The 55,788-nt window shown below is 56.7% G+C and carries 48 protein-coding genes (1 of these 48 running past the window's edge); 25 read left to right on the forward strand and 23 right to left on the reverse strand.

Going from position 1 to position 55,788, the window contains the following annotated elements; translation table 11 throughout:
* Positions 1 to 604 carry the 5' portion of an alpha/beta fold hydrolase gene (locus D9N13_RS23785; RefSeq protein WP_290594657.1) on the reverse strand. Its footprint begins 440 nt before the window's first position, so 604 of the gene's 1,044 nt are visible here — the first part of the coding sequence; it begins with the start codon at positions 602 to 604; its stop codon lies off the left edge, out of view.
* 120 nt (positions 605 to 724) lie between these two features.
* Positions 725 to 1,762 (reverse strand): helix-turn-helix transcriptional regulator, encoded by a 1,038-nt coding sequence (locus tag D9N13_RS23790; RefSeq protein ID WP_290594658.1) that lies wholly within the window; start codon positions 1,760 to 1,762, stop codon positions 725 to 727.
* A 131-nt stretch (positions 1,763 to 1,893) separates the two neighbouring features.
* Between D9N13_RS23790 and D9N13_RS23795 the strand changes: the two genes are divergently transcribed.
* From D9N13_RS23795 to D9N13_RS23830, 8 genes are read left to right on the forward strand one after another with little or no spacing between them, the layout of a single operon-like run.
* The gene (locus tag D9N13_RS23795) at positions 1,894 to 3,624 is read left to right on the forward strand and encodes a multicopper oxidase family protein (protein WP_290594659.1); all 1,731 of its coding nucleotides are present in this window, start codon (positions 1,894 to 1,896) and stop codon (positions 3,622 to 3,624) included.
* 39 nt (positions 3,625 to 3,663) lie between these two features.
* On the forward strand, positions 3,664 to 4,860 hold the full coding sequence (locus D9N13_RS23800; RefSeq protein WP_290594660.1) for an aminotransferase class I/II-fold pyridoxal phosphate-dependent enzyme: 1,197 nt from the start codon (positions 3,664 to 3,666) through the stop codon (positions 4,858 to 4,860).
* Entirely contained in the window at positions 4,847 to 5,362 is a 516-nt protein-coding gene (locus tag D9N13_RS23805; RefSeq protein ID WP_290594661.1) for a DUF6190 family protein, read from the forward strand. The genes D9N13_RS23800 and D9N13_RS23805 overlap by 14 nt, the downstream gene beginning before the upstream one ends.
* On the forward strand, positions 5,355 to 6,188 hold the full coding sequence (locus tag D9N13_RS23810) for a dihydrodipicolinate synthase family protein (RefSeq protein ID WP_290594662.1): 834 nt from the start codon (positions 5,355 to 5,357) through the stop codon (positions 6,186 to 6,188). Before D9N13_RS23805 ends, D9N13_RS23810 begins: the two co-directional genes overlap by 8 nt.
* Positions 6,157 to 7,017 (forward strand): iron-containing redox enzyme family protein, encoded by an 861-nt coding sequence (locus tag D9N13_RS23815; protein ID WP_290594663.1) that lies wholly within the window; start codon positions 6,157 to 6,159, stop codon positions 7,015 to 7,017. Before D9N13_RS23810 ends, D9N13_RS23815 begins: the two co-directional genes overlap by 32 nt.
* The gene (locus D9N13_RS23820) at positions 6,998 to 7,270 is read left to right on the forward strand and encodes a Rieske (2Fe-2S) protein (protein WP_290594664.1); all 273 of its coding nucleotides are present in this window, start codon (positions 6,998 to 7,000) and stop codon (positions 7,268 to 7,270) included. Before D9N13_RS23815 ends, D9N13_RS23820 begins: the two co-directional genes overlap by 20 nt.
* A gap of 56 nt (positions 7,271 to 7,326) precedes the next feature.
* Positions 7,327 to 7,785, forward strand: a complete 459-nt coding sequence (locus D9N13_RS23825; RefSeq protein ID WP_290594665.1) for a DoxX family protein — start codon at positions 7,327 to 7,329, stop codon at positions 7,783 to 7,785.
* A gap of 28 nt (positions 7,786 to 7,813) precedes the next feature.
* A complete protein-coding gene (locus tag D9N13_RS23830) occupies positions 7,814 to 8,875 on the forward strand; it encodes a 50S ribosomal protein L11 methyltransferase (RefSeq protein WP_290594666.1) in 1,062 nt (353 codons plus the stop codon).
* Here D9N13_RS23830 and D9N13_RS23835 read toward each other — a convergent pair.
* Positions 8,872 to 9,555 (reverse strand): glutathione S-transferase family protein, encoded by a 684-nt coding sequence (locus D9N13_RS23835; RefSeq protein WP_290594667.1) that lies wholly within the window; start codon positions 9,553 to 9,555, stop codon positions 8,872 to 8,874. The genes D9N13_RS23830 and D9N13_RS23835 overlap by 4 nt on opposite strands.
* A gap of 128 nt (positions 9,556 to 9,683) precedes the next feature.
* On the opposite strand from D9N13_RS23835, the gene D9N13_RS23840 reads away from it, so the two are divergent.
* Positions 9,684 to 10,583 (forward strand): LysR family transcriptional regulator, encoded by a 900-nt coding sequence (locus D9N13_RS23840; protein ID WP_290594668.1) that lies wholly within the window; start codon positions 9,684 to 9,686, stop codon positions 10,581 to 10,583.
* A gap of 12 nt (positions 10,584 to 10,595) precedes the next feature.
* Here D9N13_RS23840 and D9N13_RS23845 read toward each other — a convergent pair whose 3' ends face one another.
* On the reverse strand, positions 10,596 to 11,561 hold the full coding sequence (locus D9N13_RS23845) for a zinc ABC transporter substrate-binding protein (RefSeq protein ID WP_290594669.1): 966 nt from the start codon (positions 11,559 to 11,561) through the stop codon (positions 10,596 to 10,598).
* Between the two features lie 86 nt (positions 11,562 to 11,647).
* Entirely contained in the window at positions 11,648 to 14,221 is a 2,574-nt protein-coding gene (locus tag D9N13_RS23850; RefSeq protein ID WP_290594670.1) for an ExeM/NucH family extracellular endonuclease, read from the reverse strand.
* A 178-nt stretch (positions 14,222 to 14,399) separates the two neighbouring features.
* Here D9N13_RS23850 and znuC point away from each other — a divergent pair, with 178 nt between their 5' ends.
* From znuC to D9N13_RS23870, 4 genes are read left to right on the forward strand one after another with little or no spacing between them, the layout of a single operon-like run.
* Complete coding sequence (znuC, locus tag D9N13_RS23855) at positions 14,400 to 15,191, forward strand: zinc ABC transporter ATP-binding protein ZnuC (protein ID WP_290594671.1); 792 nt, start codon at positions 14,400 to 14,402, stop codon at positions 15,189 to 15,191.
* A complete protein-coding gene (locus D9N13_RS23860) occupies positions 15,184 to 15,975 on the forward strand; it encodes a metal ABC transporter permease (protein ID WP_290594672.1) in 792 nt (263 codons plus the stop codon). The genes znuC and D9N13_RS23860 overlap by 8 nt, the downstream gene beginning before the upstream one ends.
* 2 nt (positions 15,976 to 15,977) lie before the next feature.
* Positions 15,978 to 17,486: an FMN-binding glutamate synthase family protein gene (locus D9N13_RS23865; RefSeq protein WP_317622549.1), complete on the forward strand. Its 1,509-nt coding sequence runs from the start codon at positions 15,978 to 15,980 to the stop codon at positions 17,484 to 17,486.
* Between the two features lie 10 nt (positions 17,487 to 17,496).
* Positions 17,497 to 18,192 (forward strand): hypothetical protein, encoded by a 696-nt coding sequence (locus D9N13_RS23870; RefSeq protein WP_290594673.1) that lies wholly within the window; start codon positions 17,497 to 17,499, stop codon positions 18,190 to 18,192.
* A 48-nt stretch (positions 18,193 to 18,240) separates the two neighbouring features.
* Here the strand turns inward: D9N13_RS23870 and D9N13_RS23875 are convergent, their stop codons facing one another.
* From D9N13_RS23875 to prlC, 3 genes are all read right to left on the reverse strand, one after another.
* Complete coding sequence (locus D9N13_RS23875; RefSeq protein WP_290594674.1) at positions 18,241 to 18,789, reverse strand: outer membrane beta-barrel protein; 549 nt, start codon at positions 18,787 to 18,789, stop codon at positions 18,241 to 18,243.
* Between the two features lie 118 nt (positions 18,790 to 18,907).
* Positions 18,908 to 19,102: a YheV family putative zinc ribbon protein gene (locus D9N13_RS23880; protein WP_290594675.1), complete on the reverse strand. Its 195-nt coding sequence runs from the start codon at positions 19,100 to 19,102 to the stop codon at positions 18,908 to 18,910.
* Positions 19,099 to 21,135 (reverse strand): oligopeptidase A, encoded by a 2,037-nt coding sequence (gene prlC / locus D9N13_RS23885; protein ID WP_290594676.1) that lies wholly within the window; start codon positions 21,133 to 21,135, stop codon positions 19,099 to 19,101. The genes D9N13_RS23880 and prlC overlap by 4 nt, the downstream gene beginning before the upstream one ends.
* Before the next feature lie 120 nt (positions 21,136 to 21,255).
* Between prlC and D9N13_RS23890 the strand changes: the two genes are divergently transcribed.
* Together D9N13_RS23890 and D9N13_RS23895 are read left to right on the forward strand one after the other, a co-directional pair.
* On the forward strand, positions 21,256 to 22,374 hold the full coding sequence (locus D9N13_RS23890; protein ID WP_290594677.1) for an MBL fold metallo-hydrolase: 1,119 nt from the start codon (positions 21,256 to 21,258) through the stop codon (positions 22,372 to 22,374).
* A 127-nt stretch (positions 22,375 to 22,501) separates the two neighbouring features.
* The gene (locus D9N13_RS23895; RefSeq protein ID WP_290594678.1) at positions 22,502 to 24,577 is read left to right on the forward strand and encodes a hypothetical protein; all 2,076 of its coding nucleotides are present in this window, start codon (positions 22,502 to 22,504) and stop codon (positions 24,575 to 24,577) included.
* 62 nt (positions 24,578 to 24,639) lie between these two features.
* Here D9N13_RS23895 and D9N13_RS23900 read toward each other — a convergent pair whose 3' ends face one another.
* A complete protein-coding gene (locus D9N13_RS23900) occupies positions 24,640 to 25,977 on the reverse strand; it encodes a magnesium transporter (protein ID WP_290594679.1) in 1,338 nt (445 codons plus the stop codon).
* Between the two features lie 214 nt (positions 25,978 to 26,191).
* On the opposite strand from D9N13_RS23900, the gene D9N13_RS23905 reads away from it, so the two are divergent.
* On the forward strand, positions 26,192 to 28,441 hold the full coding sequence (locus D9N13_RS23905; RefSeq protein WP_290594680.1) for a hypothetical protein: 2,250 nt from the start codon (positions 26,192 to 26,194) through the stop codon (positions 28,439 to 28,441).
* Between the two features lie 4 nt (positions 28,442 to 28,445).
* Here the strand turns inward: D9N13_RS23905 and D9N13_RS23910 are convergent, their stop codons facing one another.
* From D9N13_RS23910 to D9N13_RS23955, 10 genes are all read right to left on the reverse strand, one after another.
* Positions 28,446 to 28,979, reverse strand: coding sequence for a type II toxin-antitoxin system death-on-curing family toxin (locus D9N13_RS23910; protein WP_290594681.1), 534 nt, complete (start codon positions 28,977 to 28,979; stop codon positions 28,446 to 28,448).
* Between the two features lie 52 nt (positions 28,980 to 29,031).
* A complete protein-coding gene (aroE, locus tag D9N13_RS23915; RefSeq protein ID WP_290594682.1) occupies positions 29,032 to 29,859 on the reverse strand; it encodes a shikimate dehydrogenase in 828 nt (275 codons plus the stop codon).
* Between the two features lie 15 nt (positions 29,860 to 29,874).
* Entirely contained in the window at positions 29,875 to 30,786 is a 912-nt protein-coding gene (gene hemF, locus D9N13_RS23920) for an oxygen-dependent coproporphyrinogen oxidase (protein WP_290594683.1), read from the reverse strand.
* Positions 30,787 to 30,796: 10 nt separating this feature from the next.
* Positions 30,797 to 31,369: an L-threonylcarbamoyladenylate synthase gene (locus D9N13_RS23925; protein WP_290594684.1), complete on the reverse strand. Its 573-nt coding sequence runs from the start codon at positions 31,367 to 31,369 to the stop codon at positions 30,797 to 30,799.
* A gap of 1 nt (position 31,370) precedes the next feature.
* Positions 31,371 to 31,880, reverse strand: coding sequence for a 5-(carboxyamino)imidazole ribonucleotide mutase (gene purE / locus D9N13_RS23930; RefSeq protein ID WP_290594685.1), 510 nt, complete (start codon positions 31,878 to 31,880; stop codon positions 31,371 to 31,373).
* Positions 31,881 to 31,962: 82 nt separating this feature from the next.
* Positions 31,963 to 33,087, reverse strand: a complete 1,125-nt coding sequence (gene dprA, locus D9N13_RS23935; RefSeq protein WP_290594686.1) for a DNA-processing protein DprA — start codon at positions 33,085 to 33,087, stop codon at positions 31,963 to 31,965.
* Between the two features lie 67 nt (positions 33,088 to 33,154).
* A complete protein-coding gene (locus tag D9N13_RS23940; protein ID WP_290594687.1) occupies positions 33,155 to 35,422 on the reverse strand; it encodes a putative bifunctional diguanylate cyclase/phosphodiesterase in 2,268 nt (755 codons plus the stop codon).
* Positions 35,423 to 35,525: 103 nt separating this feature from the next.
* Positions 35,526 to 36,701 (reverse strand): TIGR02281 family clan AA aspartic protease, encoded by a 1,176-nt coding sequence (locus D9N13_RS23945; RefSeq protein ID WP_290594688.1) that lies wholly within the window; start codon positions 36,699 to 36,701, stop codon positions 35,526 to 35,528.
* Between the two features lie 118 nt (positions 36,702 to 36,819).
* A complete protein-coding gene (locus tag D9N13_RS23950; protein WP_290594689.1) occupies positions 36,820 to 38,451 on the reverse strand; it encodes an OmpP1/FadL family transporter in 1,632 nt (543 codons plus the stop codon).
* 175 nt (positions 38,452 to 38,626) lie between these two features.
* Complete coding sequence (locus D9N13_RS23955) at positions 38,627 to 39,676, reverse strand: LysM peptidoglycan-binding domain-containing protein (RefSeq protein WP_290594690.1); 1,050 nt, start codon at positions 39,674 to 39,676, stop codon at positions 38,627 to 38,629.
* Positions 39,677 to 39,924: 248 nt separating this feature from the next.
* Between D9N13_RS23955 and def the strand changes: the two genes are divergently transcribed.
* The 6 genes from def (at position 39,925) to D9N13_RS23985 (ending at position 46,858) form a co-directional block, all read left to right on the forward strand.
* A complete protein-coding gene (def, locus tag D9N13_RS23960) occupies positions 39,925 to 40,437 on the forward strand; it encodes a peptide deformylase (protein ID WP_290594691.1) in 513 nt (170 codons plus the stop codon).
* A gap of 52 nt (positions 40,438 to 40,489) precedes the next feature.
* Positions 40,490 to 41,437: a methionyl-tRNA formyltransferase gene (gene fmt / locus D9N13_RS23965; protein ID WP_290594692.1), complete on the forward strand. Its 948-nt coding sequence runs from the start codon at positions 40,490 to 40,492 to the stop codon at positions 41,435 to 41,437.
* Positions 41,434 to 42,813: a 16S rRNA (cytosine(967)-C(5))-methyltransferase RsmB gene (gene rsmB, locus D9N13_RS23970; RefSeq protein ID WP_290594693.1), complete on the forward strand. Its 1,380-nt coding sequence runs from the start codon at positions 41,434 to 41,436 to the stop codon at positions 42,811 to 42,813. The genes fmt and rsmB overlap by 4 nt, the downstream gene beginning before the upstream one ends.
* A gap of 71 nt (positions 42,814 to 42,884) precedes the next feature.
* A complete protein-coding gene (gene trkA, locus D9N13_RS23975) occupies positions 42,885 to 44,261 on the forward strand; it encodes a Trk system potassium transporter TrkA (protein WP_290594694.1) in 1,377 nt (458 codons plus the stop codon).
* 18 nt (positions 44,262 to 44,279) lie between these two features.
* The gene (locus D9N13_RS23980; protein ID WP_290594695.1) at positions 44,280 to 45,731 is read left to right on the forward strand and encodes a TrkH family potassium uptake protein; all 1,452 of its coding nucleotides are present in this window, start codon (positions 44,280 to 44,282) and stop codon (positions 45,729 to 45,731) included.
* A gap of 137 nt (positions 45,732 to 45,868) precedes the next feature.
* On the forward strand, positions 45,869 to 46,858 hold the full coding sequence (locus tag D9N13_RS23985) for a sensor domain-containing diguanylate cyclase (RefSeq protein ID WP_290594696.1): 990 nt from the start codon (positions 45,869 to 45,871) through the stop codon (positions 46,856 to 46,858).
* An 18-nt stretch (positions 46,859 to 46,876) separates the two neighbouring features.
* Here the strand turns inward: D9N13_RS23985 and D9N13_RS23990 are convergent, their stop codons facing one another.
* Positions 46,877 to 47,500 (reverse strand): TetR/AcrR family transcriptional regulator, encoded by a 624-nt coding sequence (locus tag D9N13_RS23990; protein WP_290594697.1) that lies wholly within the window; start codon positions 47,498 to 47,500, stop codon positions 46,877 to 46,879.
* Positions 47,501 to 47,581: 81 nt separating this feature from the next.
* Between D9N13_RS23990 and D9N13_RS23995 the strand changes: the two genes are divergently transcribed.
* Positions 47,582 to 48,544: an SDR family NAD(P)-dependent oxidoreductase gene (locus tag D9N13_RS23995; RefSeq protein WP_290594698.1), complete on the forward strand. Its 963-nt coding sequence runs from the start codon at positions 47,582 to 47,584 to the stop codon at positions 48,542 to 48,544.
* On the opposite strand, the gene D9N13_RS24000 is transcribed toward D9N13_RS23995, so the two are convergent.
* From D9N13_RS24000 to D9N13_RS24010, 3 genes are read right to left on the reverse strand one after another with little or no spacing between them, the layout of a single operon-like run.
* Complete coding sequence (locus D9N13_RS24000) at positions 48,527 to 49,315, reverse strand: SDR family oxidoreductase (protein WP_290594699.1); 789 nt, start codon at positions 49,313 to 49,315, stop codon at positions 48,527 to 48,529. The two genes, D9N13_RS23995 and D9N13_RS24000, sit on opposite strands and share 18 nt — an antisense overlap.
* Positions 49,316 to 49,340: 25 nt before the next feature.
* Positions 49,341 to 50,012, reverse strand: coding sequence for a GntR family transcriptional regulator (locus D9N13_RS24005; RefSeq protein ID WP_290594700.1), 672 nt, complete (start codon positions 50,010 to 50,012; stop codon positions 49,341 to 49,343).
* An 18-nt stretch (positions 50,013 to 50,030) separates the two neighbouring features.
* The gene (locus D9N13_RS24010) at positions 50,031 to 51,185 is read right to left on the reverse strand and encodes an acyl-CoA dehydrogenase family protein (RefSeq protein WP_290594701.1); all 1,155 of its coding nucleotides are present in this window, start codon (positions 51,183 to 51,185) and stop codon (positions 50,031 to 50,033) included.
* Between the two features lie 138 nt (positions 51,186 to 51,323).
* Between D9N13_RS24010 and D9N13_RS24015 the strand changes: the two genes are divergently transcribed.
* On the forward strand, positions 51,324 to 52,904 hold the full coding sequence (locus D9N13_RS24015; RefSeq protein WP_290594702.1) for a flavin monoamine oxidase family protein: 1,581 nt from the start codon (positions 51,324 to 51,326) through the stop codon (positions 52,902 to 52,904).
* A gap of 201 nt (positions 52,905 to 53,105) precedes the next feature.
* On the forward strand, positions 53,106 to 55,788 hold a 2,683-nt coding region (locus tag D9N13_RS24020; RefSeq protein ID WP_290594703.1), incomplete at its 3' end, for a leucine-rich repeat domain-containing protein.

Consider the following 55,788-nt stretch of genomic DNA (forward strand, 5'->3'; position numbering starts at 1 on the left):
TGACACTGGCAACAAACTCCGGATAAATACGCTCGATCAGTGGCCGTGGTTGCTCGAAAAAATTTCGGGTGACTCCCATGACGTTTTCAAGAAAACGGTTTTCCGGAAAACTCAACATGGTATTGAGGATGATAAGATGACTGAAGCGATCGGCGTTGCGTAGCGTAGCCGCCGTGCCAATGGGTCCGCCCCAGTCGTGTACCACTACCGCTGCATCGTTCAGATCCATCAGACTGATAAATTCCTCCACCCGCGCCACCTCGTACAGCGGGCTCACCTGTGAACCATCACCAGGGCAACTGGATTGCCCAAACCCAATTAATGAGATCGCAAGACAGTAATAATCAGAGTCTGAATCAGCACAGACCTGGTGCAGGATATTACGGTATAGATGGGCCGATGAGGGAAACCCATGCAGAAATAAAACCGGCTTGCCATTGGGGTTGCCCGCCGCCAGATAGTGCATACGTTCCCCGGAGGGTAGCTCCGCAAACAGATCTTCCATAACAGGAACGTCATCTTGCACCAGATCGGCGCCGTTACAGGCCGCCAGTGTCAGTAACGGAAACACTATCATCAGCATATAGGTTATTTGCTTGGCCATGCTCGCATCCTCTTATTATTGTAAGGTCACGAGTCTAACCATTATCAGGCAGCGGGATTATCGCCATTTGAGCCAATCCAGCCTGGGTGAGTGGTGTTCAGGCTGCTTGTTCAGGCTGCGTTAGGTATCCTGCTTACGAAATGCTCCTGGTGTCATCCCAAACCAGCTTTTGAATGCCTTGAAATACTGGCCCACATCCTGGTAGCCCAACAGGAACGCAATATCCTCACTGCTGAGGGATCGCTCCCTGATGTACTTTACCGCCAACGCCATGCGCAACGAACGCAGCAAACCTCGAAAGCTGTGGCCTTCATCTTCCAGCCGCCGTTGCAACGTGCGCGGCGACACCGCCAACAGATCCGCCAAAGCCTGTTTATCAGGCTCGCCATAACACAGCAGGATTTCCAGCAGGAATCGACAACGCTCCGCCCAGCTGTCGATGCCAATCTCGGATTTGTGCAATGCTTCCATGACCCGAATGTTATCCATGCTGATGGAAGAAGGGGTGTGCTCAGGGTAATGGCTATCGCCGTCGGTTTTTGTAAAGTAAAGCCGGGATTGTGCCTGCTGAAAGCGGGGCATCACCCCCAGCAGGTCAGCATAGACGCGCGTATCCTCCTGCGGACAGGGGTTGCCGTGACTGAAGTCGATGGCCTCCGGTGCAATGGCGAATGCCTGCCAGAGCATGTCACAAACCGTGGCAACAAACCCTTCGGTTTGATGCAGGCTAACCCGTCCGGGGGCATTGGGCGTGATGCTCATCAGTAAGTGTGACGCATCCTGCTGGATAGTGATGTTCATAACTTCGGTACTGATGCAGGCGTAGCGGGCAATCATCCGCAGGTAGTCCACCAGGGATAACGCCGATTGCTTGAAAAAGAACGCCAGCCGGGGTTGCAAGCGGGACGAAAGAGGCGCGATTTTTAATCCCAGATTGGGCTCCCCCACCCACCCCGCCACCTGATCTATATTTCCGGCAATCACCTCAATAGGCACTCGTTCCTCTGGTTCAAACGCCTCCAATTGTTCTACCTGAGCCCCCACTGTGGCCAGCAGTTGGTGATAATCGCCCCGCTCCAGCAGAAACTGCTCCAGCGCCCGACCATGAGAGCGCAGGGTATCAACGGAAACGGTGTAGGTTTTTGCTGGTCGGTTCATAGCGCAACAATAATACCCCCTTTGCATATGTGCAAACGTGGTTTTCGTAATTTTAGTCTTGCCTGCAACAGTTTGTTCAAGCTGGCTGGATAACCTGATTCGGCCTAACCACATGAGAACAGGAAAGTCCTATGGCTGTTTATTTGAAAACGGCGTGTTGTGCGCTGTCCTTAAGCGCGTTGCTCGGCTCTTACGCCCACGCCAACCCGATCAATGGTTATCCAGTCAGTGATGAGCAACTGGACACCCTCGTTGAAAATCCGGATTCCACCCGATTCACAGCGCTGCAAACGGCACAGTATTTTAACCTGAACCGGTTCCGCAGCCCCGATAACTATCAACACCCGCCATTGCAGCAGGCCCCTCTGAAGCGGGTGAACCCACGCACCGGTGAGCTCACCACCACGTTAACCGCAGGCTACCTGGAATACGATTTTACCTCGTTCAAGGATAACCAGGCGTTCACCCAGCGCCTGCGATTGCGCAAGTACAACCAGCAACCCGTGGGTGACACGCTGGTGGCACGGCCGGGAGATACTTTGCGCATTCGCCTGAACAATCAACTGCCGCCGGAAACCAATCCGCCCTGTAGCGAAGACGGTGAGTGCAATCACAACCGGCCACATAATTTCAACACCACCAACCTCCATACCCACGGCTTGCACGTGGACCCCACCGGCAACAGCGACAACGTATTTATCAAACTGCAATCCGGGGATAGTTTTGATTACGAAATTAAAATTCCGGAAAATCATGTGGCGGGTACGTTCTGGTATCACGCCCATGTGCACGGCGGCAGCTCAGTGCAGGTGGGCAGCGGCATGAGCGGTGCCCTGATCATCGAAGGAGATTATGATCGCCTGCCGGCCATGCGCGATGCCGACGACAGGATCATGATGCTGCAGGAAATTGCCTTTAACGACACGGGTGAAATCGAAAACAACGACACGTTTGCGCCGCTGGCCTGGGCGGAGCAGGCAGCCGACCGGGGCTGGCATATTTCCATCAATGGCCAGGTGATGCCGGAAGTCATCCTGCAGCCCGGTGAGGTGGAGCGGTGGCGTTTCATTCACGCCGGAGTGCGTAAAAACGTGAAACTGGCGTTGCTGGACCCTTGCTCCGGTGATCGGCTGCCACTGGTACAGGTGGCGGCAGATGGTATTCCCTCCACCACCAAACGGCTCAGTGATGACAACAGTGTATTGATGGCGCCGGGCTACCGCAGTGATGTAATGCTTAAAGTTCGCCGCCGCGGAACCTACTACCTGGTGGATGAAGAAGTGGGCCCGGTGGTACTGGGTGCGCAATACTGTTTCCTGAATCCCGAAAACCAACAATTCAGCCTGGACGGCAGTGCCCAGAATATTTTGGCGCGGGTGGTGGTGCGGGGCGCACGCCAGTATGACCGCTTCCCGGCCAATGCCGCGCTGGCCGGCCTCAATCGCCCGCGCAGCATCGCAGACAGTGAGCTCTCCAGTATTGTGGAGTATCTGGAGTTCGACATTGATATTTCGGTGGACCCGTGGTTGGGATTGATCAACGGCAAGCCCTACGATCCCGATCAACCGCGCATTCTGAAACTGAACACCGCCCAGACCTGGAAAATCAGCTCGGTGTTTTCCCACCACCCCTATCACATTCATGTAAATCCGTTTGAAGTGATTTTTCGCAACGAATCCGGCGTGATCGTGGACCGTATCTGGAAAGACACCATTCTGGTGGATGAGCTGAACGATGCCCAAACCAATAACATTGAAATCCGTTCCCGCTACGAAGATTTTACCGGCGCTTTTGTGACCCACTGCCACATACTGGATCACGAAGACCACGGCATGATGGAAAAAGTTGTCATCGAACCTTAACCCGCACCGCAACTGACTAAACCGAATAAGGATATCATTATGAACACTATTACTTTGCCCGAACCACTTGCACCCGGGTACCTGGATCAACACGAAGACATTACCCAGCATGAAATCGATGCCCTGAAAACCCGTTTTAACCTGGCCGATGCCCATACCCATCAGCGTCAGAGCCCAACCCAGAAACAGATCGTCAGTAATCTGGATCAGCTATGGTACCGGGCAGAGCAACGCACCCAGTACGCGGCGGAACGGGATTTCATCAACGCGTTCTATACACTGCATGGACAACACACCGCCCTGCAACGGGCCGATGACATCTACCTGGTGTACGCTGCCTCCATCGGCATGCAGATCACCGCCACCTATCTGATGAAAAACAAGTTGCGGGTGGGTCTGATCGAACCCTGCTTTGACAATCTTCACGATCTGATGAAGCACATGCAGGTGCCGATGCAAGCGCTGGATGAATCCCTGTTCACCGCAGCGGGCAGCCTCTACGACAACCTGATGAAACACGCCCTGACGCTGGATGCCATCGTGCTGGTAGACCCCAACAACCCCACCGGCTTCAGCCTGTTTGCCGATGGCACCAAATCCTTTATGGAACTGGTGCGGTTCTGCTGTGATTTCAACAAAATTCTGATTCTGGATTTTTCGTTTGCCTCGTTCATTCTGGCCTCCGGCGGTAAGCGGCCCGATGTGTATGAGATCCTGGAGAATTCCGGCGTGCGCTACATTGCCATGGAGGACACCGGCAAAACCTGGCCCCTGCAGGATGCCAAGTGTTCCACCATCCTCACCAGCCGTGACCTGAACGATGATATTTATCCCATCGTAACCAGCGTTCTGCTTAACGTCTCACCTTTTATCCTGAGCCTGGTGACGGCCTATGTGGAAGACAGCATGCAGGATGACTTTGCTTCGGTGGGCACCCTGCTGGATACCAACCGGGAGGTGGCCATCCGTCATTTGGACAAAGGCATTCTGAAATACCAAACACCCCTGATTCGCACCAGTGTGGCCTGGTTTGAAATACAGAACACCGCCATGCGTGCTGACGACGTACAAAACTTTCTACTGGGACATCAGATCTATGTGCTGCCGGGTCAATATTTTTACTGGAAACACCCCGATCGTGGACAACGTTTCATTCGCGTGGCCCTTGCCCGCGAGCAGGCCCTGTTTGCCGAAGCCATGGAGCGTATGGAGGCCGCCCTCAATGAACTTGGATAAGCGCCCGCTGTTTATTGATGCCACGTTTTTTCTGGGCATGCACGATGCAGATGAAACACGGCGCCGGCAATCGGTACAGTTCTTTATTCAGCACATGGACAGAGTACTGTACATGAATCTGGAACAGGTGGGCCTGTGCGATGATGTGATCTGGGCCCGGCAGCGGGCGGAGCAGGATGCTTACTATCCGTTTATGGATAACCTGCACACGCTGATGGATATTCGCCGCATTGGCTACCAGGCGGAGGATCTGCTGTGTGCCACCGGCGAGCAACGCTTTGCCGGACTCAGTCTGCAACAGGCCTGCACACTGGCACAGGTCATCAACTGCAACGGATACCTGGCCACCCATGATCCAGAGTTACGCAACCTGGCCCAGTTCGGTGATTGGCTGGCCCCGGTTGCGGAGTATCACAACGGCGAGTTTCCCCCGCCGTTGCAACCCCTGTATCAGCAGTCCGTCACTTTAATGCTCGACTTGAAAGGAAGCCGATATGTTTAACAAGGATGTTTTTATTCCACTGATCACCCCGTTTACCCCACAAGGGGATGTGTGCCGGCACAGCGTGCGGCAACTGATGCAACAACTGCAGCCACACGCCACCGGGTTTGTGCCCTGCCTGACCTCCGGTGAAGGGTGGCTGCTGTCCCCCAGTCAATGGCAGGATATGGTGAGTTACTGCGTTGAGTTTGCCGCCGGCAAACCGGTCATTGCGGGCATCGAACGGCCCAGTACCAGCGAAGTGATTACCTACGCCGATGAAGCGGCACGGTTGGGCGCCACCGGTATTATCTTTACCGCGCCGTTCTATCCGGACCTGCCCCAGGCTGCCATCTACAACCATTTCGTTCAGGTGCACGACCAAACCGAACTGGACATTCACGTGTATTTTGAATCCGAACTTTGCCGCAACAAATGGGAAGTCGACACCCTGCTGACCCTGTGTGCCCTGCCCCGGGTAGTGGCCATCAAGGAATCCAACGGCGAGGAGAAACTGGCACCCCATTTGCGCAACATTCGCCGCATGGGTGTGAAAGTGTATCAGGGCTGGGAAGACAAGCTGCTGCAGTATGATCACGACGGTGTCATGGCATCGTACTGCAACCTGGATCCGGGCCACTGCGCACAGGTGATCAACCACCGCGACTACGGTGAAAACACGCTGCTGGTGGAGCGCTGCCGGCAGCAGGGTATCTTTGAACCCGACTGGTATAAACGCGTAAAAACCATCTTGTTTCAGCAAGGGGTTATCGCAACGGATCTGACACTGGACGCCCTACAGGAGGCCAAACACCATGCTCACGCAAGCACACCTGTATCAGCATAATCAACGGGCATTGCAACAGGACATCACCGCGTTCGATGCCCAATACCGGCAATTTGAATCCCACTGGGTGCAAGGTGTGATGGAGGCACTGCAGGATACCGATAATGAATCCGGTTGCCTGAACACGGTGCAGGATCTGGTGGACGCCATTGACGAGTTGGTACAGGTGGAGGCCAATTCGGAATCCGCTGCCGTGGACTATGTGGCACAGAGCATGAAACGGGAGGAATTCCGAATTCTGGTACAGGAGTTTGCCCTGGACGGCCTCACCGAGGCGCAGGCCTTTTATTTTATTATGCCGCGCCTGCCGTTGGCGGCGCAGTTGCCCATGCTGCGGATTCTGATCGACGAGTTCGGCTCTGCCAATCCCAAACGCATGCACACCACCCTGTATTTGAATCTGTTACGGGAACTGGCCATGCCGCTGGACCGGCTGCACTATGTTGAGCGCATCGCCGACAGCAGTTTCGCCTTTGTGAATCAATTCTACTGGTTGACGCTGCGGGCGGAAGATCCTTCTTACTTTGCCGGCGCCATCACCTATCTGGAAAGTGTGATTCCGTTTTTCTTTCCCTGTTACGTGGATGCCTGCAAACGGCTGGGCATTGCCGCCCATCACTACTACAGCGAACACTGCCACATTGATCACTTTCATGCCCTGGAAGGCAAGCGCCTGCTGCTGGCCATGGCGCAGGAGCAATGCCTGGACCTGGAGAAGGCCTGGTACGGTGTGCGCTTCAGTCAGCAGATTACCCTGGATGCGTTTGAACAGGCCGTCCATAAAGCTCGCACACAAAAGGAATTGCAACATGCCCATAGCGCAGCATGAAGAAAGCGGATTCTTCATTGTGGAACTGGAACAGCAGCGGGTGCAGGTGCCCCGGTATTGTCCGCACCGCGGCGGGCGCCTGGATCACGGGCACATCAATACTGCCCGCAAGACCCTGAGCTGCCCCCTGCACCGTTCCGTGTTCAGCCTGGAGGACGGACGTCAGCTCAGTGGGCCGCCCTGTGGGGATTTGCCGGTGCGCCCCTGCGCAAGCGTGCAAACGCCCCTTGCAGATTCATTGGATCAAAACTGACGCCGATCTCAATACACTATAGAGGCATTCATTGTCGTTTAAATAAGGAGTTCACTATGAACCTGTTACACAACCCCAGTGTGGGTGCCCTGTTACTACGGATTGCACTGGCGGCGGTCCTGCTGTCGCACAGCGTGTATTTAAAACTGGTGGTGTTTACGTTGCCAGGCACCGCCAGCTTCTTCAGCTCCATCGGCTTGCCCGGCTGGTTAGCCTATGTGGTATTCGCTGCTGAAGCGGTGGGCGGTGTTGCCATTTTGTTGGGTATCTTTACCCGGCAGTTTGCACTGGCCATGATCCCCATTCTGTTGGGAGCCACCTGGGCACACCTGCCCAATGGCTGGTTGTTCACCAACGCCAATGGCGGTTGGGAATACCCGCTGTTTCTGGCCTTTATGTCCACCGCCCTGATGCTGATCGGCTCCGGCGAATACGCCATTAAACCCGACAGCGAGGAAACCGGCGCCGCCGCCGGCAATGGCATGCCCACCCCCGGCACGCTGGCCCGCGGCTGAGCCTTCGCACTGCAACAGGTACCCGACCATGATCAAACCGTTTAAACCCTATTATCCGGAACAACCCTGGCTGCCTTTTTCTGAAGTGCTGTGCGACTGGGATGAGGACTTTCATCAGTTGATGTTGTGCGATCACATTCGCATGCAAGCCTACGAGACTGCCATCAAGGCCAGTGTAAAGCCCGGTGATACGGTGGTGGATCTTGGTACGGGTACCAGCATTCTGGCCCAGTGGGCGCTGGAAGCCGGTGCCCAGCGGGTGTACGGCATCGATATGGATGCTCACATTCTGGCGCTGGCCAAAACCCGTATACAACAACGGGGTTTTGCCGATCGCTTCGTGGCGATCAACGATCTTTCCTACAACGTGAAGCTGCCGCAGCAGTCCGATGTACTGATTTCCGAGATCATCGGTAATATCGGCGACAACGAAGATTTTCAACCGATTCTTCAGGATGGGTTGGCGCGCTTTCTAAAACCCCGAGGCTGTGCCATTCCCTCTGCCGTGCAAACCTTTCTGGTACCGGTGGCGGCGTTGAAAGCCCATCAAAGCCTGCACCGGGGTGATGTCTTCACCTTGAATGATCGTTACCAACTGCACGATCTCATGCAACAGAAGAACATTCAGAGCCCATTCAATCTGTATTACGACACCATCATCCCAACCGCCCGGCACCTTTCCATACCCCGCTGCGTGCAGGATTTCTGCGGACGATGGGATCAGCCCCCACAGTACCAGAAAACGCTGCGCTTCACGGTGCAACAGCCCTGGGTGCTAACCGGTTTCAAAGGGTATTTTCGCGCTACCCTGTCAGCGGACGTGGTGCTGGACATTTCCTCCGGCGACATTGAAAACCGGCTCAGCTCCGACAGTTGGAAACACAGTTTCTTTCCCATCGAGCAGCCCGTCAATGTCATTAAAGGTGATGAGGTGATCCTGACGTTTGAGCGCCGTTATCCTTTGGCGGCCGATACCCGGTTTCGGCAACAGTACTTCTGGCACGGCAGTGTGGTACGCAACGGCCACACCCTGGCGCGGTTTGCCCAGGGCATGGGTGAGGCTGTGGATTTCCCGCCAGCGCAGGATTAGGCAACCATTTCTTCACTGGCGATCAACCCACTGATATGGCTGTTGCGCTGCTTCAGAAAGCGCAGCAGCTTTTCCGGGTAATCTGCCGCCACGGCATTCTGCACACTGGGGCGGGCAGCCAGATGCCGGCGCCACTGCTGCACCAGCACGCAGCCTTCGAACACATCCAGAGGCAGGTACGGGTCCATCACATCGAAGTAACGGAATATCGGTCCATAGGCTGCATCCACCATACCGAAGGCAGAGCCGGCAAAATAATCGCCATGGATTTCCAGCTCCAGGCGCCGCCATTTACGGGCAATCACCTCGGCCTGACTGTGGTAAGCCACCTCATCGGGGGCGTTATACAGGCGGCCGATGTCGTTCAACAGCTGTGAGCCGTATTCGATCCAGGCCCGATGTTGCGCTTTCAACAATGGATCGGAAGAATGCAGGCTGCCCGGCGTGATTTCATTCAGGTATTCACAGATTACGGCGGACTCAAACAACGTCGCCTGGTGATTCACCCGTAAAGCCGGTACCTTGCCGGTGGGAGATAGCTCAATAAACCATTCCGGTTTATCGGACAAATCAATATAGCGGCGTTCATGGTGTATGTTTTTTTCCGTCAGCACTATAACGGAACGTTGTACATAGGGGCACAAATGGTGACTGATTAGTGTAAACTCATGTTGTTGCATGATGACGGCTCCTGTTCGTTACTCATGACATCCATCAGTATCAACCATAGTGATTTACCAAGGTGTGAACAGCGCTATTTATGCAAACCACCTTTGCAGATCAGCACGCCGTCACGGATGAATGAACCATGGAAAAACTCGACTGGAGCGACCTTCACTATTTCAACGCCGTGGCCCGGCACGGCTCTCTGGCCAAAGCGGCGCAGTCCCTGGGGGTGACCCACTCCACCGTGTTTCGACGCATCAACCACCTGGAAGAAGACTTGTCAGTGCGATTGTTTGATCGGCTGCCGGAAGGCTATCGCCTGACGGTGCTGGGTGAGGAACTGGTCACCTATTCCGAGCGGGTTGCCACCACCATTGATGACATGAAACGAATGCTGTTCAATCGCAATGATGAATTGAAAGGCACCATCCACCTCACTGCGCCCCATAACTTCGCCTACCGTTACCTGCCGCCTTTGATCGAGCGTTTTCACGCACAGTATCCCGACATTACCATCAGCCTGATGGCCAGCAACGCCGATTACAACCTGTCCCGGCGGGAAGCGGATCTGGCCATACGGGCCACCGCCAATCCACCGGAACATTTAATCGGGCAAAAACTGTTTTCACTGCGCTGGGCAGCCTATGCCAGCAGCGAGTACCTGGCAAAACACCCGGATCCCATTACTGATCTGGTTGGCCAGCAGGTTATCTGCGCCAATCAATCGCTGCAGCATCTGGCGGTGTTCAAGTGGGCGGAGGAGCATCTGGAACCACACCAGGTCGTGGCCCGCTGCAATGATCTGATGGCGATGTCGGCACTGGCCCAGGCCGGTTGCGGCATCGCTTTATTGCCGGATGATCAATTCAAGCCGGAGTTGCACCGGCTGTTCTGTCTGCAGGATGCGTTTCGCAGCGAAATCTGGATACTGATGCATCCGGATTTGCGAGGCTGTGCCCGCCTGGTACTGTTCAAGAATTTTATTTCGGAACAGCTCCGTCAACATCACGTGTTTCAGGAGCTGGGTTTGCTGGACGGTTGATTCCCTGCTGGGTCAACCGGCAGTGGTGCAGACCACCATTTTTACGTACACACTGGACAGCCATTCGGAAAACCCATTGCCTTGGTAATCCCAGGCCAGGGGATCGATGGAAAGCCGCACCAAGGGTGGTTGGGTATCCACTTTATTCAGCAACGCATTGGACACTGAGGGATCGGAAATCACACAACGCACTTTGTGGTCTTCGATTCGCTCCTTGATGGCCATCAGGTGTTTGACCCCGGGCTTGATTTCGGGATCCAATGAAATAGCGCCTTCAGACTGAATCCCCAGATCCTGCTCAAGATAGTAATAAGCATCGTGGGACAACATAAACGGGCCCGCCGCCTGGGCCAGCAGCAGCCGGCTCTGATCCCGTTGCTGCTGCAGACGTTGCACCAGCGCCGCCTTGTTTTGCGCCAGCGCGTTTTTCAGCTTGGGGTCACGGGCCAGCAATGCCTGTTCCACCGCATCGGCCAAGGTAACGGCATTGTCCACACTGAACCAGAAATGCAGGTCAAAGGTGGTGGAGTGGTGATGGCCCTGCTGCGAATCCACATGGTGATGATCATGGCCACCCTGATGATCCTCGTGCAGCGCCGGCCGTGGGGGCAACTGCACCAAACCGGGCAGCGCGGACCACGCGATCTGTGCCCCGGTCCTGGCCACCACCCCTTCCAGATAGGGCTCACCGGCTTCACCCAACCACACCACCAGATCCGCCTCCATCATGGCACGCAGGTCACTGGGCTTTAAGGCATAGTCATGGGGGGTTGCCCCTTGCGGCAGTAACGTGGTGACCTGCACCGGCAGCCCCTGGGTCAGCTCCTGCACCAGCAGGGCAATGGGGCGCATGGAAACCATGATGTGGCGGGTGGGCCTGGTGTCCGCCGTCACCGATGTGGCCCAGCATAACAACAGCAGTACGATGCCAAGGCTTGGTTTGATCAGGAGTCTATTGATAACGGTTCGATACAACATGAGTCGACCTGGGAGCAAAATACACGGGGCGGGCAGTATATCATGGCCAATGCAGGGGTTCATGATTGTGGCCGCCCCGGTGCTATTTACAGCCCTAAATAGGCCAGCAGATCCTGCACCGTGATGCGTCCATCGCCATCCAGATCATAGCGTTCCTGCTCCCCCTGGGCGGCCTGGCCCAGTGCCCGGGCGATACGGAACACACCCTGCAATGTTGGACGCCGGGGTTCCAGTTGCACCGAGACCAGAAGCGGATCGTGATCTGAGCTGCGGAAGGGACCAACCCCGGTGAAGGCATAGCCATCGGCATCCGGATAATAGGTCAGTGCCTGGTCGTACTGCAGTTGATAGGCCTCCACCGCGTTGATCGGCCAGTGGCGGGCATCCACGATGTCGTTGCTGAACCCTTCGTTCACCAGAATATGATCCAGGCTGCCCACCTGGCCGCTTTGATAAAACCAGTAGGAGAAACCGTCAGCATCAAACTGCGGCGCCACATTGCGATAGTCAAAGGTGGGCGCCACCACGGACTCACCGTTGTCCGCTGCGGTATTGACCGCCGTCATGATGGTGTAGCCACGCTGGTCCGGCTCATAGCCGGTGAGTACGGCCAAAGGATCTTCGGCGCTGTAGGCATTGAGATCCCCCATGATCATGACCCGCTGCGGCAGGCCAGCCGCCGCCAGCCCATTGGCCAGGGTCACCGCGGCCGACACCCGCAGGGCATTACAGCTGCTTTGGGCCGTGGTGATCACATCATTGAGGTTGGCGTCCTCCCAGCAACCGGAGCCCTTGGATTTGAAGTGGTTCACCACCACCGCAAAGGGTTGCCGGCTATCCCGATGGCGGAAACGCTGCAGCAGTGCAGTGCGCATCTGCACCAGCGAACCGTCATCCAGCGTTTGCACCGGCATGGGGATGGTGATGGCGCCGGCTTCGGGCTGCACCACCGAAGGCCGGTATAGCAATCCAACCGCAATGGCATCGCTGCCCACCGGGCTGCCGTCGGCGGTGGCAATAAAGGCATAGTGATCCCCCTCCGCCAGCTGTGCATTCAACGCTGCCACCAAACTGGCAATGGCGCTGTCATCACCAAAGCCATCGTTTTCAATTTCCATCAGGCCAATGACATCAGCATCCATGGCCACCATGGCGGCCACGATACGGTCCTCCTGCAAAGCAAATTCCTGCGCATTTTCGGCACCGCGGTTGAGGGGATAATCGAACGTAACCCCTCCGCTGCCGTCATCGGTGCCGTTGAAGTAGTTCAATACGTTGAAGCTGGCCAGGGTGAGATTACCGCGCTGCAGTTGCGGTACGCTCTGGCGCTGGCTTGCCACCTCAATGGTATCCAGGGGATTGATACGATAGCGGCCAAAGGCATAGTTCAGGGGCCCCATGGTGCTGACCCGGTCACTGATTCGAAGGGGCGTGGCGTAGCTGAAATCCGGGAAGAAACTGAGCCGGTCCGGGTATTGGCTGCCGCTGTTGTCTTCCACGTAGATCAGGTTGCGGCGGTTGGCTGCCACCACTGCCTCGTAGCCGGCGGTGCCCGGGGCAAACCGGTCCGTGGGCGCGCGCTTCAATTCATGGCTCAATCCGATCTCACCATAACGCCACAGGTCGTTGATGTCCGTTACCTGCAGATCGTTTACCGCCACCAGCATGCCTTCCAGCGCCTCCAGCGCCGCCGCCTCGGCAGCATCATCAGCGAACGGCAAGGTCAGCTCCACCGCTTCCAGTTGGGTGTTGCCACCGCAATTCTGCAGGCCGGCAAGGCCGGTGATTTCGGTCAGGCCGTAGTATTCATCCACGGTGCCCAGTACGCGCACGGTTGCTCCGGGGGTTACGCTGCCAAGCGCCGCGTAGGAAAACACAAACAACCCCTCCGAGGTGGCGGCATTCCCATCCTGATCCCCTGCTTCCTCCTGCAGGAAGAAGCCATTGTCACGCAGGCCGGTTACCACGGCTTCCACCACCACCGGCTCACCCTCCAGGGCCGAGGCCTGCGCTGCCCCCTGAATGACACTGATCAAGGTGGCGCTGTCACCGCATTGACCCAGGGCAATAGCGGGCTCCTGGCCATCGTCACCCGCCTGATACTGCCCCAGATCGTCAAAGCTGTCCGCCGGCAGGCCGACCCACTGCTGGGCCGGATCAAAAGCATCGTCCGGGTTGGCGTCACCGGTGTCCACCGTGGCCCGGCGCCGCAGGGTATTGTTCTGGGTGCTGGTAGCCCCGCTTCCCCATTCACTGCCCGGGTCGAACCCCACCTGCCCGATGCTGTCGATCGCTACTCCCCCATTCATCAGTACAATGGCATCATCGCCGTTGAAAAACCCGGCACTACTGGTGAAGTCCGCCTGCGCCAGGATGGGTTCGGCGGCACTGCTGTGGGCTACCACATAAACCTCTCCGGCTGCCACACTGCCGTTCAGGTTCAGCACCAGTCCGGCACTGGTACTGCCGTTGAAATACATCGCCAGTTCATAGGCTGCCAGATCAATGGCCTGATCCGTGCCGTTGAACAGCTCGATGGCTTTGTTGTTGCTGCTGCCTTCGATGTATTCAGAGATCAGCAGATCAGCGGCGGCAACGGCGTTGCCCGTCAGACACAATCCCGCCAGGGCGGCGGCCAGGTTGATTTTATGATTCCACATGGTTCTTCCCCTGCCATGAGACGTGTAAAACGCCCAGTGTTGGCCAACGCCATGAACGGCCCATGAAAACTTGATGAATTTTTTATGTGCAGACGTACCCGGCGTGTATTTGTGTCTATGGGCCAACCGGTTTAGCATGGCACCATCGACACCACTGTAACCTGAATGAACCCCTTTCATGACCGAACACACCCTGGTTGAACTGCACGACGTAGGCCTCGACTTCAAAAGTCGTCGGGTTCTCGATCAAATCTCGTTTCATGTCCGCCCCCGGGAAATCCTCACCATCATCGGCCCCAACGGCGCCGGCAAATCCTGTCTGCTCAAGGTGATTCTGGGCTTGTATACCCCTACGCGGGGCACCTGCAAGCAGCGCCCGGGATTAAAGATCGGTTATATGCCGCAGAAGCTGACGGTGGACGCCAGCCTGCCGTTATCCGTTGAGCGCTTTCTGACCCTGGCCAATAAAGGCGATGCCCGCCCGCTGGATGACGTACTGCGCCGGGTTGGCGCCCGCAGCCTGCGCCACAGCGCCGTGCAGAGCCTGTCCGGTGGCGAATTTCAGCGGGTATTGCTGGCCCGGGCACTGCTGCGGGAACCGGACCTGCTGGTGCTGGATGAACCGGCCCAGGGTGTGGACCTGCAGGGCCAGCAGGCGCTCTACCATCTATTGGCGGAACTGCGCGATGAACAGGGCTTTGCCATTTTGATGGTGTCCCATGATCTGCATTTCGTCATGGCACAAACCGATCAGGTACTGTGCCTGAACCAGCATGTGTGTTGTTCCGGCAGTGCCGAGTCGGTGTCGCAACACCCGGAGTATCTGAGTTTGTTCAACCATGCTGAAGTGGAGGACATTGCCGTCTACACCCACAACCACGATCATCATCATGATCTGCACGGCCATGTGGTGGCGGAAGACGGGCCCGCCGAAGAACACCGGCATCAGGGGGGCTGCCACCATGATTGAACTGGTGCTGCCCGCCCTGCTGGTGGGCTTGCTGCTCACCGCCATCGCCGGCCCCCTGGGCTGTTTTGTGGTGTGGGGGCGCATGGCTTATTTCGGCGACACACTGGCCCACAGCGCCCTGCTGGGCATCGCCCTGGGCTTTCTCTTCGATTTGAATCTGGCCATCGGCGTGATTGCGGTGAGCAGCAGCATCGCACTGGCGTTGACCGTACTGCAGGGGCAACGCTTTATCGCCAGCGACACCCTGTTGGGGATCATGGCCCACGGGACACTGGCCCTGGGCCTGGTGTTGGTCAGTTTGATGGAAACCGTGCGGGTGGATCTGCTGGGGCTGTTGTTTGGTGATCTGCTGGCCACCGGGTTCGACGACCTGTACTGGGTGGGTGCGCTGGTGGTGTTCATCGGTGTCACCCTCTACTTTATCTGGACACCCTTGCTCAACATCGCCATCAATCAGGAACTGGCCCAGGCAGAAGGCACCCCGGTGGGCCTGATCCGCCTGCTGTTTATGCTGCTGCTGGCCAGCGTGGTGGCCATTGGCATGAAAGTGGTGGGCGCCCTGCTCATCACTGCGCTGTTGATCATCCCCGCCGCCGCCGCCCGCAAACTGGCCACGACACCGGAACGCATGGCATTGCTGGCCAGCCTGGTGGGCATGGCGGCGGTGATCCTTGGCCTGACGCTGTCCTGGCAGGCCGATACCCCGGCCGGGCCCAGCATCGTGCTGTGCGCCAGCCTGGCGTTTCTGTTGATTTTTGTTTTTGCCCGCAGAAAGGATGCATAACCATGAGTAGCCTGTTACCGGATGGCATCAGTACCCTGTTGTTTACCGCGCTGGAATTAATGGCCGCGTTTTTTATTTTCGCCATCGGCACCACCGCCGCGGTGGTACTGGTGATGTATTTTGTGGACCGCAACCAGACCAAGCAAACCATTCGCCGCAATTACCCGGTGATTGGCCGCTTTCGCTATTTGTTCGAACACGTTGGTGAATTCTTCCGCCAGTATTTTTTTGCCATGGACCGGGAGGAGTTGCCCTTCAACCGGGCACAACGTTCCTGGATCTATCGGGCGGCAAAAAACATTGACTGCACCGTGGCCTTTGGCTCCAGCAAGGATCTCACCAAACCCGGCGCCATCATCTTCGTCAACACCCCCTATCCCACCCTGGATGAAGATGCCGTGGAAAACTCGGCCATTACCATCGGCCCTGACTGCCCCACCCCTTTTAGCACCAAATCCATCGTCAATATTTCCGGCATGAGTTACGGTGCCCTGTCCAAGCCGGCCGTGCGGGCACTGTCCAACGGTGCCAAACTGGCGGGCTGCTGGATGAATACCGGGGAAGGCGGCCTGTCATCCTGGCATTTGGAAGGCGGCTGCGACATCGTCTTTCAGATCGGTACCGCCAAATACGGTGTGCGCGATGCGCAGGGTAAATTGAGCGCAGAAAAACTGCGCCAGATTGCCGCCCACGAAAACGTGCGCATGTTCGAACTCAAACTAAGCCAGGGCGCTAAACCCGGCAAGGGCGGCATTCTGCCGGCGGCTAAAGTGTCCGCGGAAATTGCCGCCATTCGCGGCATTCCCGAGGGGGAGGCCTCCATCAGCCCTAACCGCCACCCGGAGATCAAATGCGCTGGCGACCTATTGGATATGATCGACACCATTCGCACCATTACCGGCAAACCCACCGGTTTCAAGGCGGTGCTGGGCAGCCCCGACTGGCTGGATGAACTGTTCACTGAAATCAAACAACGGGGAGCAGCGTCGGCGCCTGACTTTATCACCCTGGACAGCGCTGATGGCGGCACCGGAGCCGCCCCCATGTCACTGATTGACGATGTGGGATTACCCATCCGGGAATCCCTGCCACTGCTGGTGGACAAACTGGTGGCCTACGGGTTGCGGGATCGGATTCGCGTGGTTTGTTCCGGCAAACTGATCACCCCCAGCGCCGTGGCCACCGCCATCTGCGTGGGCGCGGACTTTGTTGTCACCGCCCGCGGCTTTATGTTTTCCCTGGGTTGCATCCAGGCATTGCAATGCAACAAGAATACCTGTCCGACGGGGGTCACCACCCATAATCCGCGTTTGCAAAAAGGCCTCGACCCACAGGACAAAGCCGTGCGGGTTTATCATTACCACCACAATCTAGAACGTGAAGTGGGGATCATCGCCCATTCCTGTGGTGTCAGGGAATCCCGTGAACTGCGCCGCCACCACGCCCGCCGGGTAATGGAAAACGGGCACTCCATCAGCCTGGACCGTCTCTATCAACGGGAACACGTTTAAAGGATTTCTCATGCGTTGCCTGACCCTTTTGTTGTTGCTGCCCTTGTACGCCCATGGCGCCGGCGTGCAAGCACCACTGTATGGCCAGGTTATGTTCGGTTCACTAAAACTGAACGACAACACGGTCAGCATCCACACCAACGACGACGTATTGGAAGGCGATCTACCTGACAGCATTCCCTATCTGGGAGCCGCGGCCCAAGTGATCTGGAAAGACGATGTGATCGGCTATGGCTGGGAAGGGGGTGGATTTTTCTCCTGGCAGAACGACAGCGTCTCATACTATGCCAGCGGCGGTGGCGATGGCGGCAGCGTTCGCATCAGCGTGGACAACGATTATTGGTCGTTTGAAACCTTTATGGGCCTGTACGCCAGCCTGAAACCGATTGATCGTCTGCGCTTTTACGTTGGGGCCGGACCATTGTTTTTGTTCGCCACAGCCAAAGTGGATAACGTGGCGGAGCAAGCACCGGAACCCACATCCTTTGAAGGCACCACCATCAACATAGATGCCGACAACTACCATTCGGATTTTACCGTCGGTGCCTACGCTCGGGCAGGGTTTGAATTCCAACTGCTGGACAACTATTGGATGGGTGGCAGCGTACGCCATATGAAAGCGGATGTTAACTTAAGCAAATCCGTGGGCCAGTTTGATATAGACGGCGATATCTATTTTTTGACGGTGACCAAACGATTGTTTTAATGAAGCTGCAATGGCCAGGCACCCCCGGCCACTGCAAAGGCGGCAAGACTAGAGATTTGCCTGGAAGCCAATGGAAATCACTTCGGATTCCACATCGATTTCCCAATAGTCGTTGTCGGCATCAGGCAGGAACGAATACTCCAGTACAATGGCGGCCGCTTCGCTGACATTGAACTGGGCACCCACACCGTATTCCAGGCCGTCACCTTTATACTTATCGCCAACGGAATCTTCGAACGTCACCTTGGCAAAGCCGAGTTTTCCGTACAGTGCAAAGGATTCCGAAGCGGGGATGATGCCTTTGGCGGCAATGCCAAACATGCTATCCACTTCAGCTTCCAGATCACCCTCTATGGTGTCTTCCGACAAACCGGTGGCAAAATACCCTTCCACGGCAAAATTCTGATTAATCCCGGTTCCCACTTTGAAGCGCAAAGCAGTGGGATCAGCGCTGAACTTACCCGCATACCAATCCGCGGTGATGTCCGCTTTCACGATGCTGTAATCCATCCCCACATAGGCCCCTTCCGCCATGACCTGAGCAGACGCGCACACCACGCCAGCCAGGGCAACGGCCCTAATTGCTTTTGTACCCATAATGAATTCCTTAAAACTAAATTGATTGCATTATTAATATAAAAACGGCGCGTCTTAACGATCGCGCCTTTCGATCAAGCCCACGGATTATGGCACAGTTCAGTGCAAAAAATCAGCATCACTTTACGATCTTCAATACCCCATCAACCAACTGCTCTGAATTAAGTACCGGCTCCACATCCTTAGGCCGCACACTGGTGTAACCACAGGCGTTGCACTCGGCGATGTCTTCGCCATCCTTCTGATACACGAAGATTTTATCTTCCTGGCCGCATTCGGGGCACTTGGCCCCGGCGATGAACATTTTTCTCATGCGGCCAACCCACTGTGGCGCAACAATGCGTCCACTTTCGGTTCGCGGCCACGGAAGCGTTTGAACAGTTCCATGGGCTCTTCGGAACCGCCCTTCTCCAGGATGTGTTCACGAAAATCACGGCCTGCCTGCGGGTTGAAAATGCCTTCTTCCTCAAAGCGGGAAAACGCATCCGCCGACAACACTTCCGCCCACTTATAGCTGTAGTAGCCCGCGGCATAGCCACCGGCAAAGATGTGGCTGAAGCTGCATTCAAAGCGGTTGAATTCCGGTGGCTCGATTACAGCCACCCGCTGGCGTACGTCTTCCAGCACGCTGTGAATGTTCATGCCCGGCTGGTATTCCATGTGAATGCGAAAATCAAAGATGGAAAATTCCAATTGCCGTACCATCATCATGGCCGACTGGAAATTCTTTGCCGCCAGCATTTTTTCCAGCATGGCATCCGGCAACGGCTCGCCGGTTTGGTAGTGGCCGGACATCAGAGGAATGGCGTCTTTTTCCCAGCACCAGTTCTCCATAAACTGACTGGGCAGCTCCACCGCATCCCAGGCCACACCGGCGATTCCGGACACGGCATCTTCTTCCACCTGGGTCAGCATATGATGCAAGCCGTGGCCGAACTCATGGAACAGGGTGGTCACTTCGTTATGGGTCAGTAATGCCGGCTTGTCGCCCACCGGGCCATTGAAGTTACAGGTCAGGTAGGCCACCGGTTTTTGCAAACCACCGGCCAGGGTTCGGCGCCGCGAGCGGCATACATCCATCCAGGCACCGCCGCGTTTGTTGGCGCGGGCGTACAGGTCCAGATAGAAGCCGGCAATGTGCTCATCCCCTTTGTAAACCCGATAGAACCGCACATCAGGGTGATACAGATCGATGCCATCCGCCTGTTGGAAAGTGACATCAAACAAACGCCCTGCCACCTCATACAAACCACTCAATACTTTTTCCAGCGGAAACCAGGGGCGCAGCGCCTCCTGTGAAATGGCGTAGCGTTCCTGCTTCAGCTTTTCACTGACGTAACTGACATCCCAGGCCTGCAAATCATTGAGCCCGCATTGCGCGGCGGCAAACTGTTTCAGTTCTTCAAATTCCTGTTTCGCCACCGGCAGGGATTTGTCCGCCAGATCGTACAGAAACGCCATCACCTGCTCGGTGGTTTCCGTCATCTTGGTGGCGATGGAGCGCTCGGCGTAATTATGAAAACCCAGCAGTTGCGCCAGCTCGTGACGCAGGCTCAGGATCTCTTCCATTAACGGATTGTTGTCCCACTGGCCGGCAAACGGCCCCTGGTCCGATGCCTTGGTGTTGTAGGCCTCGTAAAATTCCCGCCGCAGGTCGCGGTTGTCACAGTAGGTCATCACGGCGATGTACACCGGTATATCCAGCGTCAACACATAGCCTTGCAGATCCTTGGCCTTGGCGGCAATCTCGGCACCATGCAACTGGGTTTCCGGCAAGCCGCTGAGTTCGTTGACATCGGTAATGTGTTTACTGAAAGCGTTGGTGCAATCCAGCACGTTCTCGGCGAACTTGCTGGTGAGCTCCGATAACCGTTTACTGATCTCACCATAGCGTTTTTGCTGCTCTGCCGGCAGGTCAATGCCCGATAAGTGAAAATCCCGCAGGGCATTATCAATCACTTTTTTCTGCGCCACGGTGTAGTTTTCAAACTGCGGGGAATCCTTCAATGCCTTGTAGGCTTCATACAGGCCTTTGTGTTGACCCAGCCGGGTGGAATATTCTGACAATTTCGGCAGGCAGGCATTGTACGCGTTACGCAGTTCGTCGTTGTTCATCACACTGTTTAAGTGGCTCACCGGGGACCACATCTTGCCCAGAGTGTCGTTGATGTCTTCAAACGGCAGCAGAAAATTTTCCAGGGTTACGTCATGCTGCTTCACGTGGGCAACGATTTCTTCGATGCGCTGATAGTTATTGTCAATAATCTGGGACAGGGCCGGCGCAACATCGGCCGGCTTGATCTGACTGAATTCGGGTAATTCTTTTGGCTCAAGCAATGGATTCATGGCAACATCTTTATCAACAGAACATGGGAATGTCAGTGCGGTGTCTGCACCAATGTAAGCTCATTCTAGCATTAAAGTTAGATGGGTCGAGCGACAACAAAATACAAGGGCCAAGCCATTATGATCCTTCTCTGCGGTGGGATACGATTCACTTTGCTGTTCAGTCTGGTGCTGTTGCCGGTGTCTGCCTGCCAGGCCAACGACACCGAACCGGGCACTCCGCCTCAGGCCCCGGACACCACCGAATCCCGCCCGCCTCACCATACCGACACCGGCTTTCGTAATCTGTACGTCGATGATGAAGGCAAGAATGTGTTCTCCTATCTGCGCATGCGCTGGTTTGGAGACGATCCCTACGCCGATCACAACGAGGAACGGGATCAGATCCGGGTGGTGGAGCAGGCAAGCCCTCTGACAGAAACACCGGATCGCCCCACGGTCACCTGGTTGGGCCATTCTACGTTCCTGATTCGTCATCAGGGGCGCACCCTGCTGACCGACCCCATTCTCTCCTACCGGGCATCGCCGTTAGCCTTCGCCGGGCCTGAGCGGCTGGCACCACTGGTGTACGATGTGCCGGATCTGCCCGCCGTCGACTGGGTGGTGATCTCCCATAATCACTATGACCATCTGGATACCGACACCATCCGGGCCCTGGGCAACGGGCCCCGCTACTTTGTGCCGCTGGGGGTGAAAGCCTGGTTTGTGGATCTGGGGATCGACCCGGTTCGGGTGGAGGAGATGGACTGGTGGGAGAGCCGTACCATGGACGGTGCCACCATCACCGCCACCCCCACCCAGCATTGGTCCAGCCGCGGGCTCACCGACCGTTATCAGACCCTGTGGGCCGCCTGGCGCCTGGATCTGGCGGATTTCAGCCTGTGGTTCGGCGGTGACACCGGCTACAACAGTGTGCAGTTCAAGGAAACCTTTGAGCGCCTGGGGCCGGTGGACATGGCACTGATCCCCATTGGCGCCTATGCACCACGCTGGTTTATGAAAAACAATCACGTCAACCCGGAAGAAGCCATCGCCATCCACAATGACATCCGCTCCCGCCTCAGTATTGGTATGCACTGGTCCACATTCCAGCTATCCGCCGAGCCGCTGGACGAGCCCCGCCAACGGCTGGAAGCCCAGGTGCGGAACGGCGCCCTGAATCAGGGCAGGTTCCTCACCCTGCCCATTGGCGGCACCATAACCTATCCTCCTGAGACAATTATAAAGCCCACGCTTTAAGGCATAAGCCAAGCGCCACTGAGACAAAATACGTATAATGTCTTGATGTATCCATAGGCTGGTGCTAACTTGCTCTGGCACACCGATTGAGCAGTACCAAAAACAATTAGAAAACAGGATTTTCACAATGAGGATAGACACCACACCGGTTGCGCCCCTCAGGCGCGCGACCACGGCCTTGTCGTGCCTGCTGTTAAGCAGCGCGCTCACGGTTTCCACAATAAGCCACGCCTTTGTCTACGATGACGATCCCGACGCCCTGCTGGGCAGTAGCCGCGGCGGCCTGTGGCAATGGGATTACTGTTACGGCAAGGACGACAGCGAACCCCTGCCCGCAGATCCCCGCACCCTGGTGCAACCGGGGATCAGCGACGGCAAGGCAGTGCACTTCAATGCCTATTGGGCGGAATGCCACGTTGACCCGGAAGCCGTTCAGGAAGAAGCCCACGCGGATACCTGCGGTGAGCTGCGCGACTACTTCTATCGCGGCGAACGGCTGATGGATACCGGTGGCGACGGCGTTGCCGCCCTGTTCGTAGGCAACAGCTACAACGACTGGGCCGCCGCCGGCGGCATCGCCACCTTCACCGCCAGCCAGTACAACCGTCTCTGGCGGATTTGGGGCGGATTCAGCCAACGCCCCGATAATTTTGATGAGCTGGTATCCAACCGCTACGGCTCCGGCTTCTCCGAAGGCCGCAACCCATACCCCTTGCCCGGGGAGGACCCCAACCAAACCAATGGCGGCAGCGGCCAACTCCCGGAAATGTTTACCCAGGTACGCAAGGACGATGGCAGCTGGAGTGGCCGAATCGGTGTCACCTGCCACGGCTGTCACAGCGGCGAAGTGGGCAGCAAGGCCGATGGGCCCGATCTGGGTTTCCAGTTCGGCGGCTCCAGCGCCACCGACCTTAACCTGTTCCTGCGGGACATGCTGCCCCTGGGCTATCTGGCCTCCGGTGTGACCCCCCTGAACCTGACCCAAACCCGTGGCACCAATAATGCCAGCGCGGTGAACATTGCCTTCCTGTTTCCCGACCAGGGCCTGCCCACCATCAGCGGCTTTTTAAACATCCTGAGCTCCGGTTCCACCGGCAGCATGGATTCCCCCAACTGGTGGAACATGGGCCACCGGCCACTGAAATTTGTGGACGGCCTGTTCCCCATGGATGCTCCACGGGTGGACGCGGTGTTCTACACACCGATCTTCGGCCTGTTTGGTGGTACCGCCGCCGGCCTGGGTGAACAGGGTCAGGAGTGGATGCGCACCCACGGCCCGGATATGAACCTGTGGGTGGAAACCATGAAAGCCCCCACATACCCACTGCCGGTAGACGAAGACCTGGCCAAGACCGGCGCTGTGTTGTTCCACGAGCTGGACCTGTGGGCCGAGGATCGCAACAATCCGATTCCGCGGCCGGAAGGCAACGGCTCCTGCGCCAGCTGTCACGGTGCTTATGCGCCCCGCTACGTCAACGATCCCGAATTCCTCGCCACCCCATTACTGGAGGGTATGGCGGGTTACGTGGTGCCACTGGACATCATCGGCACCGACCGGCGTCGCGCCCTCACCAACACCGAGGGTATGGCCACCACCGGCGCCGATAACTTCTTTGGTTATCCCGCCACCAAGGACACCGAGAACGATTGCGGCCCGCAGGTGCAGAAGAAAATCCGCGGCGATCGCGAGATAGGCTATCTGGCACAACCACTCTATGGTGTGTGGGCTTCCGCTCCTTACTTCCACAACGGTTCTGTACCCAACGTGTGGGAAGTGTTGAAACCGCAGGATCGCTATCCCATCTGGCGCCGGGTATCCGCTCCCCGGGCAGAAGGTGAAGGCAATGTGGTGATGGGCTTCGACACCAACCTGCAGCGTGCCTTCGATGCTGAAAAAATGGGTTGGAAGTACGATCGCATCCAATGTGAAAGCCTGCCGCCCATGGTGGCACCCGGGTTCAACTGCAGTACCCGCAACATCTACGCCACGCCCTGGATTCAGATTTTCCTGGAATGGCTGTACGGTAACCTGACCGGTGCCTGGAACCTGGACTTCCCGCCCATCATCACCACTGAAAATATGGAAAACCGCAAGATCATGAACACCCATATGTACAGTCATGGCAATGAGGGCCACGAGTTCACCAGTGTGCTCACCGATGAGGAACGCTACGCGCTGATTGAGTACCTGAAAACTCTGTAACGACGCCAGCATCAGCAACCGATGCCATTAACCGGGGCGCCGCAAGGCCGCCCCGTTTTTTGTTACACCAACAACAATGTTCCCAATCCCAAAAACGCCACAAAACCAACGATGTCCGTGACGGTGGTCAACACCACCGAACCGGACAGCGCCGGATCCAGTTTCATCTTGTCCAGCAACACCGGAATCGCCACCCCGGATAAAGCCGCGGCGGCGATGTTCACCAGAATGGCCATGGCAATCACCAGGCCGATCACCGGGCTGCCAAACCACATGGATGCCACAAAGCCGATCACGATGGCCCACAACACCCCGTTCAAGCCGCCCACACTGAGTTCCTTTTTCATCAGGGCTTTCAGGTTGGCACTGGTGACCTGGCCCATGGCCAGGCCGCGAATGATCAGGGTCAGGGTCTGGCTGCCGGCGATGCCGCCCATGCTGGCCACCACCGGCATTAACACCGCCAACGCCACCACCTGCTGCAAGGTGGCTTCGAACAGGCCGATAAACCAGGAAGCCAGAAGCGCCGTCAGCAAATTAATGCCCAACCACACCGCCCGGTTACGGGCGCTTTTCACCACCGGAGCGAACAAATCCTCATCCTCATCCATACCGGCGCTGGCCATCAACTGGCCTTCGTAATACGTGTTCACCAGTTCTCCGGCGGTACCGATGTCCAGCCGGCCCAGCAGCTTACCGCTGTCGTCCACCACCGGTAGCGAGCTGAACCCGGATTGCTGCACTTTCAGCGCGGCATCCACCGAATCCTCCTGCCCTTCCAGCACCGTAAACACATCTTCCGACAGATCCACCAGCGGCAGGTGATCCGGAGAGCCGATGATCTTGCCGATGCGCACCGCCTCGGAAAAGTGCCCGGCCCGGTTCACCAGAAACAGGGTATCCATGTATTCCGGCACTTCCCGCCGCAGCAGGCGCATGCCATCCCGCACCCGGGCGTTGGTGGGCAACACCAGCAACTCGTGACTGACCCAGCGCCCGATCTGATCATCGCGATAGCCTTTGGCCTCTTTAAAATAGTGGCGCTGCTGTTCGTCCATAACCCAGAGGGCCCGGTCCACCATGCGCCGGGGCAGGGATTCCGACAGCTCCACCAGATCCTCGGCCGCCATTCCCTGAAACAGTGCGTCCAGTTCATCCAGGCTCATATTGTCCAGCAGCGTTTCCCGGGGATCACCGCGCATGGTGAGCAGGATCTGCAGTTTCTCCTGCGCCGGTACTTTGCTCCAGGCTTCCAGACGCACCGGTAACGGCAGGGATTCCAACAGCAACGACACTTCCTCAGGTTCCCGCGTGGCCACCACCTGCCGAATCACCTGATCCTGCTGTTCAGGGGAGGTGTCGACCAGTTCGCCAATGAGATCTGAGAGTTCGTCGGTCATAGTGCTGTCCTGTACTATCTATCGGGGTGGCTGTGAAGATACTTAGACGGCTTTCCAGTGCCATAAGTCACAGCATAGTGTGAATTAACCGGAACCATATGAAAAACAGAAATCCACAAATCACATTGACGTGGTAAAATCCGCCTCGCTGCGACAGTCACATGCGCAGTAATTTTCTGATTATTTTATCAAGCAGTAGTATTGGGGGAAGGACATGAACCGTACATGGACGCTATGGGCAACGGCCCTGTGGCTGGGATGCACTTTATTATCCGGCTGTGGTGGTGGCGGCAGCACAAACCAGAATTCCGATGAACGCGGCAACGACGAGACAACATCACCACTGACCCTGTCCAGCAGCAGTATTCCTGATGCCAACCTGCGTGCGTGCCTCAGCGCACTGGCGGTGTCCAATGGCTGGACCCGCAACAGCGATGTGGATCAGGTACAGTGTGACGCCGTGGAAATTCGCAGCATAGCCGGCTTGCAGCAGTTTCCCAACCTGTCCGAGCTGAACATCTCCGCTCCCCGCCTGGCGGTGAGTGAATTGCCCATCCTGGCGGCGCTGCCGCTGGCGGATTATCAACACCAACCCTTTTACCGCAATGATGATCGCAGTAATCCGGACAATGTCTTTGTGGGCATCAAACAAATGCTGATGCAGGATTCAGTAGTGGTGGTAAAAGGCCAACCCGTCACCACGGTGATGCTGGTGGCCCACGACCCGTCCCAGGCCGACGACGAACTGGTGTGGTGGCTGGACAACAATGGCCCGGATACCTTGCCGTTGGCAAAAGGCAAACTTCCCATTAATGCGTATCTCACTCTGCATTGGGCAACCCAGGGCGCGGATGAGAATGCCAACTCCTCTTATCGTAACTTTCCGGTTGCCATTGGTGCCACCGCCCTGGACACCAATTATTACAATCGTTTTCGATATCCCACTTATGTGGCCGCAGACCGCGCACTGAATACCCTGAATCTGCCCGACAGCCTGTCGCAGTGTGTTGCAGACGCCGCCACCCAGAACGGCTGGACCCGCAGCGATCAGGTCACGGAGCTGGATTGTCTGGCCTATGATTTTGACTCTGCAGATTACAGTGCACTGCGCGATTTCCCACAGTTACGCCGTCTCAGTCTCAACGCCAACACCGACGTCCTCACCGATTACCTGAGCGCCCTGCCTAATCTGGAGGCGTTGTACATTCCCGGCTGGGTAACGGATCAGCGTGCCCTGGCGGCCTACCCCTGGACCGTCACCCCAAGCCCCGGCAACCCCTTACCGGAACCGGTCATCAGCGTGCAAAGCTGTGGCCTGCAGATTGACAATTACGACAACACCGCCGAATACCAACTGCTGACGGCCGTGAATGACGGCAATCTGCTCACCAACACGCGGCAACTTGATTTTCTTTATCTGACACCCAGCCCCTGGCCCGGTGGCGCTACGGCGGACTGCATGACACCGCAAGCCAACACCGCCCATCGAGTCTGCGTCACCAAAGCCGATCAAACCGTGTGCGCTGAGAGTATTCCGGTTACCGACACCGACGGCAATGTGATGCAGATGATCTATGAGGATTACCTCACCGAGCCCAGCACCGTGTTGCCGGGCATACCCGGCGATTATTTTTACGTGGCACGGCTGGGTAACGGTGAGTACATGCTGGAACAGTACCAGCTGGCCACCTGGCAGCCGGTACGGGCGCAGTGGGTCAGCGGGACACCGGTATACGCCACCGAAGCGGGGGTTTATCTGGTGGATGAGAGCAGCACCTGGTTCGTGGATAACGCTGGTGTCGTGCAAACCCTGCCGCCACGACCGGTGCCCGGCATGCCCTTCCGAACCCTGGCGTATCAGGGGGAAGTCTGGTTCTACAATATAGAAGACCCGTGGGGCGGGCGGCCGGAAGCCGTAATCTGGAACCCACAGCAACAACAATGGCGCACCCAGCGGTTGCCGGAAGTGGGCACAACCTATTTGATTACCGTTGTTGATGGGCAGCTGTGCCTGGATTCCTACGAAGCGGACGGTGCCGCACGCTGCCTGATGGAAGACGGCACCAGCTGGCTGGCCACAGAACCCGGCCAACGCTGGTTCAATGGTGCGACTCAATACGACTTCACCATCTCAACAGCGCAATGGACAAATGACTTCGAGCCATTATTGCTGGCGGTACCAATAGCGGGGATTAACGATATCTACGAACTTGCAAACCCGATCCACCTGGCTACCTACGGGGCGGACTGGCGTGCGCTTCAATCCGTCTTGTTCGAACTTCCGATCAGCCTTGATTACAAAAATCGCCCCGCACCACTACTGGACAACCGCAATCCGGCGGCACCACAAGCGATCGCCCCGGTATTACCGAATGTTCCCTGGTACTCCCACTACACCGTAGTGGACGATACCCTGTATGTACTCTACAACGACAGCGTGGCCCGCTACCCATTGCCGGAATAGTGGATTACTTCAACACAATCAGGTTCTCAATCAACCGGATCACCGTGTCTTTCTGATCCGGTTGGCTCTGGGCGGTCAGCAAGGCCAGCGCCACCAGCGTGTTGTCGTTGATCTGTTGTTCCAGCGGCCGTGCCAGCAAGTGTTGATTGATGCGCAGATACCAGACAAACAGAAACGCGCCGGTACGCTTGTTGCCGTCGGTTAACGGATGATTCTTGATAACAAAGTACAGCAGGTGCGCGGCGCGACTGGCCACATTGGGGTAAAACAGATCCTCACCGAAGCCCTGCTCAATGCTGGCCAATGCCGAGGCCAGGCCATCCCCCCGCAGGCGGGCAAACAAGTCCGAAGCCTCCCCCCGGGCCATCAAATGCTGCTTGAAGGCATCAATGGCCACCATCACCTCTTCCCAAACCAGCGCCTGCATCCCGGCCTGGGGTTGGGTCACGGATTCCAGGGTTTGATCATCGTAGCCCAGCAACAATGTCCAGCTGCGGGTATAGTCCGTGATGATTTGCTGATACGGGGTATCGACCATAATAACCAACCTCTTTGCTGCGCATTGCCCTTATGAACCGGCAACGCGGTTGCTAGGATGATATGGCGGAGCGCAGATCGGAAATCACTGTGGGGGTGGAGGGCATCACACCACGCCACTTACGAAAGCTTTCGGCTGCCTGCTCCACCAACATACCCAGACCATCAAAGGCCTTTTCGGCACCATGCTCCAGCGCCCAGGCATTAAACGGGGTGATCTCTTTGCCGTACATCATGTCGTAGACCCGGGTGTGCTCACCGATGACCGATGCCGGCAGATCCGGAACCTCCCCCTGCAAACTGGAGGCAGTTCCATTGATAATCCAGTCGAACGGCCCCTTTAACTGATTCAGGTGCAGCGCTTCAATCCGGCCCAGATCCGTAAATTCCTCCGCCAGGTGATGGGCTTTCTCAAAGGTACGGTTGGCAAGCACCAGGGATGCAGGGTTCTCCGCCAATACCGGCGCCAGTACACCGCGTACCGCACCGCCGGCACCAATGATCAAGAGTTTTTTACCGGCCAGGCGGCCATCATGGTTGTGCATGATGTCCCGCACCATACCCACTCCATCGGTATTGTCACCGATGATTTGACCCTCGTTGTTTTGCCACAGGGTGTTAACCGCTTTGGCGCGCAAGGCGCGTTCGGTCAATTCATCGGCCAGATCAAATGCCCGCAGCTTGAAGGGCACCGTGATGTTCAGCCCTTTGCCGCCCTCAGCGAAAAATCGGCGTACCAATTCCTCGAATTGCGCCTCCGGCACCAGCATGCTGGTGTAGGTCATATGCTGGTCGGCCTGCTCGGCGAACGCTTTGTGAATCTGCGGCGATTTACTGTGCTTGATGGGGTTGCCCATCACGGCGTATCGATCAATGCTCATGGTGTTTCTAATCCGCTAAATCCAGTCTCTGGCACCAAGAAAATCCGTGTACAGTTTTGCTTCGTCAGAACCGGGTTCCGGTTGCCAGTTGTATTTCCAACTCACCAATGAGGGCAGGGACATCAGTATTGATTCCGTGCGCCCCCCGGTCTGTAAACCGAACAGGGTACCGCGATCGTAGACCAGATTGAATTCCACATAACGGCCTCGACGGTAGAGCTGAAATTCCCGTTGTGATTCGTTGTAAGGCAATGCTTTACGCCGTTGTACGATGGGGCGGTACGCCTGAATATAGGCATCGCCCACCGCACGCATAAACGCAAAGCATTGTTCGTATTCCCATTGGTTCAGATCATCGAAAAACAATCCCCCAACGCCACGGGTTTCATCGCGGTGCTTGAGGTAAAAGTATTCATCACACCAGGCTTTATACCGGGGATACACATCCTCACCAAAGGGATCGCAAGCGGCTTTGGCGGTCTGGTGCCAATGCACGCAATCCTCTTCAAAGCCGTAATAGGGGGTCAGATCAAAGCCACCGCCGAACCACCATACCGGCTCTGCACCTTCTTTTTCGGCAATGAAAAAGCGCACGTTGGCGTGGGAGGTGGGCACCATGGGGTTGACGGGGTGGATCACCAGGGACACGCCCATGGCCTGAAAATGGCGGCCTTCCAGTTCTGGTCGGTGGGCCGTGGCGGATTTGGGCATGCTGTCACCGAATACGTGGGAGAAGTTCACCCCGGCTTTTTCAAACACCTCACCCCCTTCCAGCACCCGGGAACGGCCACCGCCACCCTGCTCTCGTTGCCAACTGTCTTCCAGGAAGGCCTGAGCGCCACTTTCCTCAGCAGACAATTGCCGGCAAATATCATCCTGCAGCGCCAGCAGGTAGGTTTTGACGGCGTCAATATCGATGTTTTGCATGCTATCCCCTTCAACCGGCTCGAATGATACGGCCGCTTTGTAAATCCCGTATTTCAGTGGGCTTACTGGTTCGTGACGTGTAGCCGGGTAATATGTAGTCTGCCCCCCACCCATAGAGGGCCCGCATTCTCTTCAGCGGAAACTCACTTCGGGCCGGTTCCTGGCCGCTGCGGTTGGCACTGGTGGACACAATGGGGCCACCCCATGCGCGACACAGGGCCTTCACCACAGGATGAGCACTGACCCGTACCGCCACGCTATCAAAATCCCCCTTCACCCAATGGGGAATAATACTGTCCGGGTCTGGCACCAGCCAGGTAACCGGGCCGGGCCAGGTAGATTGTAACTGATCACGCTGCACCGGGGTTAATCCAGCCAGCAACGGCTGTATCTGGGAAACATCGGCTGCCACCAGAATGAGGCCTTTGTGCAGGGGGCGCTGCTTCAACGCCAGCAATCGCAACACGGCATCCTGGTTGAATGGATCACAGCCGTAGCCATAGACCGACTCCGTCGGGTAAGCAATCACTTTGCCTTGAGCCAGCGCACGGACGACACCTATCTGGTGCCGGAGCGACAACATATCAGTCTTTCTGAGCCAGGCGGGCCTGCAGGGCGGTGTCTTTTTCCTGCACGGCTTTGGCGTTGGCGGCGCGCTCGTCTTTCAGACGCTGTGCCAGGTCGGCGTCCGCCAGGGACATCATCTGCGCCGCCAGATAGGCTGCGTTTTTGGCACCGGCTTTACCGATGGCAACGGTAGCAACCGGTATGCCTCCCGGCATTTGTACTGTAGACAACAGGGAATCCAGGCCATTCAGGGCGGCGTTGACGGGAATACCCACCACCGGCTTAGTGGTGGCAGCGGCAACCGCACCGGCCAGGTGCGCCACCATATCCCCTGCGCAGATAAAAACGCAACAGCCACGCTTGTCGGCATCCTTGACGTAACTGTGGGTCAGCTCAGGCGTGTGATGGGCAGAGGTAACTTTCACCTCGAACTGGATCTTCAACTTGGCCAGGGCATCCAGTGTCGGTTCAACCTGGGGTAGATCCGAATCAGAGCCCATCATGATGGCAACAAATGGCTGGGACATGATCACACCTCCTAAATCTCACCGACAAGGCAAGGTTTCCAATGGAGGCCGGAAGTTACCTCAGCTGGCAACCTGATGCAAGCTAGACACGGCAGTATCCGCCCTGCTGCTGCTGCACCATTCCATCCAGCTCGAGCATCACCAGCGCTGAGCTGATATCCGCTACGCAGAGGCCGGTGAGCCCCACCAGTTGATCAATGGGGGTGGGTTCGAATTCCAGTGCGGCCAACAGGCGCCCCTCCAGGGAATCCTGCTCATAGTGATCGATGGCGGCATCCGCCTGTGCCGGCATCGCCACTTGCTGCATAAAACCCAGCAGCGGCATCAGCTCCTCCACCACCTGCTGCGCGGTTTCCACCAGACGGGCACCATTGCGGATCAGGGCGTGGCAGCCCTTGGCCAGGGGATCATTGATGGAGCCGGGCACCGCAAAGACTTCGCGCCCCTGATCCACTGCCTCGTGGGCGGTGATCAGGGAACCACTTTTAAGAGCCGCCTCCACCACCAGTACCCCCAGGCTCAAGCCGCTGATGATGCGGTTGCGGCGGGGAAAGAACTCCGCCCGCGGTGAGACGCCGATGGGAAACTCCGACACCAGCGCCCCCTGCCTGATCACCTCCTGGCCCAGGTTACGGTTACGGTTCGGGTAGATGTCATCCAGCCCGTGGGCCAGCACGGCAATGGTCTTGCCCCCCGCCGCCATGGCGCCGGCGTGCGCCGCTGCATCAATACCCAGTGCCAGGCCACTGGTGGTGACAAACCCGTTACTGGAGAAACAACCGGCGAAATCCTGCGCCAGTTTACGACCCTGACGACTGGAGTGACGGCTGCCGACAATGGCAATTTGCGGCAGGCCCAGCAGGGCAGCGTCGCCACGCACAAACAGAATCGGGGGGGAGCCCGCGATTTCCCGCAACAGGGGCGGGTAGTCGTCGTCCGCCCAGGTCAGAACATGGTGGGCATCACTCTGCTCCAGCCAGTCCAGATCCCGGCTTACCCCCTCCAACAGGGAACGCTCCGTACCGCGCTGGAAACCGGCGACCAGCTGGCTTTGGCGGGCGGAAAAACCAATGGATTGCAGTTCCTGCGCAGACAGGCTGAAGAAGGCCATCATACTGGGATAGCGATCCGTGATCTGCCTGAAATGACTGGGCCCTACGCCTGGTATGCGCCATAAGGCCAACCAGTATGGCAGCTCCTCCAACATAGAAATTCCGTCTCCAGCGGTGCGTCCTTGGATATGTCTGCCTATAGAGACGGGAAGCGGGCAAAAATCAGAGAGTAAAATTCGGGTTGTCCGGGTTTTTCAGCAAACGGTCCTGATACCAGCGATTAAATTCATCCGCCGACACCGGGCGGCTGATGTGATAGCCCTGTGCCTGCTCGCACTGCAGATGCCGCAATGCCTGCAGGGTGTCTTCATCTTCCACCCCTTCTGCCACCACGTTAAGGCCAAAACTGTGAGCCAGGCCAATGGTGGAGCGCACGATCACCGCATCGGCCTCGTCGGTCAGCATGTCTTTCACAAAGGAACGATCCACCTTCAGGGTGTGAATCGGCAACCGTTTCAGGTAGCTCATGGAGGAATAACCGGTGCCGAAATCATCAATGGCCAGATGCAAGCCCAGATCATGAAACGATTGCACCACCTGCAGGGCCCGCTCCGGATCGGTGATCAGGGCACTTTCCGTGATCTCGATTTCCAGCAAATGGTTGGGAACCTGATACTCCGCAAGCAGGGCCTGTATCTGCTCCGGACAGCGGGTATCGATCAGGTTACGGGCTGACAGGTTGATGGCCACCGCAATCTCCAGACCCTGGTCCATCCAGCTGCGCACCTGGCACAACGCGGCGCGAATCACCCACAGGCTCAGGGGGTGGATAATCTCCGTCATCTCCGCCAGCGGGATAAAATCCCCCGGCGGCACCATGCCCTGTTGTGGATGCATCCAGCGCAACAGGGCTTCACAGCCATTGCAGGCACCGGTGGCCAGATCAATACGGGGCTGGAAGTGCAGCTGCAGCTGATTTTCCCGAATCGCCGCCCCCAGATCCGCCAGGATGGTCAAACGGCGGGAACTGTGGGCATCCATACTCGGGTGGTAAAACTGATAGCGTTCACCGCGGGTTTTGGCCTGATACATGGCGACATCGGCACAGCGCAGCAACGCGTGGCTGTTGTTGCCGTTCTCCGGATACAGGGCCACCCCCACACTGGCCCCCATTTCCAGTGACATGCCTTCCACGTCCAGCGGTTTGCTCAAGGCGGAAATGATCGCCTCTACCTGCGCCACCACCCTGGGCAGGGCTTTGACATTGGACTGCAGTAACGCGAACTCGTCCCCCCCCAGGCGGTACACCTCAGCATCGCCGGCCTGCTCCAGCCTGGTAAGGCGGTTGGCCACCTGCTGCAGAATAAAGTCGCCGATGCGATGGCCCAGGGTATCGTTCACATCCTTGAAGCGGTTCAGGTCCAACAGGATAACCGCCAGTTTCTGGCCACTCTTTTTGGCCTGGGCCAGCAAGCGGGCGGCGTTCTGATGCAGGGAATCCCGGTTGGGCAGCTCGGTGAGACTGTCGTGTGACGTGCTGTAGGCCAGTTGCCGCTGGGATTGAATGAGCGCGTCTTCCGCCTGCTTGCGATCGCTGACATCACGGACGCAGCCCATAATGCAATTTACCCCATCCAGCACCACGGAGGTGAGGGTGACCTCCGCGGCGAAGCGGGTATTATCCAGGCGCCGGTGGGTCCATTCGAAAAACTGATCATCGCCTTCCAGCGCCTGCACCATGTGCTCCTGGGCCCGCTGCACGGAGGTCGCGCCATCGGGCTGGGTTTCCGGCGACAGATCAGAGGGTTTGGCGCCGATCAGCTGCTCCCGGTTGGCCCGAAACATGCGCAGGGCTGCCGGGTTGCATTCGATGATGGTGGCGCCCTTGAGCACGAACACCGCATCACCGGAGCCTTCAAACAAGGCCCTGAACCGGGTCTCCCGGTCACGGAAGGAATTGAACAGCAGCACCTGGGACACCAGGTCCGCCACCGATCCCACGAAATTCTGCTCGTCCTCCGTCCACAACCGCCGCTGACCCACCTGCTCCAGACAGAGCACACCACTGGTGACACCTTCACTGCGCAAGGTGCCGTCCAGCATGGATTTGATATTGAGGGGATTAAGATAGGGCTCCGCAAACTCCCGGGTGCGCGGATCGTTCAGGGCATCGCTGGCGTTGATCACCCGCTCCAGGGCCAGGGCGCTGAAATAGCGGGGAAACGAGCGGGCTTCCAGCACTGCACCCTGCTCAAAGCTGTTGCTGTCCTCGCGGTACAGGCACAGGCACTCCATGGCCACCAGATCCGGCGAAGTCTGCCAGATGCTGGCCCGTTCAACACCCAGTACGTTGGCGCACGTCTGGGTAATGTAACGTAACGCCTGCACCAGGCTTGAATGCCACACCGCGTCAGACTTGGACAGGGCCACATAGGCTTCCGAAAGCTGTCGGGAGAGGCTGTGTACGTCAGTGGAAGACGTAATAGGCATGGGACAAATACAATCTAAATGAACCTTTCTAGAGTATAGACAAGGTTCTGTGCAACGCGCGGTTAACGCTAACCGAATTGGTTTAATCGCAGCCGCGACCTATTTACTTGCTGTCCAGGTACAACAGCGCCTGCTGTTGATCAATGGAAAACGCAAACTGACCAAGGAAATTCATGCCCAACAGGCCGTCCACCTCCTGAGATCCCAGATTCACCTGCAACAGCTCAACATCACGCATTTCCCAGTCCCCAACCCGCATGCGCCCCACCTGATACAAGGGTGACATGACCACACCGTTGGCGGTGTTGACCTGTACCTGTTGTTGTGTATCCTGCAGCACACCATACTGATGCAGGGTTGCGACGGCTTCCCGACTCAATGCGGTCACGGTGGCACCGGTATCGATCATCAGATCCAGTGCCACCGCTTCATCAAACACTACCCTCACCACGAACTGGCCCATCACCGAGTTCAGAGCAATGCCTTCCTGCGCCCGTTGCTGCTGACTCAACTTGCGCTCCACCCGCAACCGGCTTTCCTCCACCTGCGCCTGGTGGGATTCGCTGTAGGGAATCCATTGTAACTGCGTCAGCGCCTGTTCCAGATCACCGGATTGTTCGTAGACTTCCGCCAGCATCAAGCCAAAGGCCGCGTGTTCGGGCTGTTTTTCCAACGCGAACTGCAGCAGCGCCATCAGATCCGGGTTGGTGCTTAACTGAGTGGGGGTTTGCTGGCGGTGCCAGTCCAGCTGTTCCGACAGCAGGGTCTCGATGCGTCGCATCAGTTGTTGACGGCGCAGGGGATCAAGGCTGCCGGCATAGGCCTCAAACAGTAACTTCAGGGCCGCGCGGGGCTGCTGCAGGCCACGGTAAGTCGAGATCATCAGATCCTGCCACAGGGCGTTGTCCGGCTCCGCCAGCAACAGGGCCTGGAGCCAGTGCCGCAGGCGCGGCCAATGGCCTTCTGCCTGTAATTGACGCAAGAAACGATCCAGTGTCTGGCGCAGCTGCGGGGCAGGGGCCGTCTGACCTCCTGGGTTTTGCAGGTATCGCACCACGGTGTCCACGTTGTCCTGCTCCAGGGCCAGGACCAGGTTTGCAGAATCCGGCACCGGCTGCGCCATGATCGGCTGCACCATCGCCACCAGCGGATCATGCGGTTCCCTGTCCTGGGTGGGCACGCTGCCATCAGCCCAGCGCTGGGCACTCAACCAGCCCAGCCCAAACCCCGCCAGCAGCAATAAAAAGGGGTAAAACCGGTTCACCTTCCTGTGATTCACCTTCCTATCTTGAAAGCCCATCTTGAAAGCCCATCCTGACAGTCCATCCCTGCTCAGCTCGCCTTAACCTCCAACCATGCACGAGATAACGGGCGCTGGCAACAACACGCGGCCTCGGTCAGAAATAGGTTGAATAGGCCAGCGAGAAGACATATCCCTCCAGTTTATGATCGATCTGGAGGCCACGATAGGGATTGTAGATTACATCACCCTCGAGGGCCGAGGTGGCGTTACGGCTTTCACCGGGTGCGATGTGAATTTCGGACACCAGATAGGCAAACCCCACATCCAGTTGTGCGCCTTCGCCCATGCGATAGCCGAACCCCAGGGTATAGAGATCGGCATCCCCGATGGGAATCAACAGATCCTGCCGGTCTTCCGGTATGGACGAGGAACGGGGCTCATAACCGGCCCGCAGAAACAGGTTATCGCTGTACCGGTATTCCACGCCGATGGAGACATCCACCACCGCCTCATAATGGCGTTGCAGACGCAGCACATCCGGATCAGCGTAGTCACCGCCGATGCCCCCTCCCGAATAAATATCGGCCAAATTGTTCACTACACTGGCCAGCACCAGATAATCCAGATCCTGGTCGAACTCGAACACCAGCTCCTTGAGCACGCTGTAGTCCACCCATTTCACATCCATGTTCACGCGCCAATCCGGTGTCACCAGCACGGATACCCCCACCGATGCCCACTGGGGTTGGGTGAAGTCAATTTCCACATCACCGCTTTGCGCAGGCTCTGCACTGATCACACCACCATCCAGCACCGCCAGGGCATTGTCGGCGGGCTGCAGGCCCGCCATCAGGGCATTGAAACTGTCGGTATAGCTGAGTTTGAAATCCCCTTTCATGCGGGCCTTGCCCTCACTCTGATAGGCAAATCCCACCGACAACCAGTTGGTGGGATGCCACAACAATCCCAGGGTATAGGCCACCGACAGGGGATCTTCCGCCTCCACTTCCAGCACACCTACATCGTTGTAGGGATTCAATCCCAGCCCCAGATCCACCCCCAGCTCCGATTCCAGATTACCCGCCAACGCACTGAGTTCGCCTACCGTATTGAGGACACTGCGGGTGCGGGTGGTGACACCCAGGCCCTGCCAGGAAAAACCGATGGACCCCCCAACATACAGATCGTCGGTCAGCTCGAATCCAATGGACGGATTGAAATACGCCAGCCGGGTGATGCCGAAACGCTGGCCGTTGAAGGCGGCAATGTTGTCCATATCCCGCTCGTAGCCGAAGATCTGCACCGCAAACGCGGAATTGGCAAACACGAATTGATCATGGGTCCCTCCTCTCAAGGCGAAACCGTAGCCCGGCGCCACCAGAAACGGCAACGGTGTATGGCCGAAAAAAGGCAGGTAAACCGAGGGGGATTCCACCGACACATCCCGGGATTGTTCACCTTGCAGCAACGGATCATCCAGATAATCGGCATTGGACAGGGGGTCAAAGGTGCGGCCGGGGGCAGCGCCACTGACCGTACCCTCGTAATCGAAAAAACCCATCTGCAGTTTGTATTGCTCGTATTTGGTTTCCACCAGGGCCAGGGCCGCCGGATTGTAGTGAATGGCGTCCGGCCCGCGAATGTAGGCCGTGGCGCTGTTGGCCATGGACAGTGCCACCGGATTGCCGATGGACAGGTTGTGGGAAAGCTGAGCTGGAGCAGGGTTGTGCCACAGGCACACGCAGAGTGCGGCACCACTGAGATACCGTGGGGATGACTTCATCATTGGTCTGCCGTTGTAATTGTTGTAATGGGCCGGAAAGGAACTTTTTACCGTTATCCGCTGATCAGCGCTTGCTCAATGTGGCCAGCAATCTGCTTGATTTGTTTGGCTTTTGTAACCCCTGAAACGAAAAAACCCGCCTTTCGACGGGTTTTCCAGGTACTTGGAATTCAGGCTGTCACGATGGATTTTTCACCACATCACCCACCTTCAAGGGTGCCTCAGCACGCAGGATTAAACCATAACTGACTTTCTCGAAGGTGCGGAACACCATCAGAATACCGCGCCGCTCATCAGGCAGCTTCACCAGTTCCTGGGTGATTCTGTCTTTCACCACCGAGCCCTTGGTGTGCACCGCAAGCACATCGCCTACCGAAGCACCGTCCCGTTCACCCACATTCAGCACCACCACATCGTACTGCCCCACATTACGTACCCCGCTGAACACATGCAGAATCACGCCATTCACCTCCATATCCGGAGCTTTGGGGTAAAAAATGGAATCCACACGGCGTTCTTCAGTAGGAATCAGGCGGTCATTGGGGCGGATATCCTCAATGGAATTGGTCACCTTGAAACGACCCACTTCCCCTTCGTGACTTTCAAACCGGGCCATCCCCAGGTCCAGGGCCGCAAAGCCCAGTAGTTCTTCCGTTTCCGGATCGATGTAAGCAGGGCCCTTACGGTAGACGCCATAGTTCTGGTGGGCATCTTCCCAACCGACCTGATGGCGGGCATACATATAATCTCCCAAACCAATGACAATATGATCTTCATCACCGGCCAGGATGTATGGGGAATTAAGAATTTCTTCTTCGGTCATGACCCGGCTGTTGCGCAAAAAGCTCTGGATATGCTCCAGGGGAATGGCCGGAATCACCGACGCCAGTGGTTCGCTGCGCACCTGAGGGGTCAGCTTCACTGTATCGCCTTTCTTGAACACCATGGGGCCCCGTTCAACGGTGAGGCCGGGCTTGCCATTGATGTAGACCAGTTTGATCAGGTCGCCGGGGTAGATCAGGTGGGGGTTGTTGATCTGGGGGTTTACATGCCATAGCTCCGGCCACAACCAGGGATCACTCAAGAACGCGTTGGAGATGTCCCACAGGGTGTCACCTTCCTTTACTGGGTACACGTCAGGGTGGCCCGGTTTCAATTCAACCGCGGAAACCTGCATGGCGACGCCCAGCAAACAGCCAGCTGCCAGCCTGAGAAATGATTTCATCATGGTGAGAATCCCTTTATCATTATCGGTGCCTGTCTTACTCAGGCAGTTTTTGGCATATGGGAAACGGCAAAACACCAGCACGCTGGAATCAGCCTACATTTCACTATAGACCGATTTACGGTGTTGTGTTTTGCGCAATCTGACTAACAGTTTAGACAAGTTTGACAAAAACCAACACAGCAAATCCTGTATGATCATAATCTTAGCAACATTATCTATAGTTATACTAGAAAAGTGGCATTCTCAAGATGGCAATACTGGATATTCTTGAATTTCCTGACCCTCGTCTGCGTACAAAGGCCAAGCCGGTCACAAAAGTCGACGACAAAATACGCAAATTGACCGACGACATGCTGGAAACCATGTACGAGGCGCCGGGGATTGGCCTGGCCGCCACCCAGGTGAACGTGCATCAGCGCATCGTGGTAATCGATGTGAGCGAAGAGAAAGATCAGCCTTTGGTACTGATCAACCCCGAATACGAAGCCATCTCCGGCGAACAGGATTTTGATGAAGGCTGTTTGTCAGTGCCCGGTTACTATGAAACCGTCACCCGCGCCGAAACCATCAAACTCAAGGCCCTGAACCGGGAAGGTGAACCCTTCGAAATGGAGTGCAACGGCATCCTGTCGGTCTGCATTCAGCACGAGCTGGATCACCTGGACGGCAAGCTGTTCGTGGATCATATCTCCAAATTGAAACGGGAACGGATTCGCAAGAAACTGGTGAAGGAGCAAAAGGACCGGGTCAAGGTCCGTTAAGCGCCAGACTGCCACCATCACAACCACCTGAATCAGTTACGGGAATGTCTTGTTGAGTACACCATTGAAAGTGATCTTTGCCGGAACCCCGGAGTTTGCGGCCACTGTTTTACAATCCATTCTGGGGTCAAGGCACCAGGTGATTGCCTGCTATACCCAGCCGGACCGACCTGCCGGGCGCGGGCGCAAACTCACCCCCAGCCCGGTCAAAGCACTGGCGTTGGAGCAGGGTATTCCGGTTTACCAGCCGCTGAACTTCAAACAGGCAGAGGCGGTGGAACAACTGCAGTCCCTGGATGCCGACCTGATGGTGGTGGTGGCCTACGGCCTGATTCTGCCCAAAGCAGTACTGGATGCGCCGCGCCTGGGCTGCATTAATGTGCACGCCTCCATCCTGCCGCGCTGGCGTGGCGCCGCTCCCATTCAACGGGCCATTGCCGCCGGCGACACCGAATCCGGCGTCACCATCATGCAGATGGACGTGGGTCTGGACACCGGTGACATGCTGCTCAAGGCATTCACACCCATTACTGAGGATGACACCGGCGGCAGCCTGCATGATCGCCTGGCCGACATCGGCAGCAGCGCCATTGTAACGGCACTGGATCAGATCGCCGAGGGCCGCGCCAAGCCCGAACCCCAGGACGACAACCTGGCTACCTACGCCCATAAAATGACCAAGGAAGAGGGCAGACTGGACTGGAATCGACCGGCGCGGGAACTGCACAACCTGATCCGGGCCTTCAATCCCTGGCCGGTGACTCACACCGAGCTGGACGGCAAAACCCTGCGGGTATGGCAATCCATACTCGCCAGCCCAACCGCTACAGCAGTTCCCGGCACACTGGTGGCGGTGCACAAAGACGCCCTGGATGTTGCCACCGGTGATGGCATCCTGCGGCTCACCGAACTGCAACTGCCCGGCGCCAAGCGCCTGCCGGTGGCCGCTATCCTCAATGCCAGGGCCGACTGGTTTCCCGCCGGAGCCCGCTTCCATTGAGTGCCGCCACCCACACGGAAGGCGCCCTCAACACCCGGGCCCGCGCCGCCGTTATCCTGCAACAGGTGCTGCCACTGAACCGCCAGAAACTGCAACCTCGATCGCTGTCGGAGCTGCTGCCCGCGGTGGCCGATGCAGACAAGGATCAGGGGCTGCTGCAGGAATTGTGTTTCGGCGTCTGTCGCTGGTACAACCGGCTGGACAAACTGGCCGCGCCCCTGATCCGGCAGCCGTTCAAAAGCAAAGACGCCCAACTGCAGGCCCTGTTATTGATCGGCCTGTACCAGATGTTCTACCTGCGTATTCCGGATCATGCCGCCATTTCGGAAACCGTGGAAGCCTGCCGCCAACTGGGTTTCCACTGGGCAGTGAAGGTGATCAACGGCATGTTGCGCACCGCACAGCGGGACAAGGCCGTGCTGGAATCCAGCCTGCCTGATACTACCCCCATCCAGACCGCACATCCCAAATGGTTTGTGGACAGTGTGGAATCCGCCTGGCCGGAACAGGCCGCCGCCCTGCTGAAGGCCAACAATGTGGCCGGCCCCATGTGCCTGCGGGTGAATGAACAGCAGCTCACTCGTGAGCAATACCTGACGCAGCTGGCACAGCACAACATCCCTGCCCGCGCCGGGCAGTGGGCCCACAGTGCCGTGTATCTGGCACAACCCAGGGACGTCAACACACTGCCGGGCTTCAGCGACGGTGCCGTATCGGTGCAGGACGAGGCCGCCCAGTTAAGTGCGTTTCTGCTGAACCCGCAGCCGGGGGAGCGCATTCTTGATGCCTGCGCAGCGCCGGGCGGTAAAACCGGCCATCTGTTGGAACGGCAACCGCAGCTGGCGGAGTTGATCGCCCTGGATCAGGACGTACAGCGACTGCAACGGGTACAGGAAAATCTGGACCGACTGCAGCTGCAGGCAACACTCGTTCATGCCAGCCTGGAACAGTTTGCCCAGGATCACCCGCAACCCCAATTTGATCGCATCCTGCTGGACGCCCCCTGTTCCGCCACCGGGGTTATTCGCCGCCATCCAGACATCAAGTGGCTGCGCAAACGGGCCGACATCAGTAAACTGGCGGACACCCAACTGCGCCTGCTGCAAATCGCGTTTTCGCTGCTCAAACCCGGAGGCACACTGCTGTACGCCACCTGCTCCATCCTGCCCCAGGAAAACACGCGGGTGCTGCATCAGTTTTTGAAGCAACAGCCCAGGGCCTGTGAGCGCAGCATCTCTGCCCAATGGGGATTGGCCGCAGAGCGCGGCAGCGGTCACGGCCGACAATTGTTTCCCACCATCGACGGACACGATGGTTTTTACTACGGCCTGCTGCAGCAGGCCGACTTGCAACATGCGGACACACAAGGACACTGATGCCGAAATGTCGATCATGTTAGGATGAGACCCGTTGCAGTGAAACCGAACCGACACAGCGAACCCGCATCATGAAGATCATCATTCTTGGAGCCGGCCAAGTAGGGGGCACCCTGGCTGCCAATCTGGCCAGTGAGCACAACGATATCACCGTGGTGGATACCGACGCCGAGCGCCTGCATGAACTACAGGATCGGTACGATATTCGCACCGTCACCGGCATGGCCTCGTTCCCCAGCGTGTTGCGCCAGGCCGGTGCCGACGATGCCGATATGCTGATCGCCGTCACCAACAGTGATGAAATCAACATGGTGGCCTGTCAGGTCGCCTACTCACTGCATCGAACCCCCACCAAAATCGCCCGCGTGCGCTCCGCCAGCTACCTGGCCAAGAGCAAAGGCCTGTTCGGCAATGAGGCGTTTCCCATAGACGTCATTATCTCACCGGAGCAGGTGGTCACCAATCACATCACCCGCCTCATCGAGCACCCCGGCGCCCTGCAGGTACTGGATTTTGCCGAGGGTAAGCTGCAACTGGTGGCGGTGAAAGCCTATTTCAACGGCCCGCTGGTGGGGCGCGAACTGCGCTATCTGCGCCAGCATATGCCGGCGGTGGACACCCGGGTGGCGGCCATCTTCCGCCGCGACCGCCCCATTATTCCCGAAGGCACCACCATCATCGAAGCCGATGACGAAGTCTTCTTCATCGCCGCCAAGAACCACATTCGTGCGGTGATGAGTGAACTGCGGGGCCTGGAACACAATTACAAAAAGATCATCATCGCCGGTGGTGGCAACATCGGTGAGCGCCTGTGCGAGGCGCTGGAAAGCCGCTACCAGGTGAAGATCATTGAACGCAACCAGGAACGTTGTGGGTTTCTGGCGGAGAAGCTGAATAAAACCATCGTCATTCGCGGCAACGCATCCGATCAGGATCTGCTGCTGGAAGAAAGCGTGGAAGACACCGATATTTTCATTGCCGTCACCAACGATGATGAAGCCAACATCATGTCGTCCATGCTGGCCAAGCGCCTGGGGGCGCGCAAGGTGATGACACTGATCAACAATCCCGCCTATGTGGATCTGGTGCAGGGCGGTGACATCGACATCGCCATTTCTCCGCAGCAGGCCACCATCGGCAGCCTGCTCACCCATGTGCGGCGGGGCGACGTCGCCAACGTGCATTCCCTGCGCCGGGGTGCGGCAGAATCCATAGAAGCCATTGCCCATGGCGACGAGAAATCATCAAAAGTTGTGGGCAAAGCCATTGGTGATATTGATTTACCGGAAGGCACCACCATCGGCGCCATTGTGCGCAAGGATCAGGTGCTGATTGCCCACGACGACATCGTGGTGGAATCGGACGATCATGTGGTGCTGTTCCTGATTGATAAACGCCGCATCCAGGATGTGGAACGCCTTTTCCAAGTGGGCATTACCTTCTTCTGAGCGGAGTCCAACACCACCATGCATCCTGCTGTCATCCTGCGTATTCTTGGCCTGCTGTTGATGGTGTACAGCAGTACCATGCTGCTGCCGGCGCTGGTGGCCTTGATTTACGATGATGGCGGCGAAAAGCAGTTCTTCTTTGCCTTTGCCATTACCCTGGTGTCGGGATTGCTGTGCTGGTTGCCGGTACAAAACCGCAAGCAAGACCTGCGGGTGCGGGACGGTTTTGTGGTGGTGGTGCTGTTCTGGACCGTACTGGGATTGTATGGCTCGATCCCCTTCATGCTGGGGGATAAACCCCACATGGACGTGGCCGACGCGGTGTTTGAATCCATCTCGGGGCTGACCACCACCGGTGCCACGGTGATCAGCGGCATCGATGATCTGCCCAAGTCGATTCTGTTTTACCGTCAGCAACTGCAATGGTTGGGGGGTATGGGTATCATTGTGTTGGCGGTGGCCATTCTGCCCATGCTGGGCATCGGCGGCATGCAGCTGTATCGCGCCGAGGCACCCGGCCCCATCAAGGACAACAAACTGACACCGCGCATCACCGAAACCGCCAAAGCCCTCTGGTACATTTATGTTTCACTGACCCTGGCCTGCGCCCTGGCCTACTGGATCTGCGGCATGGATCTGTTCGATGCCATCAGCCACAGCTTCTCCACCGTGGCCATTGGCGGCTTCTCCACCCACGATGCCAGCATCGGCCATTTCAACAGCGCCAGCATTGAGCTGGTGACGGTATTTTTCATGTTGCTGGCGGGGGTCAACTTCGGGCTGCACTTTTTTGCCTGGCGCCGGCGCAATGTGTTGTCGTATTTTATGGATCCGGAATTCCGTTTTTATCTCACCATGTTACTCAGCATCAGCGTGCTGGTTTTCTTCGGCCTGATCCTCACCAGCGAGTACTCGGACCTGTTTTTGGCGGCACGCCATGCCCTGTTCCAGACCGTATCCATCGGCACCACCACCGGCTATGGTGTGGCGGATTTTGCCGCCTGGCATCCGTTACTCACCACCGCCTTGATCATGGGCAGTTTTATCGGTGCCTGTGCCGGTTCTACCGGTGGCGGCATCAAGGCGATTCGGGTGTTCCTCATGTTCAAACAGGGCCTGCGTGAAATTCGGCGCCTGATCCACCCCAACGCCGTGATGATCATCAAACTGTCCAACAAAGCGGTGCCAGACCGGGTCATCGAAGCGGTGTGGGGATTCTTCGGCATCTACCTGATCAGCTTCTGCGTGCTGTTTCTGGCCATGCTGGCCACCGGTATGGATTTCATCACCGGATTTTCTGCGGTGGCCGCCTGCATGAACAACCTGGGGCCGGGAATCGGTGATGTGGCACAGCACTATGGCGCCGTCAGCGATACCGCCAAATGGATACTGTGCTTTGCCATGTTGCTGGGGCGCCTGGAAATTTTCACCCTGCTGGTGCTGTTCACCCCCATGTTCTGGCGCCATTAAACCCGCACTTAATTCGGGCACTGCACAGTTAATAAACGGAATTTTGTTATTTTTTCCCATTTGCAGGCTTTTACCAAGACCCGACAGCAATTCTGGCTATACTCAGGTCATCACCCATAAAGTAAGTATCATCGGTTATGTTCAATCGTGACGAATGGATTCTTGAACAACAGAATCCGATGATTTCTCTGAAGAAGTGGCAAACCACTGTGGATTTGGTGGCGAAACTGTACGAAGCGCCAGCGGTGTACATTATCCAATCCACATCAAAAGGTTACCAGGTTGTCATCGGAAACCAGAACGCCAACAATCCGTACCGCTCCGGCGAGCTGTTTGCCAAGGACATGAAAATGTTCAGCGCCCAGGTGATCAAAAACGCCGGGCCGCTGTACGTTAACCATGCCACCAATATGCCGGAATGGCAGGATAATCCGCTGGTTAAGTCCCACCGGGTCAATTCCTTCCTGGGCGTTCCCATTTACTGGCCGGACGGTTCCTGCTTTGGCACCATCTGTGTGCTGGATTATGCCGTTACCCATTACAACCGCACCTTCCAGGAACTGTTATGGCAGTTCCGCGATCTGGTAGAGGGTGACCTGCTGCTCAACAGTCAGTTTCTGCAACTGCTTGAACTCTCCACCAAAGACGAACTCACCCGCCTGCTGAACCGCCGCGGCTTTTTTATTCAGGCAGAGAAGCACGTACGCCTGGCCCAGCGTCTGGGTCAGAGCGTGGGCGTGATGTACCTGGACCTGGATAACCTGAAACAGATCAACGATCAGCAGGGCCATCGCCTGGGAGACAAAGCCATCTCGGCTCTGGCCGCCGCCATCCACAACGTGCTGCGGGACAGCGATGTGGCAGGGCGCATCGGCGGCGACGAATTTGTGGTGGTGATGATGACCGCCGATGCCCAGGCCTTACCCAAGATGGGCGCCCGGATTCGGGCTGAGCTGAAAAACTTATGTGTAGGTGAACTGCAGGACATGGAACTGAGCGTCAGCATCGGTACGCGGCTGTTTCCGGTAAACGAACTGACCGGCATTGATCGCATGGTGTCGATGGTGGATGAACGCATGTATGAAGACAAGAATCATAATCATGGTTCCCAGGCGGGTGCTGGCTGAGTACCGAGTTTATGTCGATTAAGGTTGCACACGCAGATACGCCACCGTCATGGACACCGCTTCTTTACAAACGGTGTCAACGTAGGACGCCGGAGCATCCATCGTCAGTAATGCCTGAGTGGGTCCAATCAGCATGGTGGTTAACAGGAAACTGCTGGTAAGGGGATCTTTCAGTTTGAGATCGGGGATGCTCTGCAACAGCTCAACGATTCGCGCCTGTGACTGTTGCGCATAGCGCATCACCAACGCATTACCCTCCAACTCGGCGGACACAGAATACAGGGCCTTTGACACATCCGGCCGTTCCATTTTTGCCGCAAAGAATGCCGTCACCAGATTGCCTACGGCGCGTTCCAGCGGTTCGCCTTTACTGATGTCACAGGCATGATCCACCCGCCGGGAGATAGCCTGAACATGCTGCTCCAGCACACCGGCCATCAAACTGTATTTGTCAGAGAAGTACTGATAAAGCGTCCCCACGGATACGCCGGCACACTCAGCCACTTTAGTGGTGGTTAACCGCTCTGGACCTTCTGCCAGCAAAACCTGAATACAACCTTCGAAAATGGCATCCACCGTGAAGGTGGATCGCGCTTGAACCGGCTTTTTTCGGGGCTTGAGACGTTGTTCTTTTTCCAACATGAGATGCGAATTCCCGTTCTTTCTCTGATCACCTAGGATTATGCCACAACCCAGATGCAGATAGCTGAACAAGGAATGAATATGAATACCTATATGATTACCGGGGGCACAGGAGGGCTGGGCCTGGCTACCGCGCGTTTGCTGGCTCAGCAGGCAAACACCCAGGTGGTACTGGCGGTACGCGATACGGACAACGCTCAACGACTTACCCAAGGCTGGAATGAGAATGTACACATTCGTTACCTGAATCTGGCGGACCTCAACGAGGTGGACCGATTTATTGCAGAATGGGACCTGCCCTTGGCAGGCCTGATGAACAACGCGGGCATCCAAATTGTTGACCGCACCCGCTTCAGCCCCCAGCAAGGTGACACGAAAGGCTTTGAGGAAACCGTCACCGTCAATCATCTGGCGGCACTCAAACTTACCCAGGGGCTGATGCCCTTTTTGCAAGGCGGGCGGGTGTTATTTATCGGTAGCGGCAGTCATCATCCAAGAAACGTTACAGCGGGCCTCTTTGGTTTCCGGGGCGCCCGATTTCAGTCAATCGAGCACAGCGTCCGCGCTGAAATCGAGAGTACGGATAGCAAGGGCACTGCCCCCAGACAGGCCGGAATGGACCGCTACGCGACCTCCAAATTCCTCAATATGGTGACCACTGTGGAATTGGCGAGGCGCACCTGCGATCAGGATACAGCGATCTTTTGCCTGGACCCGGGATTGATGGCCGGCACAGGCCTGGTACGCACGCAGACAGCACTGGAGGTTTTCGGTTGGAAGTATATTCTACCTCTGTTCGCCTGGCTGCTGCCGGAAAGCAGCACCCCCAAACGTTCCGCCGACGCCGCCGCGTGGATTCTGAGTCAACCCCACCATTTCACATCAGGAACGATATTTTCCTTTAATAAAAAACCCGCCAAAGGCATCTGGGATAAGGTGTTTGATGTGGAGTTGGGCCAGCGGGTAGTGGATGACTCACTGGCACTGATGAACGGGCTGAATCGAGCTCAACAAGAAAAAGCGTTGCTAGAGGATATCCGGTGATTTCACCGCGGTACCGCCATCCAGCGCAATCACATTACCGGTGATGTAGGCCCCGGCTTGTGACGACAGAAATACCGCCAACCCTTCCATGTCCTCCGGCTCGCCCAGGCGGCCCAGCGGCACGGCGTTGCGTTGCTGTTCGGCCATCTTCTCATCTTTCAATACAAAGGTAGTCATGCGGCTGGGGAACACGCCGGGGGCGATGGCATTGACGGTGATGTGTTTGGCCGCCAGTTCACCCGCCAGAATTTTGGTGAGATGATTCAGCGCCGCTTTGCTGGGACCATAGGCGTAAGCCTGCATGCTGCCGTACATCTGCCCGGCCACCGAAGTGATGTTGATGACCCGCGCCGGGTCCGCTGCGCTGGCGGCGGCCTCCAGCATGGGCAGGCTTTTCTGGGTCATCACAAAGGCGGATTTCACATTCAGGTTTTGGATTTTATCCCAGGCATCGGCGGGGTATTGTTCCAGCGGCGCACCCCAGGTTACCCCGGCGTTGTTCACCAGAATGTTCAACCTGCCTTCGCGCTGCTGAATTTCATTCACCAGATCCACGCAACCCTGTTCCGTGGAAAGATCCGCAGGAATGCCAATACAGGTACCAAAGGCAGACAGCGCTTCTGCGGTGTTGGCGCAGGCTTCGGCCTTGCGTGAGGCCACGTACACTTTGGCGCCGTGCTTCACCAAACCCTGGGCAATCATATAACCGATGCCGCTGGTGCCACCGGTCACCAAGGCAATTTTACCGTTAACCGAAAACAGTGAACTCATAATGTTCCTCTCTTAATCCTTTTACTTAATCGTTGTAATTTTTTTTCAGAATGAGGGCGGCGTGCATTATGTGTTCCTGCATCATAAAATCCGCCCGCTCCGGTTGCTGGTTTGCCATGGCATCAAAGATCACCTGATGGTGATCATGGGCCCGCTGAAATTCCCGCAGGCTATACCAGCGAAACGAACCGTTAAACACAATGGGAATATTGCGCGACTGTTTGGCGAAGCGCACCAGTAAGTCGTTGTGAGTCTCCAGCAGTATGGCCAGGTGAAAAGCTTTGTTCATTTCCCGCCATTCATCAAATTCACCACGCTGCAGTTGGCCACTCTGCAACAGGTTTTCACCGGTTTGCAAAGTGGCGTGCAATGATTCACTCAAGCCACTGGACATGCCCCGTTCGGCTATCAGGCGGCAGCCCAACCCCTCCAGCACCGAGCGCACCCGGAACGCACTGACGATGTCATCCAGTGAAAAATGCCGTACCGAGTATCCGCGGTTGGGCGCATACTCCAACAGGCCGTCCTTGGCCAACACCCGCAGCGCTTCCCGGATCGGAGTACGGGAAACCTGCATGCGCTCGGCCAGCCAGGTTTCCTGCAGGCGGGTACCCGGATCAAACTCACCCTGCAACAGCCGTTCCCGCAGGGCTTCGGTGACGTTCAGGGAGCGGGTGGATTTCAGTGCACCGGTCATGAATCAATATCCAGTCATTTATTTGCCCACCAGGGATCGGGCCACAATTTCTTTCATGATTTCGGAAGTACCGCCATAGATGCGCTGTATGCGGGCATCCATGTAGGCGCGTGCGATGCCGTATTCCATCATGTAGCCGTAGCCGCCAAACAACTGCAAACATTCATCGGCCACCCTGGATTGCAATTCGGTGCTGGAAAGTTTCGCCATGGACGCTTCCACCGCACTCAGGGCACCCTGCTCATATTGGCGGGTGCATTGGTTGATGTAGGCCTTGTTCACTTCCACCTGGGTTTTCAGTTCCGCCAGTTTGAACCGGGTGTTCTGGAACTGCGACACGGCCATGCCGAACGCCTTGCGTTCGTTCACGTACTCAATGGTGCTTTCGATCATCCCCTCGCAGGCCATCACAGCGCTGATAGCCAGAATCAAACGCTCCCGTGGCAGCTCATTCATCAGATTGGCAAAGCCTTTACCCAGCCCGCCCAATACATCCGCTTCCGCTACGGTCACGTTGTCGAAGAACAGCTCGGAGGTATCGCCGCAGTGCAGGCCCATCTTTTCCAGATTTCGGCCCCGCTCAAAACCGGGCAGGGTGGTATCCACGGTGAACAGAGTGATGCCTCTGGCGCCGGCACTGGGATCGGTCTTGGCGGCCACCACGATCACATCACAGTGCTGGCCATTGGTAATAAAGGTCTTCTGGCCGTTAATGCTGTACTGACCATCCTTCAACACGGCGGAGGTGCGCATGCCCTGCAGGTCGGACCCGGCGCCGGGTTCGGTCATGGCAATGGCACCAACTGCCTCGCCACTGACCATTTTGGGCAGCCACTGCTGTTTTTGTTGTTCGGTACCCAGATGGAAGATATAAGGGGTGACGATGTCAGAATGGACGGACACACTGGAGGCGAGGGCCATATAGTTGTGGCGGGAAAACTCCTCAATCACGATGGCACTGAGGGCAAAATCGGCCCCGTATCCACCGTATTCCTCCGGTACGTCCACTGCCAGAAAGCCGTTCTGACCCAACTTGTGCCACAGCTCACGGGGAAATATTTCATCCTTTTCCCACTGCTCGTAATAGGGTGCTACCTCGTTTTTCAAGAACTTGCGAAAGGTGTCGCGAAACAGTTCGCGATCCTGCTGACTCAATACTGACGCTTCGGCCATCCTGATTTCCCTCTAAAAAGGGAAAGATTGTATACAATTTCCAACCCCCGTACAAAAATCCCTTTATTTTTAACCCCCTGTTGTCTACCTTCCATTGCGACTAATCCAATTAGCCCATTATCAGACAGGTATCATTCCATGGCACACAGCACGTTCTTTCGTCAGTTCCGTACACTTCTGCTCCAAGCCCGCGATCAAAATCTGCAGCAGCAGGGCCGTACCACGGTACCGGCCGATCCCGCGCGCCGGGCGTTCTTGCGCAACAGCGCCATGGGGGGTGCGGCGCTGCTCTCCGCCGGCAGCCTCAGCGGTTGTTTCGGAGCCCGGGGTGAACGGGTGGCCGTCATCGGTGGTGGCCTGGCGGGCCTGAACGCTGCCTATCAACTCAGCAAGGCGGGTATGAAAGTGAACGTGTACGAAGCCCGCGGCCGGGTGGGTGGCAGAGTGCACACGGTACAAGGCGTGGTGGGCAACGGGCTGGACACGGACTTGGGGGGCGAGCTGGTGAACAGCGATCACGCCGACATGCAGGCCCTGATCGACGATTTCGGGCTCAGCCTAACCAGCCGCATTGAACCCAATCCAACCCTGGACAAAGTGGCCTATTACTTCGGTGGTCGTAAACGCAGTGAAGCGGAGATGGCCGACGCGCTGCGCCCCTTTGCCGCCCAACTGATGGCCGACGCGGAATTACTGGACATGGATTGGGATACCTACGCCCCCCTGTTTGATAACCAGTCACTCACAGAATATCTGGACATGCACGCTGACAAGCTGCCCGCCGATCCCAACATTCGCGATCTGATCGAAGGTGCGGTGCGGGTGGAATATGGTGTGGAACCGGATCAGTCCCCGGTGCTGCAACTGCTGTATCTGCTGCCGGTGGTGGACGGCGAACAGGTGGAGGTGCTGAGCACCAGCGATGAAGCCTACGTGGTAAACGGCGGCTCGGAAACAATTGTGGCGGGATTACGCGCTGCCCTGGCGGGGCAGATCCACACCAACCGGGCCCTGCAGAAAATCAGCCGCACGGAAACCGGTTACCGCCTGAGCCTGTCCCGGGGCCGGGATGTGGAAGCGGAGTATGTGATTCTGGCGCTGCCCTTCACCGCGTTGCGCAATGTACAGCTGGACATTGAACTGCCCGATTCATTGCGCCGCTTTATCAACGAAGTGGACCTGGGGCGCAATGAAAAGATCGTGGCCGGTGTAAATCAACGGGCATGGGCCAACGACAACGGTTTTGAAATCGAAGCCTGGAACGATCAGTCCGTGTCCCTGTTGTGGGACAGCAGTTTGCGGCAACCGCAGTTGGCGGAAGCCTCACTGACGTTTTTTATCAGCGCCGATGAAGTGGATGGTCTGTTCACAGAGACCGCCGCGGCCACCGGCCAGGCCTTAATGACGGAATACAGCAACGTGCTGCCGTCATTGGCCGCCAGCAGCAACAATCGGTTCATTCGAACGGGGTGGCACAAGACCCGTTACATCGGCGGTGGCTACACCAATTTCAAGCCGGGCCAGTATACGGAACTGGCGGAGGCATGGTTGTATATAGAAGCCGATGATCCCGATGAAGCGCAAAACTTCGCTCTGGATAAACTGATCTTTGCCGGCGAGCACACCAGCGATGAATATTACGGCTTTATGAACGGCGCAGCACAAACCGGCCGCCTGGCGGCACAGGTTGTGTTGCAGTCCATTCTGCAGGAAGCCTGATCACCCGTTACAGTGCGCAGTGCTCTGCTCAATCTTGGATGCAGATTTCTGCGCACTGTAAAAAAGCCCGCTGATTTCTTCTGCTTTTTTTATCCCACCCTGTCTTTGTTGTCGTAACGGTTTTTTTACTTGCATGCACGGGCACTCGAAACACCCGCCACCAAGTAAAGGGAATTCATTCAATCAACAAGGATTACCGGCATGATGTTCAATCCTAAACTCACTGCGCTCAGCGCGGCTATCCTGTTTTCCACCCTCAGCGCCTGTGGTGGCGGTGGCGGTGGCGGCGGGAATGACGACAACGACAATCCTCCCGCACCTCGCCAACAACTTACGGCACTGCCTGCGTTCTTACAAGGCAATGAAGCCAATTGCAGCTTCGTTGAAAGCGGTAATGACGTCAGCCTGGAGGCATACAGCGGCAACCTCAACAACGTTACCGGTCTGACCTGCAACGGGGTGACATTGAGCGATCTGAATGAAATCAGCTTGCTGACGGCACTGGAGACATTGAATCTGGAAGACGCCGGCCTCACCAATGTGAACGAGTTGTTGAACAACAGCACGCTGTCCGAACTGGATCTGTCGGGCAACCCGCTCACGGACCTGGCAACCATTGCCAGCCTCTTGAACCTGACTGCACTGGATCTGGATAACACCGGCCTGTCCGATCTTACACTGCTGCAGTCACTCACCGCACTGCAGCAACTGAACCTTGCCGATAACGACATCAGCAACGTCACGGCACTGGGTAATCTAATGGCACTCACCAGCCTGGACCTTTCCGGCAATAGCATCACCGAGCTCACCTCGCTGGGCGCTCTGACCAACCTGCAAACCCTGGATGTTTCCGGCAACAACAGCCTGGCCTGTGCGGATATCAATAATCTGGATAACACCCTTGGGGGGGCTGTCGAAATCACGGTACCCAGTGACTGCACCACCGCTCTCTATCTGGACAACACCAGCGATGCCAGTCAAACCCTGGACCTCAGTATGCAGGCCATCGCCTTCGATCGCCTGGTGATTGGAGATATTCAAGGCCGGGATGATATCGTTCTGTTTCAATCCGGCAACGATCTTCGCGTCACCGCCAATACCTCTGCCGGGGAGAAGCAAATCACCTTCAGCAATTGGTTCAGTGATGAAGCATATCAGCTTGGTGAGTTCGAAATCGGCAGTGAAGGGGTCAGCAGATTCGATGATCTGCGAGCCGCCGTCGGTTTGGGGCTCGCCCTAACGGATCAAGACGATACCTACAGCGGCAGCAATGGCAATGATATTATTTATGGCCTGGATGGCAACGATATCATCGCTGGTGAACGCGGCGCGGATGTCATTGTGGGTGGAAGCGGGAGCGACATCCTTTCGGGCCATAAGATTACCATTGATGACGATAGCTCAGTAACTCGCTCTGTCAGCTATGATAGTGACCAGGATACAATTGTATTCAATCTGGGGGACGGCAACGACATCATCTATGAGTATGAAGTCACCTTGAGCAATCGCGCTCTTTTGCAGTTTGGCACCGGCATCGCCCCCGCTGACATTACCCTGTACCGAAACGGGCTTGATCTTGTTTTCCAGATCAACGCAGAGGATTCGGTGACCGTTTTCGAATGGTTCAAGGCCGGTCAATATCGTATCGGGCAAATTCAGTTTGGTAACAACGATCCGATCGCCGCCACGGAGTGGGTGAATGCTCAACCGCTTAGCTCCAATGACATCACCGTTACCGGTACCGATGCCAGTGAGTCACTGATTGGCAGTACGGACGATGATATAATTTATGGCTTGGACGGTTCGGACATTATCACCGGCGGTGAAGGGAATGATATACTTTCCGGCTATCGAATCATCGTTGGCGAAGATAACTCGGTAACTCGCTATCCCAGCTATGACAATGATCAGGATACCTTTGTATTCAATCCGGGGGACGGCAACGACATCATCTATGAGTATGAAGCCTCCTTTAGCAATCGTGCTCTTCTGCAGTTTGGTGCCGGCATCGCCCCCGCTGACATTACCCTGTACCGAAACGGGCTTGATCTTGTTTTCCAGATCAACGCAGAGGATTCAGTGACCATTTTCGAATGGTTCGACGCCGATCAATATCGTATCGGGCAGATTCAGTTTGGTAACGACGATCCAATAGCCGCCACGGAGTGGGTGAATGCCCAACCCGTTTCACTGCAAGCATCCGGAATACTAGAGGGCGATAATGACGCAAATGTTCTTACCGGCACCGGTGGCAACGACATCATCTATGGACTGGATGGCGTGGACATTATCACCGGCGGAGAAGGGAACGATATACTTTCCGGCTATCGAATCACCGTTGGCGAAGATAACTCGGTAACTCGCTATCCCAGCTATGACAATGATCAGGATACCTTTGTATTCAATCCGGGGGACGGCAACGACATCATCTATGAGTATGAAGTCACCTTGAGCAATCGTGCTCTTTTGCAGTTTGGTGCCGGCATCGCCCCCGCTGGCATTACCCTGTACCGAAACGGGCTTGATCTTGTTTTCCAGATCAACGCAGAGGATTCGGTGACCGTTTTCGATTGGTTCGATGCCGATCAATATCGTATCGGGCAGATTCAGTTTGGTAACGACGATCCAATCGCCGCCACGGAGTGGGTGAATGCCCAACCCGTTTCACTGCAAGCATCCGGAATACTAGAGGGCGATAATGACGCAAATGTTCTTACCGGCACCGGTGGCAACGACATCATCTATGGACTGGATGGCGTGGACATTATCACCGGCGGAGAAGGGAACGATATACTTTCCGGCTATCGAATCACCGTTGGCGAAGATAACTCGGTAACTCGCTATCCCAGCTATGACAATGATCAGGATACCTTTGTATTCAATC

Origin of the sequence: Ketobacter sp. GenoA1, assembly GCF_003671475.1 — a bacterium.
Lineage (GTDB): Bacteria > Pseudomonadota > Gammaproteobacteria > Pseudomonadales > Ketobacteraceae > Ketobacter.

Bases quoted from the DNA above. Each gene is read 5' to 3' on its own strand.
- D9N13_RS23790 (WP_290594658.1), bottom strand. From the start codon at position 1,762: ATGAACCGACCAGCAAAAACCTACACCGTTTCCGTTGATACCCTGCGC.
- D9N13_RS23795 (WP_290594659.1), top strand. From the start codon at position 1,894: ATGGCTGTTTATTTGAAAACGGCGTGTTGTGCGCTGTCCTTAAGCGCG.
- D9N13_RS23800 (WP_290594660.1), top strand. From the start codon at position 3,664: ATGAACACTATTACTTTGCCCGAACCACTTGCACCCGGGTACCTGGAT.
- D9N13_RS23805 (WP_290594661.1), top strand. From the start codon at position 4,847: ATGAACTTGGATAAGCGCCCGCTGTTTATTGATGCCACGTTTTTTCTG.
- D9N13_RS23810 (WP_290594662.1), top strand. From the start codon at position 5,355: ATGTTTAACAAGGATGTTTTTATTCCACTGATCACCCCGTTTACCCCA.
- D9N13_RS23815 (WP_290594663.1), top strand. From the start codon at position 6,157: ATGCTCACGCAAGCACACCTGTATCAGCATAATCAACGGGCATTGCAA.
- D9N13_RS23820 (WP_290594664.1), top strand. From the start codon at position 6,998: ATGCCCATAGCGCAGCATGAAGAAAGCGGATTCTTCATTGTGGAACTG.
- D9N13_RS23825 (WP_290594665.1), top strand. From the start codon at position 7,327: ATGAACCTGTTACACAACCCCAGTGTGGGTGCCCTGTTACTACGGATT.
- D9N13_RS23830 (WP_290594666.1), top strand. From the start codon at position 7,814: ATGATCAAACCGTTTAAACCCTATTATCCGGAACAACCCTGGCTGCCT.
- D9N13_RS23835 (WP_290594667.1), bottom strand. From the start codon at position 9,555: ATGCAACAACATGAGTTTACACTAATCAGTCACCATTTGTGCCCCTAT.
- D9N13_RS23840 (WP_290594668.1), top strand. From the start codon at position 9,684: ATGGAAAAACTCGACTGGAGCGACCTTCACTATTTCAACGCCGTGGCC.
- D9N13_RS23845 (WP_290594669.1), bottom strand. From the start codon at position 11,561: ATGTTGTATCGAACCGTTATCAATAGACTCCTGATCAAACCAAGCCTT.
- D9N13_RS23850 (WP_290594670.1), bottom strand. From the start codon at position 14,221: ATGTGGAATCATAAAATCAACCTGGCCGCCGCCCTGGCGGGATTGTGT.
- znuC (WP_290594671.1), top strand. From the start codon at position 14,400: ATGACCGAACACACCCTGGTTGAACTGCACGACGTAGGCCTCGACTTC.
- D9N13_RS23860 (WP_290594672.1), top strand. From the start codon at position 15,184: ATGATTGAACTGGTGCTGCCCGCCCTGCTGGTGGGCTTGCTGCTCACC.
- D9N13_RS23865 (WP_317622549.1), top strand. From the start codon at position 15,978: ATGAGTAGCCTGTTACCGGATGGCATCAGTACCCTGTTGTTTACCGCG.
- D9N13_RS23870 (WP_290594673.1), top strand. From the start codon at position 17,497: ATGCGTTGCCTGACCCTTTTGTTGTTGCTGCCCTTGTACGCCCATGGC.
- D9N13_RS23875 (WP_290594674.1), bottom strand. From the start codon at position 18,789: ATGGGTACAAAAGCAATTAGGGCCGTTGCCCTGGCTGGCGTGGTGTGC.
- D9N13_RS23880 (WP_290594675.1), bottom strand. From the start codon at position 19,102: ATGAGAAAAATGTTCATCGCCGGGGCCAAGTGCCCCGAATGCGGCCAG.
- prlC (WP_290594676.1), bottom strand. From the start codon at position 21,135: ATGAATCCATTGCTTGAGCCAAAAGAATTACCCGAATTCAGTCAGATC.
- D9N13_RS23890 (WP_290594677.1), top strand. From the start codon at position 21,256: ATGATCCTTCTCTGCGGTGGGATACGATTCACTTTGCTGTTCAGTCTG.
- D9N13_RS23895 (WP_290594678.1), top strand. From the start codon at position 22,502: ATGAGGATAGACACCACACCGGTTGCGCCCCTCAGGCGCGCGACCACG.
- D9N13_RS23900 (WP_290594679.1), bottom strand. From the start codon at position 25,977: ATGACCGACGAACTCTCAGATCTCATTGGCGAACTGGTCGACACCTCC.
- D9N13_RS23905 (WP_290594680.1), top strand. From the start codon at position 26,192: ATGAACCGTACATGGACGCTATGGGCAACGGCCCTGTGGCTGGGATGC.
- D9N13_RS23910 (WP_290594681.1), bottom strand. From the start codon at position 28,979: ATGGTCGATACCCCGTATCAGCAAATCATCACGGACTATACCCGCAGC.
- aroE (WP_290594682.1), bottom strand. From the start codon at position 29,859: ATGAGCATTGATCGATACGCCGTGATGGGCAACCCCATCAAGCACAGT.
- hemF (WP_290594683.1), bottom strand. From the start codon at position 30,786: ATGCAAAACATCGATATTGACGCCGTCAAAACCTACCTGCTGGCGCTG.
- D9N13_RS23925 (WP_290594684.1), bottom strand. From the start codon at position 31,369: ATGTTGTCGCTCCGGCACCAGATAGGTGTCGTCCGTGCGCTGGCTCAA.
- purE (WP_290594685.1), bottom strand. From the start codon at position 31,880: ATGTCCCAGCCATTTGTTGCCATCATGATGGGCTCTGATTCGGATCTA.
- dprA (WP_290594686.1), bottom strand. From the start codon at position 33,087: ATGTTGGAGGAGCTGCCATACTGGTTGGCCTTATGGCGCATACCAGGC.
- D9N13_RS23940 (WP_290594687.1), bottom strand. From the start codon at position 35,422: ATGCCTATTACGTCTTCCACTGACGTACACAGCCTCTCCCGACAGCTT.
- D9N13_RS23950 (WP_290594689.1), bottom strand. From the start codon at position 38,451: ATGATGAAGTCATCCCCACGGTATCTCAGTGGTGCCGCACTCTGCGTG.
- D9N13_RS23955 (WP_290594690.1), bottom strand. From the start codon at position 39,676: ATGATGAAATCATTTCTCAGGCTGGCAGCTGGCTGTTTGCTGGGCGTC.
- def (WP_290594691.1), top strand. From the start codon at position 39,925: ATGGCAATACTGGATATTCTTGAATTTCCTGACCCTCGTCTGCGTACA.
- trkA (WP_290594694.1), top strand. From the start codon at position 42,885: ATGAAGATCATCATTCTTGGAGCCGGCCAAGTAGGGGGCACCCTGGCT.
- D9N13_RS23980 (WP_290594695.1), top strand. From the start codon at position 44,280: ATGCATCCTGCTGTCATCCTGCGTATTCTTGGCCTGCTGTTGATGGTG.
- D9N13_RS23985 (WP_290594696.1), top strand. From the start codon at position 45,869: ATGTTCAATCGTGACGAATGGATTCTTGAACAACAGAATCCGATGATT.
- D9N13_RS23990 (WP_290594697.1), bottom strand. From the start codon at position 47,500: ATGTTGGAAAAAGAACAACGTCTCAAGCCCCGAAAAAAGCCGGTTCAA.
- D9N13_RS23995 (WP_290594698.1), top strand. From the start codon at position 47,582: ATGAATACCTATATGATTACCGGGGGCACAGGAGGGCTGGGCCTGGCT.
- D9N13_RS24000 (WP_290594699.1), bottom strand. From the start codon at position 49,315: ATGAGTTCACTGTTTTCGGTTAACGGTAAAATTGCCTTGGTGACCGGT.
- D9N13_RS24005 (WP_290594700.1), bottom strand. From the start codon at position 50,012: ATGACCGGTGCACTGAAATCCACCCGCTCCCTGAACGTCACCGAAGCC.
- D9N13_RS24010 (WP_290594701.1), bottom strand. From the start codon at position 51,185: ATGGCCGAAGCGTCAGTATTGAGTCAGCAGGATCGCGAACTGTTTCGC.
- D9N13_RS24015 (WP_290594702.1), top strand. From the start codon at position 51,324: ATGGCACACAGCACGTTCTTTCGTCAGTTCCGTACACTTCTGCTCCAA.